This is a genomic window from Halorubrum sp. Hd13, assembly GCF_002252755.1.
In the GTDB taxonomy this organism is placed as follows: domain Archaea; phylum Halobacteriota; class Halobacteria; order Halobacteriales; family Haloferacaceae; genus Halorubrum.
In genome coordinates, this window is the sequence record NZ_NHOY01000028.1 from 1 (window position 1) to 47629 (window position 47629).

The window sequence follows — 47629 nt, forward strand, 5'->3', positions numbered from 1 at the left end:
GACCTTATCTCAACACTGCCACGACTGCCGCTCTTTTATCGCTGCTTGTTGCCCGCCAACTGTTAGCAGAATTAACGACACCAGAACACTTGCTGAAACGAACCGCAAAAAGCGTTTCTAGAGATACCTTTGTTAAATCCGATTCTGAACCTCAGTCCGGACCAGCGGCTCCATCACGTACCGCCCTATTTACCATCGAACAAATACTCATATCTGCACATAATAATGAAGATGAATATACTGTTCAACAGGCTATTCACCAACTTTGGTTAGCTATCGATCGGCTTCTCACCCCCCCAATAACGGCCAAAATTCGTCATTTTACCAATGAACCTTCACATACGGACAGTCTAGACTTGGACCGAATTTTGGAGTATTGGTCAACCGCCGTAGCGTATGGATCGAAAGGACCATTTGATAGAATTGAGCGCACGGCCTCCGCTCACCGACATATTCTGATTACGCTCCTTAGAACAGACGAGATAGCAAAAACTGTGGAGCAGTTGGAACACCTGTATGATCTTTCAATATCCGGGTTTAATCATAGTGGAACTCAGTCAGTGCTATCTGAATACAGTATACTAGCGCCAGATATTGCCGCACATACGAGTTCGGAGCCGCTAATAACCGTCCTACGTCACTATACTGAATTTATTGACGAACAACTCTGCCGATTAGATGAAGTTGATGAACGAAAGGAACTGAAGTATACTGACGCCTTGCTGGCTGAAATTATATGTGAGCATATCGTATTGCTTGAACAGATCTGGGTACAAAAACTAGAGCGTTCAACTACACGTAGTAGGACCGATTCGGTTCTGACACAGTTGTCTACCAACTTAATTTCAATATTTGATAAATATGATGAGGGTGATAACACTATATCGCGGAAACAGACCCTCCTCACAGAGTTACATAAACGTCTCATGAAGGCTTCGTCAGCCCTTGACGGCGATTCGACGCAGCCCTCAGATCGATATCTCAACTTAATCGTTGAAACATCGCTCATACTGGGCAGGGAGCCTGACGAAGTGGCGGACGTACTAAATAATGAATTAGCCGGATATGATGATCAACGAAAAATAATCAATGATAGATTGAAAAACTGGTCGTTGGAAGATACCTATCAGATTGAACTGAGAACGCAATCTTTAGAGGGAGAAAAAATATCTAATTTTATTGATATATTATCTAGTGAGATAGTTTCAGAGTGAGGCAGACACGCTCATCTGTTCAAACACGGATGTGTTTGCCGTGAAATAGAGATCAGATTCGCTATCTTCTTTCTGTTCTTGTTCGAGAATGTCATTTTGGACCAAGAAACTCAGTTTGTCACGAAGTTCGAACCTGTGATAGCGAGCTGAAGAGCCATACCAGTCAATCATATTCTCTTGAATCGCTTCGATATCTAGGTGGAGCTCTGGATCATTCACCTCAAGAGCCGCCAGATAGTATCCGTTCGCAAACTTCGGTAGGTGCCTGAGTATACCAAGTTGGAGATCGCGGCTCAATCTATCGAAGCCTTGCTCAACAACCTCCCCTAATATTCTCTTATTGAATTCTTCGCCTTGTACTTCACCGTAATCGTATTTTTCAAGAGGCTGCTTTGGATGAAGGTTACCATCCCGTTGCTCAACAAATCCTAGTTCCTCTAGTATATTTACGTACTGTAGAGTTTTATCATCATCCTTGTCTTGTGCTTTTTTCACCTCTGCGAACGGCACAGGTGCGTATAGACGCGTCCAACGGAGAATTTGTTTTATCGGATTGAGCTGGTTCTCAACAGATGGTGTCGCAGCGATTTTTTCATAGGTTGCACGTGCCATCGCTTTATCAAGTTCATCTCTGAGATCTTCCTTGGCAGAAATAAACCCCTGTTCAACTGAACCACGGGAGGGTAGTTCGATAACAAGCTTTTCATTTTCTCTTTCTCCAGAAATATCTATAATACCGTCCACTGCGATATATTTGATTACCCTATTGCGGTTGGGTCTGCAGTCGCTGACATCTTTTGGAAAAGAGTTGCCAATGGTTACACTCAATGTACCAGAATCTGTAGTGTAAAAGTCGGAAAAGTATGTTCCGCTCCCATACACCTGTTGAAGTTTGTTTTTAATTGTACTTTCAAGGACTTCTTCATTTTCAGTATACGGAACAGTAATCGTCTCAGGGATTATTCTGCGAGATTCGTTCCCACTCGATTCTTCGACCATTATTTGAACTCCTGCAGTCGGCTCTGATCAGTTTCTTCAATCCATAGAGTCGTAGTCGTTTCGGATCGACCCCTCCAAGCATTCACGAACTCTTGTTTATTTATTTCTGAACTCTCAATGCCCTGTATTTGATCCGAATTCGTTTCACCAAACCTGAGAGGGTCGTAATATAAGAGCGACTTATGGTTTATCTCTAATACTAGCAGTCTCAGTTTCCGTGCTGTACCGCGACCGGCAGGCTGAACGTCGTAATCGGTAGGATCGTACATCGTTAAATCGACTTCTACCGCTGGAAAAGAACGACCCGATTTTTTCACAGTTTTTGATAATTCTTCGATAGACAGTCCTTCTTTGTATCGTGCCTCAAAACTATAGTCACTCATCTCGGCTGAAAGGCGGTGCTCTATATCCAGCGTAACAGGGCCAATGGAACGCTGGTCACACAAGTCATAGATCTTCTGCTTTCCCAAGTTGATATCAGATGGCACATTGGGTCTGTCTGCAAATTCTTGTAACATATTCCATAGAACATTTGGCATATCTTCATCTAACCCACTCTGTGCGTTAAATGGAGAGACAGTTTTCTCCGCCTTTGCTCTATCCTGGTCCGAGAGAGTCATCCTATTGAAAATGATATTAATGTGGAAATTATATTAGTCTGTCCCTTCATTTTGAATAGTTGTCTTCTCTATGCCCAGAGGGATTAGTCAATACTTGTTGTTATTCGATATGGAGTACTCGCCGATTAGTTCAGCCTCAACTTGTCCTCATCTTTGCCTCGCATCACCGTCATTGGTGGAAGTGTAGTTGAACATCAACCCCGAATCCCGCTCCTGACTGTACTGAGGGAATCCGAGCGATCCGAAAGCCATTGTAGCATGCGGTAGATACCACTTCCACTTTCACCATCCATCCACGGCTCACCCCTTTTAGGGATCTGTCCATCCACGCTACCATGCGCACTCGTTCCCGACGACCGACCGCCGATCTCCCGGACCTCGTGCCGGGCGTCACGCTCGTCGACGTCGACGACGACTTCGGTGTCACACCCGTCCAAGCGCTCCTTCTCGACCGAGTGCTCAGTAGCGCCGGACCCGCGTTCTGGGTCGACGGCGCGAACAGAGCGAACACGACTCGTCTCCGCGAGCTCGCCCCGGCCGATCGCGTGCTCAACCGCATCGAGGTGGCTCGCGGATTCACGGCCCATCAGCACACCTCGCTCCTCGATCGGCTGGCCGCCCGAGAGTCACCATCGGTCGTCGTCGCGACCGGCCTCGACGGGATGTACCGCGCCGCCGACGTCGACGGCGAGCTCGCGGAGCAGATGTTCATCCGGGCGATCGCGTCGGTCGCTCGCGTCGCTCGCGTCCACGACGTGCCGGTCATCGTGACGCGGTGCCGCGAGGACGACTTCTCGCGGCCGCTACGCCGTGCCGCGAAGACGCACCTCCAGTGCCGGGAGACGCCCTTCGGACCGCGCTTCGAGGACGCGGAGGGCGACACGGAGACGCTCGTCTACCACACCGAGGACGGCTGGATGCAGACGACGCTCGCGTACTGGCGCGAGGTGCTCGAACACCGTGCCCGGATGCACGAGGGAGCGACCGTCGAACGCGCCGCGGCCACGCCGGGGATCCAGTAATGGGCCGCACGAATCCGACCTACCGGGACCAGCTGGGAACGATCGAAGAGGAGTGGAGCCCGTACCGACGAGCGCTTCGTCGACAGGATAAATCCCGTTTCGACCAGCTGTTCGTGTACGCTCGCGATCACGCTGACGCCGCTGGCAACCTCAACCATCCCGACCCGCTGGCTCCCGTGTGGATGGCGATGGCGCTCGAACAAGAACGTCGGATCGCCGACCTGGAGTCACAAGTCGACTCACTCACCGACGCGTAGCCCGTGACGCTCACACTGGATCATCTCGGCGACGGTCGCGTCGCCTGGTGAACGCTCACACCGGACGGCGTCGCTCGCGAGGTTCCCGAGGACTATCTGCCGACGCTCTTCGTCGGTGACGCCGCGGGCGGTCTGTACGGACGAGAGGGTGAACCGGATCTGTCACCACCGCCTCGGCAGGGGCTCTCGGATGCACTGCGCGAACTCCAGTCCTTTCAGGACGGCTAGGATGGGGCCGTCGGCCACGTCGTCGAGGTCGGACAACTCGATCGCCTTCAGCCGATCGACGAGCGAGTTCGTCTTGGTCGCCGTCTCACGGAAGTTCTCGAAGCCACCCGCCTCGTCGACGGCGACCGGAACGAAGTGCTCGATCAGGTCCGCCTCCCGCTCCGTGAGGTCAGTGATCCGGAACGCCGGCAGGTACTCCGTCACCGTGTAGCCCCACTGGTCCGTTTCGCGGGATCGCTCGTCAGACGAGGGCCGGGGCGACGCCGAGGGCGGCGGTTCCGAGAAGGACCGCGCCGTATCCGGTAGCGACGAAGAATACCGCGCGTCTCGGGTGGTCGACGAGCCCCCGGCGGTGTCCGACAGCCGCGAGGTAGCCAGTCAGCGGCAACAGCTGGAGAGCGTGGAGGCCAACGAAGTGGGCGATGCGGAGGTCTCCGACGAGCTGCCACCCAACGACCGGGACCGTCGGCTCCGTCGTCTCGACGACCCGTGACTGGATCGCGATCATCGCCGCTCCTTCGAACGCCCCGACGACGAACCACCCGATGCCGAGGAGGATGCCCGCGGCGAACGCCGGGTGGACATCGAACTCGTTGTTGCGCGCCCGGACCGCCAGCGCTGCGACCGCGACGGTGACGACGACGATTGTGACGCCCATGACACCCCCGACAACCCCGTCGAGGACCGTCGCCTGATTGAAGTGGGACCCAACGCCCCGCGCGGCCTGTCCGCCGATGAGGGCGATTTCAATGAGGAGACCGACCCCGACGACCCGGGAGACGCGGCGGCGAAAGTCCGGGTCGACCGGGAGGTGGACACCGAGCCAGCCGAGCGTCGCGCACACGAGTGCGATCGAGCCGGCGAACTTCGTCGGCTTGAGCCACGCCGGTTCCCCGTTGACGACCGTTGGGTCGAAGACGATGCCGACGGCGAAGGCACCAAATAGGACAGCGTTGATCGCGGCCACGGCGGACAAAACCGGATCGCGGCGTCGCAGCTCTCGGATCGACGTGGCGATCGTTCGCGCCATTGCCCGCAACTTCGTCCGTCCGCTCGTGGCCGCAGCGGCCGACTCGGAGTTCATACCGTAGTGTTGCCGGGCGATTCATGTGTGCGTGACCCCAACATGTTGGTATCTGCCCGAAGCGGCGGTGACCAGCATGATCGACGCTCGGTTCCGCATTCGCCTCCCGCCGGACCTGTACATCGCCGACCTGTCGGAGGCGTTTCCCGACGCGACCTTTCGCCTCCTCTCCGGCGTCCGCAGCGGCGCCACCGCGAAGGAACTCGGTGAGGTGCTGACTCGGACTCCGGAGTCGGTCGCGGCGGCGTTTCGCGAGCACGATGCGATCGACGCGTACGAGGTGTTGGAACGTACCGACGATCGGCTCCTCACGACGTACGAGACGACCGATGTCGACTTCTACGCCTTCGTCGAAGCCGGAGGGTTCCCGCCCGAGTTTCCGATCGAAGTGCGGAACGGGTTCTACGAGTTCGACTTGACCGGCACTCGCGGGGAGTTCGACCAGCTCCGAAAGACGCTGGAAGCGAGCGGTACCGAGTACGAGCTCCTCTCGAAGGTGAACAAGAAGCGGTCGGACCGACTCCTCACACGCCGACAAGAGGAGCTCCTCGCCGCCGGCCTCAGAGAGGGTTACTTCGAGGTCCCGCGAGGGTGCACGCTGGCGGATCTCGCCGACGTGGTCGGCGTGGACAAGTCGACCGCGAGCGGAATCGTCCGCCGAGCGCAGGCGCGGCTTATTGCGTGGTACCTGACCGACGTAAACGTCGAATGACGAGCGGGTGGGTTCGGCATAATTCTTTGGACTGATCGAAAACACACCGCCTCACTCTTCATCCTTATCTGAACACCGCCCACGTTGTTTTTAGAGGATTATTATATGTATAAATATCAATAAAAATATGCTCCCCGACGATACAGTTCACGTATGCACGTCCTCCTCCCGTTCGACATCGTTCCGGTGGACAGTCGGGTGCCACAGTCGGCCTTCGGCTTCTCGCCGACAAGCGAACGTGCCGTCAACTACGCCCTCGAAACGTTCGGAACTCACGACCAGTTGGAGGTGACGGCGATCCACCTCTCGGCGGACTCGATCGATCTCGAGGAGAACATCGGCGCAGCGGACATCAGACGACTGGCCGAGGAGTTGGACGTGTCGGTCGAGGTGTCGATCGAGTCGGTGACGGACGTCGGCTCGATGGCCGAGGTCCGCCAACGGATCCTGTCGATCGTCGAGCGGTCGGACATCGATACGGTCGTCATCGGCTACACCGAGGACTCGTTCATCGACTCCGTGTTCTCGGACAGCACGCCACAACAGATCCTCGAACAGGAACACTGTCCGGTGGTTTTCGTACCGTAGCGCCGGTGGTCCCGCGGATCCCGAACCGGACGGGCCGGGTGACGGGCGCCACCGGCTCCGGCGGATTCCCGATCCGCCAAAATACGATGAATAATTATGTAGGTTCAGTAACGACTTCCGACTGTGACGTATCGAATACTCGTCCCCATCGACGCGAACAAGGAGCGTACGGTAGAACAGACGGATTACGTGCGATCACTGCCGATGGACCGCGACGAAGTCGAGGTCAAGGTGATCCACGTCGACGAGGCCGATTACGAGGGCGCACCGCCGAGGGAGTTCGAGGACATCCCGTCGGCGACCACCGCCGTCGAGGATATCGCCGACGCCGGCTTCCGCTGTGAGGGCGAGAAACTCGAGGGGTTGGTCGCACAGACGATCCTCGAGGCCGCCGAGTCGTTCGACGCCGACGAGATCGTGGTAGCCGGTCGGAAACGGTCGGGCGTTGCGGAAGTCGTGATGGGAAGCGTCACCAGTGACGTCCTCAGGTCGACGGACCGCGCCGTCGTGATCGTCGGGTGAGGTCCGATCCGTGCCCTCGGGATCGGTTTCGGCCGATCGCTGAACGGACGAAATCACGAGCGAAGCCGGACTCCCCTGCCGAGGCGGACGGTCACTCCTCGGCCAACGGCGGTTCCGTGTCGAGTAACGCCGCACTCTCCGTCCAGAGCCGCCGTGCGGCGTCGGGATCCCGGGCGGCGTTCGACGGCGACCGCGGCCGTTGATCCGCGAAGTACCGTCCAGAGACGTCCGCCGTCCGCGGCGAGACGGCGACGAACAGGATCTCCGCGGCGCCGTCGGCGACGGACGTGACCCCGGGAAGCGACTCGAGCCGTTGGAAGAGCCCCGGGAGCGGCCCGGGCAGGAACCGGCTGAAGCCGCTGCCCGGGATCGCGCCGGGATGGATGCTGTTCGACGTCACGTCACGGTCCGCGGCGTCGAGGCGTCTGGCGAGTTCCGACGCGAAGAGGACGTTCGCCAGCTTCGAGTGGCTGTACGCTCGGAAGCCGGTGAACCGGTCATCACCCCGGACCCGCTCCAGGTCCAGCGACGCCCCCTCGTGTGCGCCGGAGGCGGTCGTGACGACGCGAGCGCCCTCGCGGAGGTGGTCGAGCAGTTCGGCCGTGAGCAGGTACGGCGAGAGGTGGTTGACGTGGAACGTGTACTCGATCCCGGCGTCGGTGGTCGCCCCGTTCCTGAAGAGTCCACCGGCGTTGTTGACGAGGAGGTCGATTCCGTCGGTCTCCTCGCGGACGTCGGCCGCGAGTTCCCTGACCGCGTCGACGCTCGCGAAGTCGGCTCGGAGGAAGCCGGCGTCGACCCCGCTTCGAGTAAGCTCGTCGACCACCGCCCTGCCCGCCTCCGCGTCGCGGCCGTGAACGATGACATCGGCGCCGAGCCGGCCGAGCGCCAGTGCCGCCGCGCGACCGATCCCGCTCGTCGACCCGGTGACGACCGCCTGCAGTCCGGTACAGTCGATGTCCGACACACCAGCGCGGCTCTCCGGGAGATCGCTCATACACCCGATAGGGGCTCGACGATGAAAACAACGGCAGTCCGGTGCGAACGGGGCGGGTCGTCGGCCGATCCGGGCTGGGAAGGTGTCAGGGTTAGATGATGGCATTGTGGAAAGCGCAGTGTGGTGAACAGAGCGGCGATCAGTTCGACGCAACTGAGCAGACATAAGCAACGAAAGCGCAGTGGTTCCGGTAACCGGCGTGATGAATAGTGCGACAGCAGTCTACGAGGCGATCGAGCAGGGATACGAGCCGTACTTCCTCCATACGTCGTACGGGAAGCGCATTGAAGACAAGGCGTACGAGTGTGCGAAAGCGCTTGCTGAAGAGGCTGACGCGGGTGACTTCCTTCATATCGTAACGGGGCATCTCTCACAGATCGGGACATCGAGTCTGACGGACGAAGAGATAGATGTGGCTGACGCCGATATGGAGAGTGACGAAATTCCGACGTCGTACGTCCCATTCAGAGACGCGAATCTATCGTCGATGGCGACATCGTACGCAGAAGCGACCGGTTCGGAGACGCTGTTTATCGGCGCGCGTTCGGATGGTTTCTCCGGGTATCCCGACTGTCGTCCGGCTTTTTTCGACGCCTTTCAGAACGTGATCGATGTCGGGACGAAGCCAGAGACGGAGATAGCGGAGCGTGGCTCGGGACTCGGTGTGCCGTACGAGATGACGTGGTCGTGTTACCGGGACGAGGAGCCTGCGTGTGGGACCTGCGATGCCTGCGCCTTCCGGCTTGAGGCGTTCTGGAACGCCGGGTCTCGCGATCCGGTCGCGTATGCTGAGCGGCCGGAGTTCTCGTAGTTCGTTGCTAGTTGGCTGCGGTTCAGTTCGGGCAGAAAGACCACTCACCAGAGCGTTTCGATACGCCGCTCGATCGCTTCGAACACCGTTGAATAGACATCGAGTGGGTGGAGTGAAGCGAGATCGTAATTTGAGACTTCAGTACTGGTTGGTGGTTCGTGAAAATGGAGTCGGGTGTTGTGTGTGTTTGGATGCCGATCCCAGCGACACTCCCAGTGGGTGTTCTCTCTCCGGGTCTCGACGTAGTGGATGGAAAAATCTCCGGTTGTGAACCATCGAATATCGACTCTGGCGTCAGCGATCGTATCGGGATATCGGTCAGTGTCAAGGGTTGCGGTGAGCAGTCGCGGTTCGTGCGTATTTGGGTCGAACTGGGTGGCAGCAACGAGTTGGTCCGTCGTCAACTGTTTTTCAAGCAGGCGTAACGTTTGTCGATCGGGCGGGCCTGTCGAGTCAGCCGCTGAATCCTCTGGGGGCGGACTCATCTTATGCGGGGATGAGGTGCCCGTCGTTCTGTGAGAGTTGGCGGGCAAGTTCGTATAAGCGAATGTCTCGGATGACCCCCTGCCAGTCGCTTACTGCAGTCATGCGGTCGTGGATCGTCTCGTGGTCTTCGGCATCGAACACCGCAACGGTGGCTGGGTCGGTGGTGCCGAATTCGGCTTCGTACTCCGTCCGTCGCTGTTCAAGCGCTTCGACGCGGTCGATAATCGCATCGACAGAGAGATCGGTGGCGATCCGACTCGCCTCTTGCCATTCGAGATACCCATTATTTCGCTCGTACGTGGCCGGACGGCTGCTACGATCAGCGCGGACAATCCCCATCTCCGCGAGGCGATCGAGGTGCTTTTTCGCTGCGTTCGGGGAGCAGTCTGCGAGTTCTGCAACCCTCGTGTACGTCGTCGGTGACGTGAGACCGAGGGCCACATCGTAGACGCGGCCGAAGGTATCGGTTCCGTCTTGCCACCGTGGCGTCTCTGTCGCTGAGTCAGGAGCCGGATCGAATTCGCTCATGAGCGTCTCTACGGAACGAGTATCAATATATGTTTGTATCACTCAAATATCTGTGAGTCTTGTGTCGGTCGAGTTTTTTGTCGCTCGGAATTGACGCCCGGCAAGGTTTGTGAGTAGCAATGTGTCTCGCTTCCGGGCGTGGCTTGCTGAACTCGACCTCTGTATCGGTCGGATTGTTACTGACACATGTCGGGGTGTTTGTTGATACCGTGCTGAATAGCGCCGCGGGGAAAGCCGTCTTATTGACCGGGCTCGTATCACCGGTGCCGAATGGGGCAACGAACGCTCGGCGGCGACGACCTCACGCGCTTGCGCGAGACGTATCTCCAGCGGGTCACCGGTGCGCTCCCGAAACAGGCGGCCGAAGCGGGCGACTGGCCGATCCACCGCGACCACTGTTTCGCCCGCGTCGTGTTGGACGGCCTGTTCGAGGGGGTCTGGTACGACCACGTCGACGGCACCCCCGCGTACGAGCAGCTGTCGGCCGACGAACTGCGCGCGGCCATCGCGATCGCCGACCGAATGCTCGAAGAAGGCAAGCCCGCCGTGGAGGCGCTGAATCGGCAGTCGCTTCGGTGGCGGGATCACTAACCGGGACCCGAGCGGCGACCGCTCGGCCGGCCGCGCTACTCGCGGACCACGCTGTCGGTCAGCCAGTGCTCGTCGAGTTCGCCGCGTCGGCGACGCGACAGCTCGAAGACGTACGTGACCGTGCGGCCGTCGGGGCCGGTCAGCGTGACGCGTTGTGCGGCATCATTCCCGTCGCGCTCGACCGGTCCCGTCGTCGCTTCGACGTGGTCGATCATCGGGGCGTATCGCGGGTTGTGCACCATCTGCCGGAAGCGGTCAAACGGGCCCGTCGCCCGTCTGTTCGCCGGCGATGCGAAGTTGTATGCGACGCCGATGCCGGCGTTCGTGAACGGGTCGTCGTTGGTCGCTAGCGCCTCGAGTTGGATCGCGACCACGCGGTCGGCATCGTACGTCGGGTCTGGGGTCGGGAGCCCGGCTATCGGGTACCGGTCGGACATCTGAGTGTCAGATGTAGGGGCGCGAGCGGCATTAATCGTCCGTTGAGACGGCTCCAGGCGTCGCTTGTCCTCGGCCAGACGATACGAGAGCCGATTATTCGGGACCGTGAGCGACGTCGTCGCGGGCCCTCCGCTCGTCCGGGGCGGAGCGTCGAAACCACTGTTTCGGCTCGGGAACGACGTCCGTGGTGATTCCGATGAGCAGCGCGAAGTACCCGGCGAGGCCTCCGAGCGTCGCCGCGTGTGGCGCGCCGCTTCGACGGCCAACCGACAGGGTCGCGGCAAGGAGCGCGAGCGGCGAGCCGAAGCGGATCGCCGGATGCCGCCAGAGGCGAGTCGTGCGTTCCGGCCACCGCGCGAACGTGACTTCGACGAACACCGCGACGGCCGCACCGCCGAGAAACGGGCCCGGGCGAAGCAACGCTCGCGGCGAACGTCCGTCTCGCCGCCCGGTAATCCAAACGGCGAGTGCGACGAGCGCGGCCGAAGCGGCGTCGGTGTGTCGTGTCGACACGGCACACAGTATGTCACCCCGTCGGATACCGATGTCGGTATGGCGATCGGCCCGCGCCGGTGCCGCGCACCGGAGCCGCTAGTGCCGGTATTGATGCCGCGACCGAGCCCGCAGCCGAATCTATCGCGGCTGGTCGTCGCCGACAGCCGCGAGGACGTGGCGGAGTTCTCGGCTGACTGCGTCTGTGGCGGCGGCGATCGAGTCGAAGGTGTCGCTCCCCGCGTCGCCACATCCGCGTTTGCGGACGAGCCGGACGGCCGTGTCGCTCAGGATGTCGGGACGGACAGCGACTTTCGCCGCGGTACAGGGGCTTTCCTCGTCCGAAAGCCGGTACTCAACGATGCCGCCGGGTTCTTCGTTCCGTTCCCAGTCGCCCGGGGCTGCTGGGAGCCTGTCGACCAGCGCCTGCGGATTGGCCGCCGTCTCGACGCTCGTGGTGGACATACCAGTTGTTGGGTCGTCGCGCACATACCGGTGTCGGCGAGTTCGCCGAGCGAGAGCTGCGTTCCGTCCGGCACGTCGGCCTCGGCCGCCCCGTGTTTGTCCGCGATGGCTCGCGCGGCGGCGTCGCCGCCGGAGAGCGAGGCGCGTTTCGCAATCGCTTCGCGTCGAAGCTCCCGTGCCGGCTCAGGCCGCCGGTCCTCGTACCGGAACCAGAACTGCTCGCGGCGCGCCTCGAAGCCCACAACCGGGCGCGGATACGTCTGACCCCTCAGACGAACGCGACCGCTTGGAGCGCGAGCAACGGACGCTCGTGCGCAAACAGCACGGGTCGAACAACGACGAGAAATAACGGCGTCGAGTCGCGGAGTGTCACGCCGACCTGCGACGGAAGCGCCGCGACTTCTTGCACAGGCTCTCGGCGTACTACGCTCGAGAATACGACCTTGTAGCGGTCGAAGACCTGAACGTGGAGGGGATGATGAAAGGTCCGTCGAACAGCCGCAACACTGCGTCTGCCGCGTGGCGAACGTTCCTCTCGTTGCTCGAATACAAGTGCGAGCGTGAAGAAACGCACTTCGTCGCGGTCAACCCGAGGGGGACGACCAAGGAGTGCGCGTCGTGCGGCGTTTCGACCGACAAGCCGTTTTGGGTCCGTGAACACTCCTGTCCGTCTTCTGGGTTTGAGGCGGACAGGGACGCGAGCGCGGCGTGGAGCATCCTTTCTCGCGGTCTACAAGATGTAGGAGTGGGACACTCCGAATCAACGTCACCAGAAATCGAGGATTTCTGGTTGGCGAACGAATCGCTCTGCGATTCGTCAACGCCTGTGGGGACTGCGCTCCCTGTGGATACGTTCCTATCTGCAAAGCGCGTCGTGGAAACAGGAAGCCCTTCCCTCAAGGAGCGAACGGCGTCAGCCGTGAGCGAGTAGGGGAGGGTAGTTCACAGACGTCTCCTGTCGGGTCGACATGTTGAGCTGTGCCGTCGGGGAGCTGACGCCGCCCCCGATGAAGAGCGCGACGAGCGCGAGCGTCCGCCAGCGGCGAACATCAATAGGAGTCAGAAACTCCCGTGTGACGCCGAACGCTTCCGCAACGTTTTCGACTGAGCGGAGGGCCATAGGTCGGGATACTCAAACTCCATGGTCAGCCCTTCTGGTGGTGGCTTACGGGGCGTCTCTCACGGACGGTTCGACAGCTGTGTCTCACCGGGGTTTCGAATCGGACGATCCCGTCATTTTATGCGTAGGTCTCGCTGACACGTAGAGTGTGGCCCTCCTCGAAGCCCTCCGAGAGGTCTCGTGGCCTCTCCGTGAGCAACCGACACTGTTCGTGACGACGACATTCAGCAGGTTCGACCGAGCTCTCGTCGGGACGGACGGAAACCCGTCCCGGTCAGGCGCAACGACGACCGACCGCGCCGCTCATGCGATTGACAAGCCGCGTCCCTGCCGTTGATGCTGTACACGGTCGTCGGGAGCGGCTTCGTCGCTCTCGGTCTCGCGATCGGCTGGTACGGGATCCGGCCGCTTGCGGTCGTACCGAGTGTCCTCCGTGCCACCGTTCGAGACCCGAGCGAGGTGGCCAGCACCGGCTCCTTCGTCGTGTGCCGCGGCGTTGCGAACGAATCGAGCGAGACCCTTACGACTCCGTTCACGGGATCGCGGAGCCTCGGGTTCGAGTTCGAGGTCACCGAACGGCAACCGTTCGGGATCGGGATCCCGTGGTTTCAAACCCATCTCGATGACGGTATGACGACGCGTCCGTTCACTCTCGACGGTCCGTCCGGGTCTCTCGACGTCGTCCCGTCCGCCAAACGGTTCTCTCTCGATACGGAATCAACAGTCATCACCGTCGGTGCCAGTGAAACGCCGCCCGAGCGAATCCAACGGTTCGTCGACGTGCGAGACGATCTCGAACCCGTTGCGAGATGGGCACGGATTATTCCCGGACTCGGGACGCGGCGCTACGTCGAACGTCGGACCGTTCCCGACGAGGAGTATCTTATCGCGGGACACACGGAACGGCAACAGAACGAGGCCGTCCTCACAGGCGATCTTGTCATCACCGATCGCTCCCCGAGACGGTTCGCGTTCTCACGGCTCTGGCGGGCGGTGTTTCCGACGGTGGTCGCGCTGGCGTTCGTCGCTGTCGGAGTCGGAGGTATCGCCCTATGACCGACTGCGGTACGAACCTGACCATCCATCCGTCACAATGACACAGGAGACAGGCGCCATCGAGACGCGTGAATTGACAAAACAGTTCGGGACTGAGATCGCTGTCGACGGGCTCGACCTCGCCGTCGACCCCGGCACGGTGTACGGCTTCCTCGGACCGAACGGGGCCGGAAAAACGACGACGATGCGGATGCTGACGTCGCTGACGCGACCGACTGACGGTGAGGCGTGGATCAACGGAAATCCCGTCTCTGACCGTGATGAAATTCGGGCATCGATCGGCTACCTTCCCGAAGAGCCGCCGGTCTTCGACGAACTCACCGGTCGTGAACAGCTCGAGTACTATGGTCGGCTTCGTGACATCCCCGCTACCGAGATGGAGACTCGGATCGCAGACTGGTTGGATCGATTCGGTCTCACGGACGACGCCGACAAGCGAATCGACGATTACTCGAAGGGCATGCGCCAGAAGATCGGGCTGATTCAGGCGCTGTTACACGAGCCCGACGTCGTATTCCTCGACGAACCGACCAGCGGACTCGACCCGCGGGCGGCTCGAACCGTCATCGACGTCATCGCGGACCTGACCGACGACGGCCACACGGTGTTCCTCTCGACGCATATCCTCTCGGTCGTCGAAGAGCTCGCGGATGTCGTCGGCGTCCTCTACGAGGGCGACCTCGTTACCGAGGGCGCACCCGCGGAACTGACGGCGCGGATGGAAGCCGAAGAGGGAACGACGCTTGAGGACGTGTTCCTCTCGGTCACCGCCGAACGCGGCCCGGCAGCTTCCGAATCGGCTCCCGGGAACGCCGGAGACGCGACGGCCCGACAAGACGGACGAGTCGAGGACGACAGACGAATTGAGGACCGATGAGGCGTGCAAAACGGCCCCGGCTCATCGCCTGGACCGAACTCCGACGCCGCTGGCGGAGGATGAGGAGGAACACGACGCAGCTGTTGGCGCTCGCGTTCGCGGGCGTCATGCTGCTTCCGTTCTCAATCGGCGGTGTGTTCGGGGCCTACCTCGCCGGGGGATTCGTCGCCGGAAGCGAGACCGAGCCGCTCCTCGAATGGGCGCGGATGGCGTTCGTCTACGGATGGATCTTCGTGGTCGGATTCGGTGGATATCGCGCGTACGCCGTCGCGCTTCGCCCAGACAACGTTGGCGGCTTGTTGACGACGGTCTCACACCGGGACGTGATCGGTGGCCTCGTCCTTGCCGAACTAACGCTCTGGTCAGCGTTCCTCCTCACAATCGGAAGCGCCGCCACAGTCGCGTTCGCCGTCGGTGCCGGCTCGCTGCTCACGATCCCCGCCCTGTTGCTCACATTGTGTCTCTTACTCGCGACCGGGATCCCGGCAGGCTTCATCATCGCACTGGGGGTGCGAAACGCCGGCGTTCGATCGCGGCTCCTCAGCCGCCTTCGAACGCTGTTCCTGCTTCTGTTCGGTATCGGGTACTTCGCGCTGATATTCACGAACGCGTTCGCGTCTGTCTTGGAACCGGTCTATCGAGCGCTCGCGCCGACGCCGATCGATTGGTTCGGCGACCTCGCGGCAGTGGGGCTCGGTATCGGGGCGTCACCGCTCAGGGCGGTCGGCGCGGTGGGGTTCACAGGAGCGTTCGTCGTCGTCGCGGCCGCGTCCCTATCCCGACTTGCAGAGTGGCTTTGGTACGCTGATGGCGTTCACATCACGCACGAGATCGAGCGGTCGGAGGGGGGATCTTCACGGCTCAACGGCCTCTCAAAAGTTCTCTCACGGCCGGTCTTCGGTGTCGTTGCAGTCGATTGGAAACGTGCACGCCGGTCGCCGATCTCGCTTTCGTTCGCGTTGTATCCCCTGATCGTCCTCGCTGGTCCGACTGTCACGGCCGTCCAAACAGGGGAGATCGGAACCGGGCTGCCGCTGTGGATCGTGCTCAGTGGAACGTGGGTTGCCGGGTCGTTGTTCGCGCTCAACGTGGTGGGTCAAGAGGGCGCAGCGCTCCCCGTCACACTGCTTTCGGAGACCCCCGAACGCTCACTGGTCATCGGACACGCCCTCTCCGGTGCCCTCCTGATAGCGCCGATAACCGTCGTGGCGACCGTTACCACGGGACTTCTGAGTCCGCATTCGGTACCGGTCGTTGCGAGCCTCGGCGTGTCAGCGCTCGTCTTGTCGGCCGTGTCGGGGACGATCGGGACCGGAATCGGTGTCGGTTTTCCGCGTTTTGAGGCCGTCAGCGTCTCTCGAAGTACCAAAGCGATCGTCCCCAGCGCCTTCGCGTTCGCACTCTACTCGGTCGCCGTACTTGTCGTCGCGCTCCCGACCCTTATCGCACACTCCGGTACTGTCGGCCGCGCGCTCGGCTCGGTCCTCGGGGTTAGTCAGTTCGTGATCGGTCTCAGTGGGACGCTCGTTTCGGCTGTCATCGCGTGTCTCGTCGGTCTCGTCTCGATGTACGTTGCGCGAGACCGCGTTAGCAACTATCGGCTCGGCTGAGGGTCCTGTCGCTGGTGTTGATGTCTACGGGGACGATTGGTGGTCCGCCCCGACCACACGTGAGAAGAGGCGACCTTCCCGAGGCGAGAGGCGGGCATTACGGCCGAAACGAAGACCCTGACCGGTAACGCTCTCGTACGGTCGGCTCCGTCGGAAGCCGATCGCTTCGACACTTTCCGCTGAAACGGGCGTCAGTTCGAACTGAGTATGGCCTGCCGTCGCCGTCACTCGTCTGTCCGCTCCACGCCGTCGATGTCGAGTGCGGTGGAGGCGGACGCCCGTTTACTTTGGATCGAGGCGGCCACAGGTGCGTAGCTAAATTGAATATTTGTCGCTATTCTACGTGAATATTTTTCAGCGAAGTCACTCAGCTACTTCGTGCTCGTTGGTGGTGCTATCGCAGTAATGTGGTTCCCGAAATTCATCTCCGAAGGCTACAAAAGTATAGTACGGGGGGTTGATAGACGGAAATTGTCGTGTTTCAAATCGGATTTTAGTCTTCCGTATCTTGATGTCGGTAGCACTTCGATGAGGTGACATGGCCCTCCAATGGACGGTCCGTCAGTATTTAGACAGCGCTTCCCGACGACGGTTCCTCGCCTGCAGTGGTGGAGTGCTCATCGCAGGAACAGCCGGCTGTACAGGGATCGTCAACAGTCTTGCCGACCTCGCGTTGGGCGATGTCAACCTTTTCAACGAAACTGACGATACCCTTACTGGCACTGTGACGATTACCGATTCGGCGGATGAGACTGTTCTCTCGGACGCATTTGAATTGCCGCCGGCATCGGGCGATGAAGACGCCGACGAAAAAGACGATGAAGACGGCATGACTGCGTATGAGGACGTATGGACTGATTCTAGAGCCTATGACGCGAGGGTCGAACTGGATGATGATCCAGCCATCCAAGTCGAATCCGCTACCTCGTCGTCAATAACTATTGATAACCCGAGCGAGGAGATGCTTGCGATAGTGTTCGGTGGCGAAGAGTTCGACGACACAATCGGTTTTACCGTCGGTGAGTCGTTGAGTGATCTCGCACAGGCGTGAGAGTCTTGTTGAGCGATTGACATTCTCTTCCGCGTAAACGCGGAGGAATCCCGAGCGGTGGGAGTTTCAGGTTCGCAGTCTAATTACCGGACTCCCAGTCCTTTCGGGCACGGGTAGTCCCACAGTGTCGGACTGGTGGACTGCTGGCCATGCCAACTGGCCGTTACCCCTATCCTCGGCCGTGTACGGCGTCCCAGTGTTGTTTTTGCCACGGGGACGCTGGCAGGCATCACCGGAGTTGGGGATATCGTCTGACTCGCTTCGAGCAGTCAACACAGACACACCCTTCGAGGATGTAGCGTTCACCGACTGCCCTTTCAGATACTGCCTCGTTACGCGGGCGGACAGGCCGCCTCTGAAGGACGGTTCGGAATCCGCTCCGTTCCGACCGATTCCTAACTACGTATAGAGCGGCCTGTCAGTTAAACCTCGGTATATGAAACTCGGTACAGACGTTCGGCCAGTGGATTGCTTCCCACCATGTCGGCTTCATCACCCGCCTAAAGGCGGGTGTATTCGCCTTCCAGTCTGTATAACCTCGAGGGGGTTTCGAAATCGAATGCGCACAGTGCTGTCTCGGTAAAAAAGTGATCTTAGCGGTCAAATCGGTTAAATATCGTTTTGATACCACGTCTGAGCTAATACGCGCCACTCCAACGGTACGACGGCCCGCGAACCGTCATCATCCTCAACGAGGTCGATCAACGCAAGGACCCGAGCCTCATCTACGATCCCCACAGTATGGAGCAGGTCGCGCTGATCCGTCTCTGTTGAAATCCTCAGCGCCTGAGACAAACAGTCCTCTGAATAGAAGGCGCGAACATGGTACGAACCGAGGCTAATCTGCGGGATAGAGTGATCGGTCAGTACAGGTGAGCGTGGGGCGTGTGTTACCGAAGCGGGTGGCTCTCGGCACCGTTGGAGGTGACCTCAGACGAGCCATCCACTACCCGGCTGGGGTTACGCGACCATCGTTTTGCGGATCACAACTGTCTGTGATGGCCGGTGGATCACTTGGACAGACACGTCGCTGCCGGTGGCCAGCGCACACTTACTCTCCGGGATCCGGAACATAATTGTGTCTCCCACAGCGTACCGGCCACCCTGAAGCAGCGCTCCACCGTCACCCACGTCTGCAACAGCGTTGTCCACTGCCTTTAGCGAGCGTTCATCGAAGAGATTCGCGCCCGCAATCTGGCCGTCGGATTCACGGATTGCATTCCCTGCCCCGGCTGGTAGATGCACAATGCGGCCGCTTCGGACGCCTTTGTCACAATCGGCACGCACGGCAATCTCTGTGTCAGACACCGCGACAGGATCGCCTGCGATGTGCGTGAGCGTAACGATACCCCCGCTCGTCCCGTCCTGCGGGGCGAAATCGCCGCTCGACTGGGCCACTCGTGGCGCCGGCTCCCGGAGTGCCGTGGTGACGTCTAAAGCCGCAATTGCAATAGCTCCGCTGAGTACAACGACGATGGCGACTAACAAAATAACCGAGATTACCGACGACACGCCTCGGTCTGTGCTCACATGTTCTCATACCGGAGTTGGGGATATGAGTGTTCGGCCTCCGGTCACTCCACTGCGGATCCGCTCTCAGCTGTGACTGAGGGTGAGCGACGAGTCGTTGAGATTGCGTATCTTTGTGACCAGGGCGATGGAATCGCAAAAATCGATCGTGGCTACGTCGTGATCGTCTCGGAGACAACCGTTGGTGAGCAGTATCAGTTGAGATGGAGACGGCGCCGAGGAACGTGGCGTTTGCCGCTGTTGTTGACCATACCCCGTAGCCCAGCTATCTCCGGCTGCAGGCGGGTCTCTGGCTGCTGACCGCCTCCACCTGTGAGTTAGGCGCCACCGCTAGCGGGCAGGGAGCGTATGGACTCGCCTGCGGATCTCGATGTATCTCTTAGTTGAGCGGGTGGGACGGACCGGTGCTGTGTAGCTCCGAATGTGACAACGTCTTTGCGAGGAGGCCCCGATGCGCTGTCTCTCTTAGCTTACCGAACGCAGAAAATACGGAATGACAAGGCCACAGAGAAGCGCGCCAACGACAGCAAGCACTGCTACTTGTGGCGTACTCGCAACTGCACTGTCCATTACCGCGCTCATAGAGGGAGGTCGCTTACAGTATATTTAAAAGAAACTATGTGACACGTCAGCCACCGCGTTATAACACTGTGGTTGCTGATGAGCGCCGCATTCCGAGGGTTCGATCAGGCTTGCTGGTTCGGGAAAACCATCACCGGAACGTCTGCTTCTCGGATGAGTTTACCTCCCGGGTCGCCGGCAATTGTCCGCTCCCACGTATCCATATCTCGAGGTGTGAAGGCGACGAGTGTCGCCTCCATCATATCGATCGCATCAGTGAGTGCCTCCGCGACCTCGCGCCCTTCAAGCGTCGCCCACTCAAACTGGAGATCATCACGGTATAGGATGTCTACGAACTTCTCGTAAGTCGCTCCTGTGAACTGATCTCTGCCGGTTTTTATTGTCGTCTCCGCGGCCGTTCCCGGGGTTACGTGTGTTACGATAAGAGTCGTATCCGAGTCTAAGTGCGGCCGAACCGCACGTGCCGTCGCTTCAGCGTCGTCGGGACTCGCGATCGGAATTAAAATACGTTCGAATAAGTCCTCGTTCATGTATATACCGTGTCTGACGATACAAAAAAGCGTCCGGGTTACTGACTCGCAGGACCGATCCACATGGCACTTCCCAACTATTGACATCCTCCTCCGCGTTCACGCGGAGGAATCCCGAGCGGTGGGAGTTTCAGGTTCGCAATCGTGAATCCGATTTTTTCTTCGAGAAATCGTTTAACCCATCGCAAAACGGTGGGTGACTGGCGGTGCCAAGCCGCCGTTACTTCTATCCTCAATGCCGTTGACTCATCTGTTGTTTTTCCCAGGAGGGAGTCGCTAACACGTCGACAGACTTGGTACACTTGGACTTGCTCAACCGACAGGCACAGACGAACGTTTCTGGCATTCGCGTTCACCGTGTTGGTATTTCGAGTATTGTCTCGTTAGCGGCGGCGAGGCCGCCTCCCAAGGCCGTTCGGAATCGCTCCGTTCCGACCTGATCTTACTCTTTAGTACGAATTGACACCATTTGAAACTGCGGGCTTTGGAAACTCGGGAATGCCACCGAACAGTGGTTCGTGTAGGGTTCTGTCGGATTCGTCCTGCAGCTCAAGCCGTAGGTATTCTCCTCGAATCTCTATAAAACCTCAAACCACGAGATAACTAACTGATTGCCTTCAGCTTCTCCGCCCGTCGCCTCAGTGTTGTAACGCTTGGATTTCGACTCGTCCATGCCTCCGCGATAAATCCAAATATTGACTGTATAATTCCTGTAGCGGTACTTCACAGGCAGAAATGCGTAAACCGGATTTAATTGCGGCGTCATCATGAGCTCAGCCATGCCGGGTCCAGATCAGGCATTAACGCAGCGCCATCGGTTCATCACCCAACTCGGGTCGTGTCGTCAATCCAATTGTGTCTGTGCGCACCTCGCGTCATGGTCCTGTGGGGAAGATCGATGAGCCGGCTCACCGCACTCACAAAGCGAGCAGCTGCGAGCCCCGTTAGAACGTTCATGTTCGTACTGATTGCGGTATCCGCTGCCGTCGCAGCGATGCTGTATGCGGTCTTCGGATCTGAGCTGCCCGGCACTGCGGCGATCGTCTACGCGTGGACGCCGATGATGAGCGCGGGTCTCACTGTTTGGATCGTCGACGAGAGCATTCGCGATTGGCTTGGACAACTCCGCAACCTACGGGTCGGCATCCACTGGTATCTTGCCGGGATTGGGATCATGCTGCTCGGCACGGAGTTCGAAACCATCGTTACGCTCGTCAGTGGCGGAGACGTGAGCGTTCCAGCAGCGCCGCCTCTCGCGTATCTCATCACATTCGGGGTTACACTTCTTCTCGCTGGCGCGATCGAGGAACTCGCATGGCGTGGATTTCTTCAACCTCGTCTCCAGCGCCGTTTTTCGGCGATATCGGCAAGCGTGTTCATCGGCATTATCTGGGGGCTCTGGCATGTTCCGATGATACTCGGCGGGGCGGGCAACTTCACCGTCTTTTGGGAGTACATGCTGAATATCACGATGATGTCCGTCATTCTCGGATGGCTGTACAACAGCACAAACGGCGCGCTTCCGGCCGTAATGATCGCGCACGCGTCGCATAATATGCCTCCTGTCGGCGATCCGACCGGGGGTGCGCCTGGGGTCTTTGAGACCCTTTCTGGTGACGCTATCTTCTATCTTTGTTGTGCGGTCGCAATCACGCTATACGCTGGGTCTCAAACGCTAACTCGTGACCGTAGTCTCCCTGATATCCCAGGGCAGCTCACGGGTCAACCCGGTCAGGAAAGTCACTCAGCCGATTGACGTCGCGTCGGGATTGGTACTCCAAATTGCTACTTAACGATCACTCCGATTTTCGGTCGTCGAGAATCGATTGGAGATCACAATCCTCGTCTGAGCGGCTTGACGGACGACAATTCAAATGTGCCTCGCTTCTGCCACGCTGTGCGGTCGGTGACACGCACCGAGTGGCGGCTCACCCGCTGGGGCGAGCACAGATCCCGTAGACCGCTGTTACGCCTGTATCCCCGGGAGAGACCTTCTCGGAAGCCACAGCTATTAAACGCTGTAGTAAGTATCGACACCACGTGACGGCCGACATGTACGTTGACAGGCCGCGGGTGCTGCTCGTTGACGATGAGAAAGAGGTCGCCGACGCGTACGCCCTCCGGCTGGACGCAGTGGCTGACGTCACGGTTACTTACAGCGGTCCTGAGGCATTGTCTGCGGTCGACGAGTCTGACCCGCCGGACGTAATTCTCCTCGATCGGCACATGCCGGAACGGTCTGGTGACGATATTCTCCGTGAGTTACGAGAGTATGATATTCACACCAGAGTTATCATGGTGACCGCAATCGACCCGGGGTTGGAACTCCTCGAACTCCCGTTCGACGACTACCTCTGTAAACCGGTTGACCGCGCGGATATCAGGACCGCTGTCGACCAGCAATGTCAGGTTCTCGCATACGAACTCCTCGGCCAATACTTCGGAGTCGAATCGAAGCGAGCGGTTATCGCCGCTGAATTGCCACAGGACCGTCTCGAGGACCACGACCAGTTCTCGTCGCTCAACGAGCACGCCAACCGTTTGCGGGACCGCATCTGTCGACTTCTACCCGACGCAGACGAGTTGTTAGACCGGTTCACCGGTATCGAGCGCGAGGGGTACTGATCCCCGGCGAGAGGCGCGACCGGGGCTGATTGATCAAGGAGGTCTCTGTCGCCTCCCCCGACACCCTGACTAATGGCTGATTTCAAACCGCGCACCGCCGTCATCCGCTGCTGTGAGCGTCAGATCCCAGCCGTGTGCTTCGACGATTCGGTCGACGATCGCTAGGCCAAGACCGGTCCCACCACTCCGTGTGGAATATCCGGGGGTGAAGACGATTTCACGCTCCGTCGACGGGATACCGGGCCCATCGTCCGCGATATAAAATCCACCCTCGAATGGGTGAACGGCCACGGTCGTGCTCTCGCTCGTCTGCCCGTCTCGGCCGTTTGAACGACCTTTTGTTGGTGCCTTTGTCGGCTGATCGTTCCCCGTTTCGTCGGTCGCGACACCGTGTTCAACGCTATTCCGAAACAGGTTTTCAAATAACCGCTGGAGGCGATCGGGATCCGCGGTGACCGTCGGTAGCGACTCCGAAACCGTCAGTTCGACCTGTTCGGTATCGATCGACTCCCACGCGTCTCTCGCAGCGGTCTCGATTGCGACCTCCTCTGTGGGCTGAACAACAGCATCGTCGCGCGTCAGCGTCAGGACATCACGGATGATCCGTTCCATCCGATCGTGTGCGTCAGCGACCGACTCGAAGTGCTCGGGGTCACCGGTCTCCTGTGCTGCACGGAGATGGGCCTTCGCGACATCGAGCGGGTTCCGGAGGTCATGGCTGATGACGCTGCTCACTTGGTCAACGCCCGGTGAGTAACCTTCGTCGGGACACTCACGAAGGTCGGTAAACACGAGATACCCGGTGTCGTCGTCCGACGGGATTACGCGAGCGAAGAACGGGCCTCGGTTGCCGTATCCGTCCAGACGGATGCCGATCCGATCGCCGCGGACGAGATGTGAGACTGGCTCCTGGTCACCGGTCGTATTGTAGCTGTTGAACCGGTCGAATATCGTCGACACGCGTCCGCCCGCCAGCTCCTGTTCGAACTGCTGCTCGAAGGCGTCGTTCGTGGCGGTCACGCGAGCATCGTCACCGTCGACGGTGTATGCGAGCGCGGGGTCCGGAAACTCACGCAACGGAATCGCCGTGTGACGATCATCACTCATCGGTTGCTCACATCTCTATTTGGCATTGTTACCGCGCCCGTTTCTCCGTGCGAGTGCGCATGGTAACTGGTTGGACCACCACCCGATACAACACCTATCATCACTTTGGCCCGGCAACCTGTTTAATATTATTTCTTATTTCTGAGCCAGAAACACTCTTTTTATGTTAGCTCCTATAACCAGATAACTCTATCTCATTTGTGAACCGGCTACGCGCTCCGAGCGGCGCGTTTCAATATCTGTGGCGTGACAAGGAAGTCAGCGACGGCAACCCCCAACATCGCTAATCTAAGTATCTGATCTTCGACGACGAGGAACGCGATAGCTGCGATAATAGTGGCCGTCACAGCGGGCATGCCCCAACGAACGACCGGACTGCGGAATACATTCGCTGATTGCGACATACCAGATCATCAGTATGTGCTGATATATTGATGTCGGCGTGTTTCTGGGTTGGAATCACTCCGAACAGATTAGTTGAATTGGCCTGTTTCTGGGACAGACACTCTCCGACGGGCATAACGGGTTACTTACCAATCTACCGTCATGCGACATCGGGGAGCGGGAATTGTACTTTGGATGATCACCTCGCTCGTTTTGGGTGCGGTGATCCTCTCTCCGACCAGTGGCGTCGTGCTATCCTTCTTAACAACGATCATACTGTGGGTGCTCATCGAGTCAGAAGCCGGCAATGATAGGGGACTGTGAGGCAACTGGGATCTCGGCAAACACTTCTGTGTAAATCAACGCACCACTCGAAAATACCATCATTAACAGGTTGATCGAAGTATAATAGTACACTATCCGTGGTCAGTTTCACTGTCGAACTGGCGGGTCGCTTGCTGGTCCCCGTACTCGCCGGGCTTGCCTGTATCATCGCCGGGTCTGTGGCACTCCAACGGCGAGGGCCGGCAGCTAGCGCATATGCCGACTTGGCCGTTCCGTTTGGTGTCATGTCTCTGCTATTCGGTGCTTCTGGATTCGTCTACGCTGGCGTCCTCGTGTTCGAAACGATTGGCGTCCAGCTGGTCGACTCCGCAGCAGACCGCACTATGGGTCTGCTATTTCCTGCTATCGTCCTCCCGTGGACGGTATTCGCGCTTCGATACGTGGGCCGGGGAACGCTGGTAACGCGTCGTCGCATTACTGTTGCGGCCGGACTCAGCTTTGTGATCGTCGGGCTCGAATCTATCGCACTGTATAACCCGCTCAACCTCGCTATGGGGCAGCGGCAACTACTGAGTGTCACCTCGTCTGTCCTCCTCTTATCGCTTTTAGCGATCGCCTTTGCCGCGATGTGGTTAGTGCTGTCAACGTCGCGCCGTCACGATCGGTTCACCTGGCGAGACGGGCTGCTGGCCGTTGCGCCAGTCGCTATCCCGTTGCTGGTCTTCCAAACCACTCGCCCGTCTACTCCGTGGCTCAATGACATCTTAGCTAGAACGGGGTTGGGATTGGTAGCTGTCGTGATCTGGTTCGGTATGTCCCGATATTCCATTCTCTCAGATCGTCCTGGAACCGGCACGCTCGGAGAACGTGCGGTAGTAAACAGAATGGATGAGGCGGTATTCGTCGTTGATCGCGACGGGCGTGTTGCTCGCGTCAATCCGGCGGCTGAAGATCACTTTGGCACTATCGGCGCGGGTGTACAGATCAGCGAGGTGACTGACTTTGGCGTAGAATTACTCACGGAACGCGAGACAATTCGATGTCAAACCACGAACGGACAGCGCCAATTTGATCCTCGCATCACTGAGCTTCGAAACGACCGCGATGAGCTCCTCGGTCTCACTATCACATTGTTCGACGTGACTGACAGGGAAATCCGACAGCAACGGCTTCAAGTACTCAACCGAGTCCTTCGACACAATCTCCGCAACCGACTTGATGTTATCAAAGCCCACGCCGAGGAGACGCAGAACACGCCGATCGTCCGAAGTGCTGACCAACTTCACCAACTCAGTACCGAGGCTCGCCGGCTCGAGACGCTGATGCAACGCTCCGAACCGGAGCAAACAGAGGCGCCGCTTCAGGAGATAGTCAATGATGTCGTTGCCGACGTGACCGACTCCACTGGTGAGGCTGAAACGAGCGTCACCCTTCCTACTGTGACCCTTGATGCCGACCCTAGTCTGTGCCGGTACGCGATTGAACAACTTGTCGAGAACGCAATTGAACACAGCGACGGAACGCCGCCACGCGTCGAAATCACCGGCTCACGGGACGAGAGCGGCGTACAAGTAGTTATCGCAGACGACGGTCCTGGTATCCCACAAACTGAACTCGACGTCATTGAGTCCGGTACCGAGGAGGATCTTGCTCACGGGAGTAGCTTCGGATTGTGGGGCGCGAACTGGGCAATCCAGACCGTCGGAGGGACGTTGGAGTTCAAACCAAGTCACCTCGGTGGCACGGCTGCTGTCATTGAGTTTCCGAACTGAGTGTGGACCCGTCTAACCCGCAATCTCGATGTATCTCTCTAGGCTCACTCGGACTGGTAGCGCGTTGTTGTCTGCGCCCTGAAGAGCGTCACCTGCTTACAGTCTGCCGAATAGCGGCGAGATGAAAGCATACGCACAGATACAGAGCGTGAGAACAAACATCGGAAATCCTACTCCGTCTTCACCGGCGATGACGAGTCCCGTCGTGAGAACTGAGGTCGCCACAGCGATGAGTGCCGTGCGAAGTGAACGGGGGTGCGATCGAAGTGCGGCTTCGCATCCGTCATGCGATCTGTCACCTCGACCCCGATATCAACGTTCCCCGACTGGCCGGAGTGACGCTTCTGGAACTTCACCCCGCGTGACTCGAACCCACAACATAATCGCCACGATGAGTACGGCCGTCGGGAGCAGTAAGACGACGATGAGATCGGCACCGAGATCGAACGGTCGGGTGAGTCGGAACGCCGCCGGATACCCGCTCTCCGGTTGCCCGAATACGACCGACGTCCAGAGATTGGTCGAGAAGTGGATGCCGACCGGAAGCGCGAGACTGTCGGTGAGCACGTACGCGAGACCGAAATACAGCCCTCCGACCACCGCCTGTACCACAGCAACCGACGCGGAGAGTCCCGCCGCGCCAGCGTTCAAATGAATCGCTCCGAACACGAGAGCCGATACGACGACCGCGCTCCCCGTGGCAGCCGGCCTCGAGACCTGGCGAGACGTAAGCCCGACAACGAGCTCACGGATCAGTACGCCTCGAAAGATGAAGTCCTCCCACAACCCGACAATAACGAACGCAGCGGCCGTCGCTCCGATCGCGAGTCCGACGGTCACAGGGTCGCTGAAAACCCCCATTGACCACGAACTAACGATCCTCCCGCTCCCGGTAGCGAGAATCGCGGCCGTCGAAACAGCCTGAAACAGCGCGCCGATTACGGCACCGCCGGCGAAATCATTGAGCCACTGCCGACCCAGAGAGAGCCCGTACGCGGCGGGGGTAGTTTCGAACGCGTAGGATATGACGAGTACCACCGCTGCTACCCCACAAAGCATTGGAAGTTGATTCGGAAGGTTAGTCAACACGTCCGGAGTTGAGAGTTGAGCGAGTACCAGCCCTACAGCGGCAAATGTCGCGACGAACATCACCGCTGCTACGACCACTCGCACCACCGCCCCGCTGACCGATACCTCGGACCCGATACGACTGACTGGTCGCAAGCGTGTGCTCATCTGTTCGGCGTAAATCGCTTTTCGACTTAGCAGCTCAGACTGATCGTCGCGTCGATGTCACCACCATCGAGCGACACGGAGAGATGTTGCGCGGAGGCGCTGAACTGCTCTCGGTGGTGGCCGTCAGGTGCGACGTAACACTCGCTCGTGACCAGTCCGGCGTCCTGAAGCTCATTGAGACGCCGGTAAGCCGTCGGCCGCGAGACATCGGCCGCCTGCGCGACGGCGCGTCCGCCGCGAGGCTGCTCGGAGACTGCCTCGAACACTCGCCGGGTGTACTCGTCGCCGAAGAGGTCGAGCAGCTCTTCGGTCGATAGCTCGTCTGTCGGTTCCTCAGTCCGGTCGCCGCGCGACTTGTGTCGCACTGCCATGTGGCTACGATGTAACGGAACACGCTTGGTGGAATATGCTCAGTATTCAGAGTCTCCGCAGCGAGGATATCTAACTATCCAGACTCCCCTTCGTGTGAGAGCAAGCGGCCGCATGTCGATTGGCCGCGACCCGGCGAATCCCGACCGCTATCCGCTACTGTCGTCGTGTTCGTCGTAGAACGCGTCCAGCAGCTTTCGCTGGCTCGCCCGAAGGTGGTGGAGCAGCGTCGATCCGGTGATTCCGAGCGATGTCGCAACCTCCTCGGCCGTACTTCCACGCGGGGAGGTGAAGTAGTCCGCGAGATAGGCCGTCCGCAAGACGGTCGCCTGTCGGTCAGTAAGCCGGTCGTTCAGATCGTTTCGAAATTCCCGCGTGGTCGTCGGCGAGCGGGTTTTGTCCTGTCGTGCGAGAACGGGTGCCGGTCCGTCATCGTCGAGCACGTTTGCCACCCGACGCACGTTCGTGTCGGGAGACAGTTCGACGATCAGCTGACTGTCATCGCCGTTAAACACCGCCGTCTGTATCGTCGCACCACGGTTGATTGCCGCAACGAGCGGAACTTCCTCACCCAGCGTCACCTGGATCCGGCCGCGCTCAGCGTCCGATTGACGAATCACACGACCATCCTGCGCACTCGGTAGCGCTTCGGCGGTCTCAACGACGGTGTCCGGATCGGAACCCGATACTGATAGGAAACACGTGAGACCAGTCTCACTCGGCATTACGGTCCCCTCAAGCGTGAGTTCCGCCTCGCAGGTGTCGCTCACACGTACCAGCGGGGAGTTCTCTGTGAGCCCGAACGTAACCTCCGTGAGGGTGTCGGAAAACAATAGCTTCCGATTCTGTGTCGCGTTGATCGCGTACCCTGCTAGTTCACCGAGTGTCTCAAAGCTGGCCTGTACGTGATCGCTGAATGCGGTTTCGGTTCCCGCATAGACACCGACAACGCCGTACACGCTGGAGCCGTACACTAACGGGAGCGCGAACACCGACTGGACTCCGTCCGCGAATCCAGCGGCACGAACCGCGTCCGGGACTGATGGATTCTCGCTTAACGATTGTACCAGTTTGGGGCGCTGCTGTTCGACCGCTCGCCGTTCCGGGGTAGCCTGTCCACTTTTCACTGCCTCGCGGACCGCCGGGAACAGTTCTCCCTGCTCACCCGCAACGCCGCTCATAACGAGTTCGTCGCCGTCGACGGCGTACTCACCGGTCCATACGAACCGGTACTGGTCCGATGTCCCCAGTTGGTCCCGGATAGTCTCCATGATCGCGCCCTGAGACGTAGCTCCGACCAACCCCTCAAGCACGTCGGCGATCAGAGTATCGACCATTTCGGCCCGCTCGGACTCCGAACGAAGCCGTTCGATCGTTTGCTTGTTGGTGCGTTTTTCAGTGATGTCGGTAACGTAGACAGTTGCCGCATCGTCGTCAGGAACAACTGACACTGACAGCCAGCGGTCGACTTCTGGATAGTACTCTTCGAATGCTACATCAGATATCGATGTCCCTTCGAACGCCTTTGTGAGCGACCCTTCGACCGACTGGGGAAACACCCCAGCAATTGGCTCACCGTCAGGTGTGTCAGTTGTAAGGATATCGGCCGCCCGATCATTCCACGCGCACACCACCCCATCTCGGACGGTGATAACTCCCATCGGTGCTTCTGCGAGACGATGTTCCAACTCCATTCACGTAGGGACCTCCTCGTTCTATCTGTGTTTTCCCGTCGGCTAGTTATACGTGTTGTCCGGTTAAACCGCAGTTTACAACTTAGATACTGGTCACTGACACCGGTGTTGTTCTGTCGTTGTTTCAGAGTCAGCAACCCAAGAAGTGGATTATATGTATAGTTGTAGAATACAGGGTATGCCCTCGAACACCCAAGGCCGCCGAATTTCTCAAACCTGGCGCGTTGTGATTCTCGGAACAATAGCTGCACTACCCGCAACTGCTGTAATAAATTGGCTTCCGAACTCTGAAGCGACTGCTGGTGGCGGGGCAATAATAGTTGGGCCAATGGTCGCGGGCGCCATCGCAGCTAAGCGCTCGGTAGGGCCGAGTGCTGCTGGGCTCCGTGCTGGCTTTCTAGGTGGTGTGGTTGCGGTATCTGGATTTATCCTTACAGAAGCCACGGCTGTAGCGTGGTCACTCAACACGATCGTGTTCTTCCTTATCGCCGTCGTGATGATTCTGTGTCTCTCGCCGGTGTTCGGCCTTATTTTTGGTCGGATTGGTGGCTGGGCAGCAAACACTGTCGGTGGTTTCGGAGTCGACCAAGCATCGTGATCAAGTGATAATGAGTTGTTCGCTTGCTTTGCTCCCGGCTTGTTAATTAAAAAGGATGACTTCGCCCCCAACTCCAGCTAAATAGGGGTGAACATGAGCCAATAGCCTGCGTGCGCCGTGATTGGCACAGTCGCATTTTTTGTCCGCTCGTAGGCACCAGCCGCAAGGATAGCTAAAATACTCGTGAGGAGTATTGACACAATCCCACCCGAAAAGAACAGATGGCCCTGTTGAAATCCTCTGAAACTGACAAGTATCGCGTGCCGAATAGAGAGGATACAGTCAGCCGGGGGCTACGATATTTCACCATCTAGATCCCGAACTAACCGACAGAACGTGTCTGTGAATGCGACATAGAACGCTTATATTGGGAGTATCCGAACCTCGACTTACCAGTTCAGTCTCCTACTGAAGTCTCAGTCTGACCCAAACACTGCCCGAGTCAGTGCACCACCGTAAGCAAGCCGTGAACCGGCCCACAGTGCACCGAGCGTGACGCCTATCGCCAAGAGGTATGGAATTGGCTCTGGGAGCCGGCTGCTTGCTATGCGGGCGAGCCGGTCCGCTAGAGCGAAACCACCGAACCAAACTATCAAAAAAGCGATGTGCTGGTGAAGAGACTTCTGTCGGCGTGCGTGGCGGTAACCGACGACGAGAAAGCCTACGAGCAGCAGGACGGCTAGGATTACGAAGGTGAGAGAGCGGAGTTGTCCATCGAGCGCAAACGCCGAAGGGATGCCGATAACCACTGCGAGAACGAAGATCGTCTGGGCAATAAGTCCGATATCTATCTCAGTATTGGAGGGCTGTTCGGTCACAAATTGCGGTCAAGAACGATGAAAACATAAAATTTCGCCACACGAGATGAGTCCGTTCATCCAAATTGGCTACATTCTACGACACCGACTAGTCCGTCTCTCGTGACGCCCACCGTTGTCAAAGGTACTCCGCTGAATATACATGCTGTACGACTACGCCGAATCAAAAAATTTGTCACTTTATAAGCATTTCAACAGAGCCAAATATTTCGTCTAATCTGGTGTATGAGTCCCCTGTATTGACCACGACCGGATCAATATATCACTTACTGAGGATTTCAACAGAGTCGAACAGATGTATTCCACGGAAAAGGAGACCGCCGATAAGCACCCGACAGGGCGATCCGATCGCCGGTTCCAGCGCATCGTGGACTACCCCTCTGTATAGGATCTCTTCCATGGGTGTCATAGCTGCGAACATGATCACCAATCCCGGGACAATGATCTCCGGGTGGTCGAAGAATACCCGCCACGTCGCAGTGCCACCGTGCGTGGTGTAGCTCAACCCGAGCATTGGCAATACCGGGGTCACCGCTCGCACCGCCATCTCGTACCCGATCGGTATGAAGCCAATCCACGCAATCCCTTCAACTGAGGGCATCTGAATCCGGTCCAGCGGATTATAGTCGTCACGCCATCAAATGTAAACACAGAAGAATCCCGAGCGGTGGGACTTTCAGGTTTACGGAAATCAAGGAGAAAGCCCCGTGCTTTAGCGCGGGAATGAATCCGACAAACCCTACACAACCGACATCATCAACTAGCCCGGCATCGAACATAGTAGCAAGCCAATCGCGTAAAGTATCAATCGGAAGACTCGGGGTCGCTTCCCGCCGACACGGACGGTTCCACGCCCACCACTTCGGTTCACAACGAGGTGGGGAGTGCGTGGTTGAGACTCGTTCGCCGTCCTCACAGAACCCGTAACCCCGCTGGGACGGGCAGTAATGCTCGTGTACGGGAGGGGGTGACGGCTTAACCAAAACACGCCCCGTTCGCGGTTGCACTTCGCCACGAAGCTGTGTGGCGGAGTACGGTCGATGGCACGACCCGTGTCACGCTCCTCGAAACGAGGGGCGTGAGTCCTCGCGTTCGCACAGTCCGTTTGGGACTGGGCGCAGGGAACGCCACAAGCAGGGCGACTCGCAACGAGTCAGCGTCACCACGCGCTCACCGCCCTGACGTGGAGCGCACGAACCCGGTACTCCCTTCGTGGGAGGAAGTTGCCCTCGGGGGCTTGGGAACGGCCCGATGCCCCACGAGGGAATCCTCGCCCTTCAGGGCGGGGAGGATGTCAAAGTCCGCTTATCCTGCTTCTCACCGGGTCAGATATATACTATCAAATTCTACGTTTCCGCACTTGAAACACCCTATTAGCCATTATTAACCCGATTATCGTATAGAAACACATGATACTGGAACATTATCAGCCACCGTCTCTTCGCAGAACCGTTTGTTACTTGATAATCGGTGTAGGTTGCTGTGGTTCTAATCAAATTAACTACTCTGCCGCTGTCACCCGAAGATCACATGCTCTCAGTGTAGACAGGCAGTCACTAACGGAGGTACAGTGCTGAGGATCGGCTACCATTCATGAACTCTGAGCAACCACTATCCTTCAATGGAGATAGCCGCTGGGCGATCGCCTTCGTGGCGTTACTCTTTGTACACAACGAAGTCCATGAGATCGCGCACACGGGAGTCGGTCGTCTCATTTGTGGCGCGTGGGGACCACGAAATTTCAACAGTTGGCAGCTTGCTTGTTCGAAAACGCCGGAGATTGTTTTGGCACCACTCGCGGGACTTCTTTGGAGCTACGGGTTGATGTGGATCGGGTATCGGTTATTGAATCCGACAGAGTCACCGGTCAAACGGTCTGTAGGATTTTGTCTTGTTTTCGCGACAATGCCCTTCGGTCGGCTGTATACTGTGGCGCAGTCCGGAGGTGACGAAATGGTCATCCTGCGTGGAGCCTTCCCGACCGCTGATCCAGCAGTGCGCCTCGCCGTCGGCCTCAGCATCGTTCTGCTACTTATTGGTCCCCCACTATACCGAGCCGCCAGTGTACTGTCACAGAAACGGCGGTGGATCATTTTTACTGGGATGCTTCTCCTTCCGTTTGTTCTATTCCTCGTTGTCGTACTGCGAATCGCAAACCCACTGCTCGCATCTGGAGTCTTGACTAGTGAGGGGCTACTCGGCTCGCCGCTGCTTGTGAACATCTGGACCCTGTTCTGGGTGATTGTCCTATTATTATCGTGGCGGCGATTGTCCACGACACTTATCAGCAAGAAATGATATATTAACTTATATATCTGAATTTGCGAGTGTATTCCCACAGGTTGAATTTCTCAGACCTGTATTCGCCATAATATGCGGAGTGCGCCCTCCACAGTACCGCACCGAACGACCTCCGACTTCGCAATTATCGCAGCAAATATGATTCCCCTAGCCGGCGTACTCATCAGCGGCTGGAATATCTGGACCCTCCTGGCGCTCTACTGGATTGAGGCTTTTAGTACGGTCCTTCTCGGTGCGTTAAAATCGCTGTTCGCGAAGCAAGGTTCGCCTGATCTCGTTGGACAGCGGGAGCCGCTCCATGAGTTACGACACAAACGAGGTGGATGGCATTTACTCCCGACGCTTCCACCGGTGTATCCACGAAACGTGCCGTTTGCGCTATCTATCCTCGGCCTTTGGATATCTACTATCGTCCCAATCACGCTCCTGTCATGGATTACGGTCGAAACCGGAATAACAATTTCATGGCCGGTCGGTGTGAGCATCGGTGCGCTGTTGATTGCGCAGGTAATCGAGTTTCGTGTCGGCTATCTCGAGACCGGGGAGTACGAGACGGTGTCTGCCCGCGAGATTCTTCAGCGACCAACCCAGCTCACGATGGCGATGATGCTACTCGGGATGGTCGGACTGACAGCGAGTCAGGCGGCAGGTGTCGCTGTGCTCAGTGGATTTGTGCTCGTGAAAACCATCCTTTCGGTATCGGGGGAATCTACTGGACCGATCGCATCAGGCTTGCGAGCACTTCTTGATCGGTTTGGTGACGACGATGAACTCCGTCGTCCGCAGCCGGAATCTGACCCCGCTGACGGGGATATCCGGGCACGTGTGACGGTCAGCCCGAAAGCGGTACTTCTCGGAAGTACCAGCGCGATACTGCTAACCGTTTTTAATCGTGGCGTAGCGGTTCTGATCTTCGGAATTATCGCCGCGATCTTCACCGGGAACATCTTCTGGGGCAGTATCGGTCTCTGTATACTTCTCTGTATTATTGCGGTCCGGGTCGGCAGCTACTACCTCCGATACGGTACCATCGAATACCAGCGACGCGGTAATTCACTGGTTGCGTATGATACAGTTCTTGAGGCACCACAATGGGTGGTCCCCGTTCACTCACGAACCCGATTTGAAATTGCGAATGCAATTCCTGACCGACTGTTCGATACGGGAACGCTAACGATCTCCAACGTCGATGCGACACCGAGAAACACGGTCCAATTTGGCCCCGTCCCTAACCTTGATCAAGCGATTGAAACGCTTGATTTGCCAGTCAGGCACGAGGGACGACCTGACAAAGACCCCGCAGTTGTGGGTGCTGCGCTCGTGTTAACACTAGCTTTTCTCGGAGTACCGACGATGCTTCTTGTGTCTTCGCAGGTGAGTGGAGTGGAGGCGGTTGTGATTTTGTTGTTACTGGCTCCGTTTTTCGCGATTTTGATCGGTGTTCTCCTGTATGCGATGTTCACGCGGATTTAATGAATTAGGGTTCTGTGGCTCTGTTGAAATACTCAGAGAGTTACATGTTCGCCGTGTGATTCGACGAGATGAAGCCCCTCCCGAAGTCGCAGATTCTCCGTTTTACTGAGAAGGCGATCCATCTGGCGCGTCGAGCGGTCTCTCGATACTCCTCGAAATTCTCTAAACACCGCTACACACTTCTCCAACACGTTGTTCTGTTGTGTCTCAAAGTTCGGAAGAGTACGACCTACCGTGACCTGCTTGACGAACTGATCGAGATGCCACGCATCCGCCGGACTCTTGCATTAGCCGAACTTCCTACGTCATCAACGCTCTGTAAGGCGTTTAATCGACTTGATATGGTCGTATGGCGAGTCTTATTGACTCTCTCAGCGACACTGCTCCCGACAAACGGAATCGTCGGGATTGATGCGTCAGGGTGTGACCGCAGTCACGCCTCGAAACATTATACGAAACGAGCTGAACTCACGATTCAGCAGCTCAAAGTGACGCTGTTGGTTGATGCGAAGGTGAACGCAATTCTCGATCTCCACGTGACGACGACTCGGAAACACGATAGCCAGATTTCCCCGTCGTTGATCAAGCGTAATCCCGAGAGTGTCGGTATTCTGCTCGGTCATAAAGGCTACGACGACCAGAATATCAGACGACTTTGCCGTCAACACGAGGTTCGCCCACTGATCAAACATCGTGAATTCACGTCACTTCATCGGGCATGGAACGCACGCTTAGACACTGATCTCTACGGCCAGCGGAGTCAATCCGAGACAGTCAACTCTACGCTTAATCGGAAGTTTGGTGCGTTTGTCCGGTCACGACGCTGGCGGAAACAGTTCTGGGAACTCACCATCGCCTGTCTCATTCATAATATAGACCGATCACTCTGAACGGTCAATACAGGGTATGAATCGGTCAGTACAGAGGAACCACTTTTCGGTAGGTATTTTATTCAATTCTGTTGATGTACGATATGGTCTCCCGCGAGAACCAGAAACTAGCCGCCTCTGCTGTGGTTGCCCTCGTTGTTCTTGTCTCCCTACGGGCATTGACGGATTTTGGACTGTTGTCGAGGTTTACGATTGTCGTCGTCGTTATAATCGTTACGCAGTCTGTTTTCGAACGGATGTATCAGTAAGCAGTCACATTCTATCAGCTGATTCAGGATTCATTTAGAGAAGATATCGAAGCTCTTGTGCTGACTACATCCTCTGTATCTCCCACGCCAATCCTATCAGTTCTTAAGTATTTCAACAGAGCCACTCTTTCAGTTTCCAACCCATCTCTTCTGAAGAAACTTCATGTTCTCTGAGGAAGCGGCGTTTTCGGTCTTCTGGCCACGAATTGCCGTACCTCTCGGCGTATTTCATCCGAGTCGATTTTTCCTGTGAATCTACCGACTCTTTGTCCGACTCAGATGCGTCATTATCACTATGCCGACTTGATTCACTCTTTTCCTGTTGTTTTGAGTGACTACCAGAGGGTTCGGTTACCTTCCGCTGTTTGAACTGAGACGCCGATCGCAAGTATCCTCCGTGCGTCGTAGTGGCTACAGGCTATAGAGGATTACTACGAGTCGCACAAGTTCAGCGACCTAGCTGATGCTACTGACAATAGGAACCTGTACGTTGAGCGCCTCTGTTGAGATCCTCATCGGCTGATACATACCGTTCCAGTCCCGGTCAACAGAGCTGCAGGATTGCATATTGGCCACCGGAGCTTCTGCTTATTTAAGCAGGTGTTCCAATAGCTGTGCGAGATACACAGCGCGAAGCCAGTGTAAACGGGGGTTATGACAGGGTGGCGACCTCAAATCCGATCCCGTCCGCGGTGATCCCGACCCCTAACCCATTGTTGCCGGCCGGTGAGCTCCAACTATACGTTTTCTCTAATCCGTTATCGGTTCGTACGGTGACTAAGAGGGGTTTGTCGGCGACGAGATCCGTGTATCCCTGTTCGTCGCCTGCGGGGATCGTCCGTGTATCGTCCATGAGTATCTCGCCCGTGTCGGTAGTGCGAATCTGCACCGTAACCACCTGCGCACTACGCAGCTGATTGTTCACAATCACGAACGGTGTCTGATCAGGTTGAGTGTACGCAACCGCGCCGCCGGCCGAGCCGATGACGACTCCGCCGCCGAGCAGTGCGAGTACATTGCGCCGTGTCGCGGAGGGCATACATCAACCGTTCCACCGCTGAGATCAATAACCCGGTCAAAAGTGAAAATCAGATTTAACAGACGAAGTTCATAATTCGGCCATTTGCGACGTCTCAACCGGGTCGATCGTTTCGGAACTACCGCCACCACCGGGATCGTCACGTACTTGCAGGTACGCCGACGCGACGATGGCGTAGAAGGGGAGGAAGAAGACTGTAGTAAGAACAACCGTAGCGAGGTCGGCGACGAGGGGAAGACCTGCGAGGTCCAACACCGGCGCAACGCCGCCGACGATCCCACCGAACACGGCAGACAGGATCACGAGGAGGGAGAGTTTGAGCCGCGATCCACGAGCGAGTCCCCAGCTCCGCTTGAGACTTGCATAGATGCCGCGATCCTCGACGCTGATAGCGAATATGAAGAACATGAACGACGCCGCGAGGAATATCCCGGGGAGGAACAACAGTACGGTGCCGATACCTACCGAGATGCTCACGACCGTTCCGCCGATGACCGCCGAGAACGTGGCGCGTCCGAGTCGGTTGGCGTATCCCGCGGGGAACGTCGATAGTTCACGGAGCGGCCGGGCGAAAGCGCGTGAGAGCACGACGAAATACACCGCACCGAGGACGCTCGTCACGCCGAACAGTGCAAGTCCGACGCTTCCGGAGACGGGCAGTGCCAGCCCGCCGCTTCCAGCGAATTCCGTCATTGCTTCAGAGGGAAGAAAGCCGAGCACGGCGCTGTTGACTGCGGTTTGAGTGAGCAGTTGGATGGCAAGTAGCCCGACGAAGAGGATTCCGCCGGTTCGAGTAAATACCCGTCTGATGCCATCGCTGACCGCACGACCTAGTTGGAGGGCCATACTCCGTCTTACGCCCCATGATAGTATAAGCACGGCTGAAAATCATACTGAGTTTTTAGTCTTATTCGCAGCTACTCCGTAATAACCTGCTGAACGTAGATGTGTGCGTAAGCACTCGCCCAGACGACGGAGAGTAGTTCGCCGATACTCGCTGCGATCATATTCACGAGGGAGGAGAGCAGGCCGAGATCCGATCCGATCTGCAAGACGTATGAAGGCAGGTAGAAAGTGACGCCGCTTCCGAGAGCGATCAGGACGAGGAGGAGGATTTTCGCTCGGTAGTTCGTTGTAATGCGCCAACTGATTCGGAGTGAGTCGACGGGACCGTAATGACCGACGACACACGCTTCCAACGCGAACCAGAACTTGAATAACAACAGGAGAGGCGGACCCAAGGCGACGAGAGCGCCGACCCCTGCAACGGCAGGAAATCCGACGATTTCGATAGGGTTGCCGGGAAACACGAGGAGAAGCCCGAAGAGCGGGGCTGAGGCAGCGGCTGTGCTCATTACCAGTAAGATGACGAGTAAAATGGTGATACCGAACGCGGGGATTCGGGCAACGGTGTGAGAGAGTCCTTTACGCGCCGTCACACGATCACTGGTCAGTTCTCCGGCAACGATTGTCGCAACGTACGCTCGGATCAAAAAGACGAACGCGAACGCTGTGACGAACTCGATGATGTCGATCGCAGGTACTGGAAGTATATTGATACTCTCCGTTTCGAGGAGTCGATTAGCGAGAATGATTACGGCCGAGAAGCCGAGGATAGACGGATAGGACCGAAACAGGCGAACTGACCAGACTAACGTATCGAGGACGGTGCGATGCGTGGTGATTGTCTCGATGTTTCGGCAGTTGAGGCAGCCGCAGCCGTCGGTATCACCTTGCGTTCTGATCGTCGGTGCCACGTCACGGACGGTCGAGTCGTCGACAACAGAAGCATTTTGGATCGATCGGTCGTTACGATCGCTCATTCACCGGTGAAGAGGTGTGAGACCGATTCGCCGACCGCAAGTAGGATCGACGGGGGTCCGAGTAGCGATGCGAACGATTTGAACGCGCGTTTGAGACTTGGTCGATCGTCTTTAGTGCCGAGGAAGAGCAGCGTCGGATCCTCGGAAACGACGAAGACGCTCATCTCACGGCCTTTCTCCGAATAGCAGGTGTCCGTGACTTCGATTACCCCTGCTGCTTCGAGATTCTCCAAGTGGTAGTGGACGTTCTGTACGCTCTGGTCGAGTTGCTCAGCGATCCGCGCTGGGGTCGCCGGTGTCTCGTTGAGCAGTCGAAAGATCTCGTAGGCGGTTTCGGACGATAACGCTTCGATCACGTCTCGTGTTGCGTCGTCGTCGAGGCTCAGTACCGTCGGGGCATCGCTTCGCTCAACGGCAGCGTCGGTTTGTGTCGGAAGGAGTCGTGCCATGGTTACCTTCTGTAAATAGCGGTTGCGGGGACCTGATCCGATCGATAGCTGTTCGAGAACATCATGCGTAGTCGTTGATAGGTGTTTTCGTTGCTTCCGGAACGGCAGGTGAGACAGCGCTCAGTCGCAGGTAGTAGGCCGTGTACACCGTATAGAAGTACGCGAAGCCGACTGCGGAAAGTGTAATCCCGATCGGGAGCAGAACTGCTATCGGTATCCCGAGGTCGATAGGTAATACCTCAACCGGTTTAGCGTCTGTTAGCGTTACCCGAAGCAAGTATTCGGGGAGTAAGAAGGCGTTCACCAAGACCAGCCACACCAGCGAGAATCCGGCGACGCTTTTGATGTTCGAGCGGACGAGCGCAATACTTCTCCGGAACGCATCAGTAACGCTTTGATCTTCAAGGACGATCGCAGTGTCGTAAAACTGTACGAACATAATGACAGCGAGAATCGACACCAGCCAGATGATCATAGACCCGATACCTGCGACGAGACCGGCTGTCCGGTTAATCGCGGCGAGCGCTATCGGCACAATGCCGAGGACGAATCCGATCAATCCGAGTCCGATAGCGGTTCCGAGGACGAGAAGCAGGAACACCACCGTTGCAAAGAGAAGTGCGAAATAGTGCGTCCGCGCTGCAGTGAAAAATCGGGTGAGTGAGGGGTCTGTCCCTTCGATTGCCGCCTGAGCAGTTCCGATAAACCCACCGAGAACGAACGGAAACACAACCAGCCACGACAGTGAGACGCCTGCTGACAGAACTGGTGAGTCGGTCAGCTGACCGACGTATTGCAGTTGGCTTCCACCCCCAACGAGGAGACCGGCAACGAACAGGATCGGATTCGCGCGGAGGGCGGTGAATCCATCTTTGAATGCGGAGCGTATGACCATCGTATCCACGAATTACCGCCGTCGCGTATTAGACCGCACGTAGTATCAAATCCATATTTAATCATCTTGAGCGTCTGGAGCTACTGTTTCGATGGAGGCAACGCAACACACGACTTCGATTCGATAGGCCACTTGCTCTGACATACCCCGTGATGGCTCAATTTCCCTGGATCGCGTCTATAACGACTGTCCCAGCCACGATCGGATCTATGGGGACCGAGCTGCTATCGCTGATCGAAATATCGTATTGATCACGAATTGCGAAGTCGCTCTCAATGGAACCAACGGAACTACCGTCCGGGTCTGTCACCTCGAATTTATGCCCGATAAACTGTCCTACCGGCAGGAGTTTTCGACCCATCGTGATGAGCCCCCCACGTGAAGTAATCTCTGCGAGGAGCGACCCATCCTCCGCGTCGCGGATTCGCCATGTGTCTTGGAACAGCGAAAAATCGTTGTCCAGAATGACGAGAGGTTCTCCAGTATGGCCATCGGTAAGTGCGTAGTCACCAGCAATATCCCAGGTGCCACTGGCCTCTACAGTGAACATCTCGTTTCCGTCGGCGTCGACGAACGGAAACGTGTCCTTCCCCTCATACATACTGTAGGTACAGCGAAATATCGTGTCGCCGGTGATATCTTTGCCTTCATATTCGGGTTGAAGATTCTTGTCCTGTCCCGTCTGTTCGACGGTATACTGACTCCCAGAGAGGCCGAGACCAGCAACGCCGTATTGCTGTGGTGTCTCCATATCCAAAATATTGTGCATAGCTAACATTTAAATATAGGGCATTCTGGTTGGTAGATCTGTTGAAATCTTCAGAACCTGACCGGCATGGCGTGCAAGCTATCGAGCGTGAAGTCTGTCATGTCATAGAACTCTTCACACGCTATAGTCACTCTAGGTATCTTTTGAGAGCGTTATGACCTAAGGAGTGCGTGCATCAAGTGCACGCCGATAACAACCGTTCAGCCGTGTTTAGACGCTACCGGCTCTGTTGAAATCCCATTTTTCAGATACATTCTCACTTGAAACAGCCAGTCGCTGAAGACTGCGCACTGAATGGTTCTGAAATGAGGGGCCCCGAGTCAGTATCTTCTTGATGCTATATCCTCGAAAGCAGGTATGGTCGGTATAGGGACTATTATTATCGCAATTACGTTCGTCGTCGCAATGGTGGTGACTCTGGGTCTACTACTGCGGTTGTTGAAAGACGCTGATGGTCTATGATTCAGCTGTACTGACCGCGACCGGGGCAGAATATATCACTTTCTGAGGATTTCAACAGAGCCACGCTACCGATTACGTAGGTTAGCGTTTATGTTGAATGAACAGGACCGGTCTATGAGAGCCCCTCTGTTCCATTTCGTTTTCGGATAGCGGCCGTTTCGTCCGATCGACACCGGTCTAAACAAGGCTGGGCCTGAGCAAGAGATATACCATCCACGATTGATCTGGGCGTATGGAAGTTGCCCTCCGGACCGCACTACTGGGAAGTGACCAGAAGCGATCGTTACAGGGAGTTCTCACAGCGGCGGGAGTATCTGTGCTCGTTCTAATTATTCCGTTCCTGCCGCTTGCTGGGGGTGTAATCGTTGAGCCAGGTTTTGTGATAGTCGGATTCGGGCTGGCAAGTTGGTGGGCCTATGACAATAGTGGGCTCGCAATCAGCGTACTCCTGATATTAGCACCGGTGATAGCTAGACTGACATACTACTGGTGGCTCTACCGCAACCAGCCATCCCCAGTCGCACTCCCATTGTCATTCGACGGAGTCGGCGCGTGGAAGATGTGGATTCCGTTGGGCCTATTACTTGGGATACTCGCATTCGGGGTCGGCGTTATCGTCCGCCGGGGCCGCCAAGTCACTGCGGGAGAATCCAATACGGTTGCCTGAGTATCAACCAGACCGGCACGAAACTAAGCATTCGTCCGTATACGTGCCCCAAGCCTTGTTTAGACGCGGTGGAGATCGTCCGCTACGGCCGATGTCTACACAGCGAGAGCTGGTCGAGAGGCGCTCAGGGACTGGTTCTGTTCGCCCTGCGTAGCCACTAACCGAGGCGTTCAGGAGCGTCTACACAAGGCCCGTGCCCCATATTCAGTAGCGTTCACGTGATCCCCTCAGTTTCTGTCAATAGCAACGTGCGAAATATAGAGCGTCGATCCAGCAGAGCGACCTCAGTAGTTCGAGTCCGCGAGGAGGGGCCCACGGAATAACTGAGAACTACCTCAACGAACGATGACCACTGTGTATGAAGACATTTACTGCCCGGTTTGGAGTCATGGATATGGAGAGACGGCGATATCTGCAGGCAATCGGGGGATGTTTCGGTGTCGTTTCAATATCCGGGTGCACAGAGATTCTTCCGGGTAGCAATCAAGAATCCGAGTACCCGGGGGGAACGCTCCTCGTCGAGAACACAGGAAAAAAAACGCTGTCCCAGTCTCGGTAGAGACGAACTTGAATCAATACGACGCCTCACTTGATACCGAGATCGCCGCCGGAACGACGGTCGTTCGTCCTGAGTTCGTCACTGCTAATCAGGGTGAAATCGTTACTCTTGTCGCTCAGCTCGGTTCGACAGGGGACGCTATACGATTCCAGTTCCTCCCAGCAGGCGGAGAAGATACTCCGCCAGAAGTAGCGCAACTCACGGTCGAGAACGCCGTCAAGGCAAGTGCGACTTGGACTGCGACAAGTGGAAGGTGACCTCCTCCTCGCCGTAAACGGAGAGGGAGGGGAGCTCCCTCAGGCAGTCGGGCTACGCCCGACGACGGCGAGGCTTCCCACGGCACTACACCGCTGGGGTGGGATATTTGCTGGTTCACGGCCTGTCGGCATGACAGGCCGATGGCGGGGCCACACCGCCGTTACTCCTATCCCGGCAGGGGACTCGGAGTTATCTTGACCGAGACACCACAGCGGTTCGAGAGTGTGTCTCGAACGTTCTGGGCCTCGGAGTCCCGATATTGTGCATTTGAGTGGGCGGTGTGACCGCCTCGGTGTACGTCATGCTACGATACACTGTTAGTTAAATATACGTATTGTTGCTGAACATAGGTTGTGGAGGCGTTGTCGGATTCACGCCCGCCGTGAACGGCGGGACTCTCTCCTCGAAGAAAGATAGATCGGTCCCCACCCATCGCTAACTCGCTGCGTACACGGCCTGTATGCAGACCGGGCCGCCCGAAACAGTCGAGTTTTGTGGCATTATTGAAGCCCTCAACAGGTGATACACTCTGACCCGGCCGTGGTCAATACAAGGGATACAGATACGACCTCCCAGAATGGTAGTCGGTTGAGCGCTATCGGGTTTCGAACGACACCCCGTCGGGACCGAGAGCGGCATGGATAACAACGGATTCATCGACAGAGACGGTCGTTTCGCCGCCGGTGTTCGCCTCTTGAGCCGTGATCTGAATACGATACTCGCCAGATTCGTCAACCGGATACGAGAGCGCCGTCGTTTCCTCGGCTCCGAGCGAGCGGTCCGTACGCATGACCACCCGCATATCCGATGCTCTGGTGATATCGATATTAACGGTTACCCGCTGATTCAACTCGTTGTCGATCACCAAGTTCGGACCTCCCAACTCCAGACATCCGGCAACTCCCACGAGAGACGCTCCAACGGAGGCAAGCATCTGTCGCCTAGTGGAGGGCATACAGGCCAGTTCAAAACGCATCACTAATGCGTTTTGCTTCACGGGCTTTGTTGAAATCCTCAGCAGGTGATACGTTCTAAACTAGCTTCGGTCAGTATAAGAAAAGGTCGCATCAACTCGCGTCATTTGGATCAAAGGCGTAGTAAACGACAGCCATTGTGATTCCCATCAATACTGGCCCAAAACTTCCATCACCCGACAGTAGGAGCCTAACAGCAAATACACCCACAGCGGAGACGAGGCCAACGAGGAGGGCATAAGGAACACGAGATAGGCCACGTACGCAATCGTCAAGCCGCTGGTACAGACCCCGCAGAGTATCCATACCACAATCACCGTGGATGGGTGAATGTGTCTTTCGTTAGAGATACATTCTTTGGGGAACAGGTTTTCAGGCAAGAACCTGTCTGAAGGGGAGGATTTCAACAAGACCGCTTCACGATTTAGTGGATGGCACTCTGGCGGAGAGCAACCATCGCAATCAGGCCATTCGCATGCCCTATCTAACAGTTAATTTAGTAAATATCTAAGCGGAAATTTGTTAAGAACGATTCTATGACAGGCTTTATTGTAAGTTCAGTTGTATCGAGTTGGCATCACCACCGGTAGTAGTACGCATGTTTCCAGTCATGAACGATACCACCTGGGATTCCATTTTTTTATGACAAGAGTTGTAGCCGTTGCCACGGCGACACTCACAAGTAACACGATAATAGCGTTTGTCCATCGCTGTATTCCGGTCAATCCAGTTCGATACCAAGCGAACACGGCGAAGGTGATGCCGATAACTGTGATGCTTGCAATCTCATCTCTACTCAAGCCAGCCCTTATCATGGTCCTCCATCTGAATATACGCGGCTGTATAGCGTCCATCCGATGGCCGAGACCGCGACGATGATGCCAATAACCGCAGGGATAGTGTTCGCAGAGCCGTTGAACGACCAGTCAAAAATCAAATAACCGATGACGGCAATCAGCGCGACGATAGTCCCGATGGCTCTGATCGCTGGTGAATCCGAACGACCACTACCAGGCATACCTGATTGACATCTGCACACGGTATTAAATCTAGGAGTTACCAGTCCTGAAACGTCGCTACGATAACTAACTAATTTTATGACACGCTGCACTGCAACATATACACTGTGTATGCAGCAAGCCCTTGGTAAACTATCAGCGACAGAGGTTTACAACAAATTCAAATGTTGTTATTCAACCACAACCAAGTATGACTCACGATCAATCGATCTGTTGGCAACGTAAACTTGTTCGGTTCAAACTGTGGCTATTTGCGTGAGTAATCCGACAGCCCAGAGTAACAAGCCAGAGATCAGGAGATACGTTAGCGGGTTATACTCACTGACGATTGGATTCTCCTCATACCGTGCCAATCCGTAGAGACTAGTCAGTAACAAAAATAAACCACCCGCCAGCTGTAACACAGTTCCGATGGTGAATCGTAACTCTCCACCGACACTGACCTGAGCTAACAACAAGACACTGACAAAAAAGAAGCAGAGAGCGACTAACCTAGAGGGGTTCATAACCGCGAGTTACACTCCACGACCGGTATATTTACTGTTTGAACACTACGATCACGCACATAACGCCCAATTGGGCGGTAAATCATACGGCCAGCGCTGGATGGACGAGACTGTCGTTTCAATCATCAAACTGCGACCACTATTCGAGTGGCCAAATCAACCGAGGAGACGTCACGCAGCGGTTGTGAGTGGGCCGGGGGCTTTCGACACTTACTGACCGAATAGCGCGGTCAAAGCAGATTCATCTCACTTGGCTTTGTTGAAACCCTATTCTTTAGACATATTCTCGCCTGAAACAGTCGGTCGATGAGTGCTGCGAACATATCGATCCTGCGCTCAGTCATCTAAGGGGTCGCCACCTAATGTATGCGACTACTCCAAGAAGAGCGATTAGAACGGACAGGCTCTGTTGAAATCCTATTCTTCAGATATATTCTCGCCTGAAACAGCCGGTCGATGAGAGCTGCGTATTGACCACTGAGAATTTGTACTGACACAGATGGCGTGTCACAACATCTGTTACGGTGGAGAGAGAATGTAGGGTGAGATGGCAACAAACAACGACAAAATCCAGTTCCGGGGGGAAACTGAGAAGAAGGCGACTCAAATTGTCGATCAGATGCGTCTTGGTGGGATCAACGTTAGTGAGCTTGCTCGACAGGGTCTTCAAGAAAAACTCCGAGAAGTACTCTCGGACGAGGAGAAGATCACTCTCCACCAGCGATACAAGCACGGAGAGCTCTCTGAAGAAGTTGCGGAGATTCTTCTTGGTGATTCCTTGGAAGAAATTGAGCGGGAGCGGGAAGCCTTCGAGGAGGCTGCGGAGCTTGATACGAGTGGCGTTTCCAGAAGTGAAGATGGTGGACAATGATGTCCGTCATCCAGTTATCGTTGATATAGCTGCACTAATCGCTGCCGCGAACACGGCTCGCTGGTCTCGATTTGCGGGCAATATCCAGCTGACGACGACTACTACTGTTAATCTGTATTGACCGTAATCGGAGCAGAACATATCACTTGCTGAGGATTTCAACAGAACCAGATGCTTAGAAACTTAATCATCGTTCCGTTCACCCAAACGGATACTGGCCCACGTTGTCTGAGTCGTCTAAACAGCCTCGATTTTGTTTATTCAAGATCAGATCTCCCCAAAATCCATCTTAGATATCAGTTGGTAATATATTTGGAGAGAGCTTTTGAGAAACTGGGTCGGTAGTTGAGAGATTGAGTGGGGAGTTTATATGATGTACTCCGACGGGATGGAAGATTGTTTCACCCACTCAGTCGACTGAGATACAGATGCAGTGCGAGAGAGATATAATAATTCACGTTGCGCAGAAACAGCCCCCCACCCCACGACCGAAGTTCAGCGCCAGATGATGAAGGAAACACAGGAACTACAACTGAAATTGACAGCGCAGAAGTTGCTGCCCTACTTGATGAGGTTGCACAGAACGACTTGTTTCCCCTAACTCCAGAAGAAGGCCTTGAGATGTACAAGCAGGTTCGAAAAGATGAGTTGACAGACTCAACAATTCGGACACAAGATTCGCGCCTCAGCTACTTCATAAAGTGGTGCGATGAAGTGATAGTGTTCAGATAAGGATTGAAAAGTGAGGCGGGTCGTTTTCAAAGTGATCTATGCCCGAAAACGACCGCCTCAGCGGCTGTTTAGACGAGATCAACTTAGAGTTTGTGGAGCGAGAGGCAACACCGCGGCTGTTGATGAAGCTCAGTATTCAGCTCCACCTTGCTTGATTATCGCTTTCGAATACTGTTTCGTTTCTTGAGGTATTCGGTGTTGAAAGAGTTCGATCCACCGTTCATAACTGGGTTCACAAGGCCGATTTACAGCCGGAATCTGGTCGAAACCCGAATCACGTTGCAGTTGATGAAACTGTGATTCAGCTTGACGATAAACAATACTGGCTGTACGCTGCTGTCGATCCCGATTCAAACGATTTGCTCCACACAAAGCTTGAACCGACACGAACAAACG

At 56.6% G+C, this 47629-nt stretch carries 48 protein-coding genes and 4 pseudogenes; 25 read left to right on the forward strand and 27 right to left on the reverse strand.

Translation table 11 applies throughout. The annotated features are described in order from the left end of the window. Positions 1 to 1214: hypothetical protein (locus tag DJ81_RS19055; RefSeq protein ID WP_170938237.1), on the forward strand; the 1214-nt coding region annotated here is incomplete at its 5' end. Here the strand turns inward: DJ81_RS19055 and DJ81_RS18670 are convergent. After that, entirely contained in the window at positions 1206 to 2213 is a 1008-nt protein-coding gene (locus tag DJ81_RS18670; RefSeq protein ID WP_141212527.1) for a hypothetical protein, read from the reverse strand. The two genes, DJ81_RS19055 and DJ81_RS18670, sit on opposite strands and share 9 nt — an antisense overlap. Continuing rightward, positions 2213 to 2833 carry a hypothetical protein gene (locus tag DJ81_RS18675; RefSeq protein ID WP_141212528.1) on the reverse strand — a complete coding sequence of 207 codons (621 nt, stop codon included), beginning with the start codon at positions 2831 to 2833 and terminating at the stop codon, positions 2213 to 2215. Before DJ81_RS18675 ends, DJ81_RS18670 begins: the two co-directional genes overlap by 1 nt. Before the next feature lie 335 nt (positions 2834 to 3168). Between DJ81_RS18675 and DJ81_RS03890 the strand changes: the two genes are divergently transcribed. Beyond that, positions 3169 to 3855, forward strand: a complete 687-nt coding sequence (locus DJ81_RS03890) for a hypothetical protein (protein WP_094588578.1) — start codon at positions 3169 to 3171, stop codon at positions 3853 to 3855. Next, positions 3855 to 4112 (forward strand): hypothetical protein, encoded by a 258-nt coding sequence (locus tag DJ81_RS03895; protein ID WP_094588580.1) that lies wholly within the window; start codon positions 3855 to 3857, stop codon positions 4110 to 4112. Before DJ81_RS03890 ends, DJ81_RS03895 begins: the two co-directional genes overlap by 1 nt. Before the next feature lie 234 nt (positions 4113 to 4346). Here DJ81_RS03895 and DJ81_RS03900 read toward each other — a convergent pair. Then, positions 4347 to 4583, reverse strand: a pseudogene (locus DJ81_RS03900) (restriction endonuclease); the annotation flags it as partial. Further along, positions 4582 to 5370 carry a hypothetical protein gene (locus DJ81_RS03905; RefSeq protein WP_094588610.1) on the reverse strand — a complete coding sequence of 263 codons (789 nt, stop codon included), beginning with the start codon at positions 5368 to 5370 and terminating at the stop codon, positions 4582 to 4584. The gene DJ81_RS03905 and the pseudogene DJ81_RS03900, both read right to left, overlap by 2 nt. 130 nt (positions 5371 to 5500) lie before the next feature. On the opposite strand from DJ81_RS03905, the gene DJ81_RS03910 reads away from it, so the two are divergent. The 3 genes from DJ81_RS03910 to DJ81_RS03920 all read left to right on the forward strand — a co-directional run bounded on the left by DJ81_RS03910 (position 5501) and on the right by DJ81_RS03920 (position 7246). Then, positions 5501 to 6136 carry a helix-turn-helix domain-containing protein gene (locus DJ81_RS03910; protein ID WP_094557507.1) on the forward strand — a complete coding sequence of 212 codons (636 nt, stop codon included), beginning with the start codon at positions 5501 to 5503 and terminating at the stop codon, positions 6134 to 6136. Positions 6137 to 6289: 153 nt separating this feature from the next. Beyond that, entirely contained in the window at positions 6290 to 6724 is a 435-nt protein-coding gene (locus DJ81_RS03915) for a universal stress protein (protein ID WP_094524333.1), read from the forward strand. 123 nt (positions 6725 to 6847) lie between these two features. Further along, positions 6848 to 7246 (forward strand): universal stress protein, encoded by a 399-nt coding sequence (locus DJ81_RS03920; RefSeq protein ID WP_094527070.1) that lies wholly within the window; start codon positions 6848 to 6850, stop codon positions 7244 to 7246. A 91-nt stretch (positions 7247 to 7337) separates the two neighbouring features. Here the strand turns inward: DJ81_RS03920 and DJ81_RS03925 are convergent, their stop codons facing one another. After that, positions 7338 to 8243 (reverse strand): SDR family NAD(P)-dependent oxidoreductase, encoded by a 906-nt coding sequence (locus tag DJ81_RS03925; protein ID WP_094524331.1) that lies wholly within the window; start codon positions 8241 to 8243, stop codon positions 7338 to 7340. A gap of 163 nt (positions 8244 to 8406) precedes the next feature. On the opposite strand from DJ81_RS03925, the gene DJ81_RS03930 reads away from it, so the two are divergent. Next, positions 8407 to 9054 (forward strand): 7-cyano-7-deazaguanine synthase, encoded by a 648-nt coding sequence (locus DJ81_RS03930; RefSeq protein WP_094527072.1) that lies wholly within the window; start codon positions 8407 to 8409, stop codon positions 9052 to 9054. Between the two features lie 44 nt (positions 9055 to 9098). Here the strand turns inward: DJ81_RS03930 and DJ81_RS19975 are convergent, their stop codons facing one another. Continuing rightward, entirely contained in the window at positions 9099 to 9539 is a 441-nt protein-coding gene (locus DJ81_RS19975) for a hypothetical protein (RefSeq protein ID WP_094527073.1), read from the reverse strand. Between the two features lies 1 nt (position 9540). Continuing rightward, positions 9541 to 10068 carry a helix-turn-helix transcriptional regulator gene (locus DJ81_RS03940; protein ID WP_094524328.1) on the reverse strand — a complete coding sequence of 176 codons (528 nt, stop codon included), beginning with the start codon at positions 10066 to 10068 and terminating at the stop codon, positions 9541 to 9543. A gap of 270 nt (positions 10069 to 10338) precedes the next feature. Between DJ81_RS03940 and DJ81_RS03945 the strand changes: the two genes are divergently transcribed. Next, entirely contained in the window at positions 10339 to 10659 is a 321-nt protein-coding gene (locus tag DJ81_RS03945) for a hypothetical protein (protein ID WP_094524327.1), read from the forward strand. A 35-nt stretch (positions 10660 to 10694) separates the two neighbouring features. Here DJ81_RS03945 and DJ81_RS03950 read toward each other — a convergent pair whose 3' ends face one another. From DJ81_RS03950 to DJ81_RS03960, 3 genes are all read right to left on the reverse strand, one after another. Then, on the reverse strand, positions 10695 to 11096 hold the full coding sequence (locus tag DJ81_RS03950) for a DUF4864 domain-containing protein (RefSeq protein ID WP_094588582.1): 402 nt from the start codon (positions 11094 to 11096) through the stop codon (positions 10695 to 10697). A 94-nt stretch (positions 11097 to 11190) separates the two neighbouring features. Then, on the reverse strand, positions 11191 to 11517 hold the full coding sequence (locus DJ81_RS03955; RefSeq protein ID WP_094588584.1) for a hypothetical protein: 327 nt from the start codon (positions 11515 to 11517) through the stop codon (positions 11191 to 11193). 213 nt (positions 11518 to 11730) lie between these two features. Continuing rightward, positions 11731 to 12054 (reverse strand): hypothetical protein, encoded by a 324-nt coding sequence (locus tag DJ81_RS03960; RefSeq protein ID WP_094588586.1) that lies wholly within the window; start codon positions 12052 to 12054, stop codon positions 11731 to 11733. A gap of 262 nt (positions 12055 to 12316) precedes the next feature. Here DJ81_RS03960 and DJ81_RS03965 point away from each other — a divergent pair. Then, a pseudogene (locus DJ81_RS03965) lies at positions 12317 to 12985 on the forward strand (RNA-guided endonuclease InsQ/TnpB family protein); the annotation flags it as partial. On the opposite strand, the gene DJ81_RS03970 reads toward DJ81_RS03965, so the two are convergent. Further along, a complete protein-coding gene (locus tag DJ81_RS03970; RefSeq protein WP_094588588.1) occupies positions 12968 to 13174 on the reverse strand; it encodes a hypothetical protein in 207 nt (68 codons plus the stop codon). The pseudogene DJ81_RS03965 and the gene DJ81_RS03970 overlap by 18 nt on opposite strands. A gap of 630 nt (positions 13175 to 13804) precedes the next feature. On the opposite strand from DJ81_RS03970, the gene DJ81_RS19580 reads away from it, so the two are divergent. The 5 genes and pseudogenes from DJ81_RS19580 to DJ81_RS19870 form a co-directional block, all read left to right on the forward strand. Further along, entirely contained in the window at positions 13805 to 14230 is a 426-nt protein-coding gene (locus DJ81_RS19580) for a hypothetical protein (protein ID WP_249269067.1), read from the forward strand. A 37-nt stretch (positions 14231 to 14267) separates the two neighbouring features. Further along, complete coding sequence (locus DJ81_RS03980; protein WP_094557515.1) at positions 14268 to 15107, forward strand: ABC transporter ATP-binding protein; 840 nt, start codon at positions 14268 to 14270, stop codon at positions 15105 to 15107. A gap of 59 nt (positions 15108 to 15166) precedes the next feature. Continuing rightward, positions 15167 to 16717, forward strand: coding sequence for a hypothetical protein (locus DJ81_RS03985; protein WP_249269068.1), 1551 nt, complete (start codon positions 15167 to 15169; stop codon positions 16715 to 16717). Positions 16718 to 17255: 538 nt separating this feature from the next. Continuing rightward, complete coding sequence (locus DJ81_RS03990; protein WP_241881394.1) at positions 17256 to 17768, forward strand: hypothetical protein; 513 nt, start codon at positions 17256 to 17258, stop codon at positions 17766 to 17768. 651 nt (positions 17769 to 18419) lie between these two features. Further along, positions 18420 to 18530: pseudogene (locus tag DJ81_RS19870) on the forward strand (AAA family ATPase); the annotation flags it as partial. A 198-nt stretch (positions 18531 to 18728) separates the two neighbouring features. Here the strand turns inward: DJ81_RS19870 and DJ81_RS04000 are convergent. Beyond that, on the reverse strand, positions 18729 to 19298 hold the full coding sequence (locus tag DJ81_RS04000; RefSeq protein ID WP_094524319.1) for a type IV pilin: 570 nt from the start codon (positions 19296 to 19298) through the stop codon (positions 18729 to 18731). On the opposite strand from DJ81_RS04000, the gene DJ81_RS19905 reads away from it, so the two are divergent. Then, on the forward strand, positions 19299 to 19598 hold the full coding sequence (locus tag DJ81_RS19905; protein ID WP_342764959.1) for a TRAM domain-containing protein: 300 nt from the start codon (positions 19299 to 19301) through the stop codon (positions 19596 to 19598). It abuts the gene before it with no gap. Between the two features lie 386 nt (positions 19599 to 19984). Here DJ81_RS19905 and DJ81_RS04005 read toward each other — a convergent pair whose 3' ends face one another. Further along, the gene (locus DJ81_RS04005) at positions 19985 to 20410 is read right to left on the reverse strand and encodes a universal stress protein (RefSeq protein WP_094588594.1); all 426 of its coding nucleotides are present in this window, start codon (positions 20408 to 20410) and stop codon (positions 19985 to 19987) included. Positions 20411 to 21308: 898 nt separating this feature from the next. Here DJ81_RS04005 and DJ81_RS04010 point away from each other — a divergent pair. Then, positions 21309 to 22166, forward strand: a complete 858-nt coding sequence (locus DJ81_RS04010; RefSeq protein WP_170938238.1) for a CPBP family intramembrane glutamic endopeptidase — start codon at positions 21309 to 21311, stop codon at positions 22164 to 22166. A 296-nt stretch (positions 22167 to 22462) separates the two neighbouring features. Next, positions 22463 to 23035: a response regulator gene (locus DJ81_RS04015; RefSeq protein ID WP_094524505.1), complete on the forward strand. Its 573-nt coding sequence runs from the start codon at positions 22463 to 22465 to the stop codon at positions 23033 to 23035. Between the two features lie 69 nt (positions 23036 to 23104). Here the strand turns inward: DJ81_RS04015 and DJ81_RS04020 are convergent, their stop codons facing one another. Beyond that, positions 23105 to 24142 carry a HAMP domain-containing sensor histidine kinase gene (locus tag DJ81_RS04020; protein ID WP_094588596.1) on the reverse strand — a complete coding sequence of 346 codons (1038 nt, stop codon included), beginning with the start codon at positions 24140 to 24142 and terminating at the stop codon, positions 23105 to 23107. 953 nt (positions 24143 to 25095) lie between these two features. On the opposite strand from DJ81_RS04020, the gene DJ81_RS04030 reads away from it, so the two are divergent. Continuing rightward, positions 25096 to 26583 (forward strand): sensor histidine kinase, encoded by a 1488-nt coding sequence (locus tag DJ81_RS04030; RefSeq protein WP_094528063.1) that lies wholly within the window; start codon positions 25096 to 25098, stop codon positions 26581 to 26583. A gap of 312 nt (positions 26584 to 26895) precedes the next feature. Here DJ81_RS04030 and DJ81_RS04035 read toward each other — a convergent pair whose 3' ends face one another. The 3 genes from DJ81_RS04035 to DJ81_RS04045 all read right to left on the reverse strand — a co-directional run bounded on the left by DJ81_RS04035 (position 26896) and on the right by DJ81_RS04045 (position 29849). Further along, entirely contained in the window at positions 26896 to 27750 is an 855-nt protein-coding gene (locus tag DJ81_RS04035) for a CPBP family intramembrane glutamic endopeptidase (protein ID WP_170938239.1), read from the reverse strand. Between the two features lie 95 nt (positions 27751 to 27845). Then, the gene (locus DJ81_RS04040; protein ID WP_094524312.1) at positions 27846 to 28190 is read right to left on the reverse strand and encodes a winged helix-turn-helix domain-containing protein; all 345 of its coding nucleotides are present in this window, start codon (positions 28188 to 28190) and stop codon (positions 27846 to 27848) included. Between the two features lie 147 nt (positions 28191 to 28337). Next, a complete protein-coding gene (locus DJ81_RS04045; protein WP_249269070.1) occupies positions 28338 to 29849 on the reverse strand; it encodes a bacterio-opsin activator domain-containing protein in 1512 nt (503 codons plus the stop codon). A 211-nt stretch (positions 29850 to 30060) separates the two neighbouring features. On the opposite strand from DJ81_RS04045, the gene DJ81_RS04050 reads away from it, so the two are divergent. Beyond that, positions 30061 to 30480 (forward strand): DUF5518 domain-containing protein, encoded by a 420-nt coding sequence (locus DJ81_RS04050; RefSeq protein WP_094524310.1) that lies wholly within the window; start codon positions 30061 to 30063, stop codon positions 30478 to 30480. A gap of 416 nt (positions 30481 to 30896) precedes the next feature. On the opposite strand, the gene DJ81_RS04055 is transcribed toward DJ81_RS04050, so the two are convergent. Together DJ81_RS04055 and DJ81_RS04060 are read right to left on the reverse strand one after the other, a co-directional pair. After that, positions 30897 to 31298 carry a hypothetical protein gene (locus tag DJ81_RS04055; protein ID WP_094527142.1) on the reverse strand — a complete coding sequence of 134 codons (402 nt, stop codon included), beginning with the start codon at positions 31296 to 31298 and terminating at the stop codon, positions 30897 to 30899. Positions 31299 to 31560: 262 nt separating this feature from the next. Continuing rightward, a complete protein-coding gene (locus DJ81_RS04060; protein ID WP_094588600.1) occupies positions 31561 to 31899 on the reverse strand; it encodes a type II CAAX prenyl endopeptidase Rce1 family protein in 339 nt (112 codons plus the stop codon). 1772 nt (positions 31900 to 33671) lie between these two features. Between DJ81_RS04060 and DJ81_RS19590 the strand changes: the two genes are divergently transcribed. The 3 genes from DJ81_RS19590 to DJ81_RS19060 all read left to right on the forward strand — a co-directional run bounded on the left by DJ81_RS19590 (position 33672) and on the right by DJ81_RS19060 (position 36210). Beyond that, positions 33672 to 35072: a DUF6498-containing protein gene (locus tag DJ81_RS19590; RefSeq protein WP_254921667.1), complete on the forward strand. Its 1401-nt coding sequence runs from the start codon at positions 33672 to 33674 to the stop codon at positions 35070 to 35072. Positions 35073 to 35140: 68 nt separating this feature from the next. Further along, positions 35141 to 35962 carry an IS5 family transposase gene (locus DJ81_RS04070; protein ID WP_094588602.1) on the forward strand — a complete coding sequence of 274 codons (822 nt, stop codon included), beginning with the start codon at positions 35141 to 35143 and terminating at the stop codon, positions 35960 to 35962. 83 nt (positions 35963 to 36045) lie between these two features. Then, the gene (locus DJ81_RS19060) at positions 36046 to 36210 is read left to right on the forward strand and encodes a hypothetical protein (protein WP_170938240.1); all 165 of its coding nucleotides are present in this window, start codon (positions 36046 to 36048) and stop codon (positions 36208 to 36210) included. 652 nt (positions 36211 to 36862) lie between these two features. Here DJ81_RS19060 and DJ81_RS04075 read toward each other — a convergent pair. From DJ81_RS04075 to DJ81_RS04100, 6 genes are all read right to left on the reverse strand, one after another. Next, on the reverse strand, positions 36863 to 37249 hold the full coding sequence (locus DJ81_RS04075) for a hypothetical protein (RefSeq protein WP_094524307.1): 387 nt from the start codon (positions 37247 to 37249) through the stop codon (positions 36863 to 36865). A gap of 69 nt (positions 37250 to 37318) precedes the next feature. Next, entirely contained in the window at positions 37319 to 38095 is a 777-nt protein-coding gene (locus DJ81_RS04080) for a hypothetical protein (protein WP_094524306.1), read from the reverse strand. Between the two features lie 71 nt (positions 38096 to 38166). Beyond that, a complete protein-coding gene (locus DJ81_RS04085) occupies positions 38167 to 39006 on the reverse strand; it encodes a hypothetical protein (RefSeq protein ID WP_249269072.1) in 840 nt (279 codons plus the stop codon). A gap of 62 nt (positions 39007 to 39068) precedes the next feature. Then, positions 39069 to 39521, reverse strand: coding sequence for a helix-turn-helix domain-containing protein (locus DJ81_RS04090; protein ID WP_094524304.1), 453 nt, complete (start codon positions 39519 to 39521; stop codon positions 39069 to 39071). A gap of 61 nt (positions 39522 to 39582) precedes the next feature. Further along, positions 39583 to 40416, reverse strand: coding sequence for a hypothetical protein (locus DJ81_RS04095; RefSeq protein ID WP_094588604.1), 834 nt, complete (start codon positions 40414 to 40416; stop codon positions 39583 to 39585). A 157-nt stretch (positions 40417 to 40573) separates the two neighbouring features. Beyond that, complete coding sequence (locus DJ81_RS04100; protein ID WP_094524302.1) at positions 40574 to 41167, reverse strand: hypothetical protein; 594 nt, start codon at positions 41165 to 41167, stop codon at positions 40574 to 40576. 712 nt (positions 41168 to 41879) lie between these two features. Here DJ81_RS04100 and DJ81_RS18685 point away from each other — a divergent pair. Next, the gene (locus DJ81_RS18685; protein ID WP_141212529.1) at positions 41880 to 42314 is read left to right on the forward strand and encodes a hypothetical protein; all 435 of its coding nucleotides are present in this window, start codon (positions 41880 to 41882) and stop codon (positions 42312 to 42314) included. Positions 42315 to 43726: 1412 nt separating this feature from the next. Here DJ81_RS18685 and DJ81_RS18690 read toward each other — a convergent pair. After that, the gene (locus DJ81_RS18690) at positions 43727 to 44086 is read right to left on the reverse strand and encodes a hypothetical protein (protein WP_141212530.1); all 360 of its coding nucleotides are present in this window, start codon (positions 44084 to 44086) and stop codon (positions 43727 to 43729) included. A gap of 830 nt (positions 44087 to 44916) precedes the next feature. After that, positions 44917 to 45123 (reverse strand): hypothetical protein, encoded by a 207-nt coding sequence (locus tag DJ81_RS18695; protein ID WP_094558235.1) that lies wholly within the window; start codon positions 45121 to 45123, stop codon positions 44917 to 44919. Between the two features lie 1054 nt (positions 45124 to 46177). Between DJ81_RS18695 and DJ81_RS04120 the strand changes: the two genes are divergently transcribed. Both DJ81_RS04120 and DJ81_RS04125 read left to right on the forward strand, forming a co-directional pair. After that, positions 46178 to 46501, forward strand: a complete 324-nt coding sequence (locus DJ81_RS04120; RefSeq protein WP_094588608.1) for a hypothetical protein — start codon at positions 46178 to 46180, stop codon at positions 46499 to 46501. A gap of 770 nt (positions 46502 to 47271) precedes the next feature. Then, positions 47272 to 47629 (forward strand): annotated as a pseudogene (locus DJ81_RS04125) (IS6 family transposase); the annotation flags it as partial.

Excerpts from the sequence above, each read along its gene's own strand:
- DJ81_RS04010 (WP_170938238.1), top strand. The coding sequence starts at position 21,309 with ATGAGCCGGCTCACCGCACTCACAAAGCGAGCAGCTGCGAGCCCCGTT.
- DJ81_RS03910 (WP_094557507.1), top strand. The coding sequence starts at position 5,501 with ATGATCGACGCTCGGTTCCGCATTCGCCTCCCGCCGGACCTGTACATC.
- DJ81_RS03980 (WP_094557515.1), top strand. The coding sequence starts at position 14,268 with ATGACACAGGAGACAGGCGCCATCGAGACGCGTGAATTGACAAAACAG.
- DJ81_RS03960 (WP_094588586.1), bottom strand. The coding sequence starts at position 12,054 with ATGTCCACCACGAGCGTCGAGACGGCGGCCAATCCGCAGGCGCTGGTC.
- DJ81_RS03890 (WP_094588578.1), top strand. The coding sequence starts at position 3,169 with ATGCGCACTCGTTCCCGACGACCGACCGCCGATCTCCCGGACCTCGTG.
- DJ81_RS04100 (WP_094524302.1), bottom strand. The coding sequence starts at position 41,167 with ATGGAGACACCACAGCAATACGGCGTTGCTGGTCTCGGCCTCTCTGGG.
- DJ81_RS03905 (WP_094588610.1), bottom strand. The coding sequence starts at position 5,370 with ATGGCGCGAACGATCGCCACGTCGATCCGAGAGCTGCGACGCCGCGAT.
- DJ81_RS04070 (WP_094588602.1), top strand. The coding sequence starts at position 35,141 with ATGAAGCCCCTCCCGAAGTCGCAGATTCTCCGTTTTACTGAGAAGGCG.
- DJ81_RS04060 (WP_094588600.1), bottom strand. The coding sequence starts at position 31,899 with ATGCCCTCAGTTGAAGGGATTGCGTGGATTGGCTTCATACCGATCGGG.
- DJ81_RS04120 (WP_094588608.1), top strand. The coding sequence starts at position 46,178 with ATGGCAACAAACAACGACAAAATCCAGTTCCGGGGGGAAACTGAGAAG.
- DJ81_RS18670 (WP_141212527.1), bottom strand. The coding sequence starts at position 2,213 with ATGGTCGAAGAATCGAGTGGGAACGAATCTCGCAGAATAATCCCTGAG.
- DJ81_RS03945 (WP_094524327.1), top strand. The coding sequence starts at position 10,339 with ATGGGGCAACGAACGCTCGGCGGCGACGACCTCACGCGCTTGCGCGAG.
- DJ81_RS03940 (WP_094524328.1), bottom strand. The coding sequence starts at position 10,068 with ATGAGCGAATTCGATCCGGCTCCTGACTCAGCGACAGAGACGCCACGG.
- DJ81_RS04050 (WP_094524310.1), top strand. The coding sequence starts at position 30,061 with ATGCCCTCGAACACCCAAGGCCGCCGAATTTCTCAAACCTGGCGCGTT.
- DJ81_RS04015 (WP_094524505.1), top strand. The coding sequence starts at position 22,463 with ATGTACGTTGACAGGCCGCGGGTGCTGCTCGTTGACGATGAGAAAGAG.
- DJ81_RS04030 (WP_094528063.1), top strand. The coding sequence starts at position 25,096 with ATGTCTCTGCTATTCGGTGCTTCTGGATTCGTCTACGCTGGCGTCCTC.
- DJ81_RS04040 (WP_094524312.1), bottom strand. The coding sequence starts at position 28,190 with ATGGCAGTGCGACACAAGTCGCGCGGCGACCGGACTGAGGAACCGACA.
- DJ81_RS03915 (WP_094524333.1), top strand. The coding sequence starts at position 6,290 with ATGCACGTCCTCCTCCCGTTCGACATCGTTCCGGTGGACAGTCGGGTG.
- DJ81_RS03895 (WP_094588580.1), top strand. The coding sequence starts at position 3,855 with ATGGGCCGCACGAATCCGACCTACCGGGACCAGCTGGGAACGATCGAA.
- DJ81_RS04095 (WP_094588604.1), bottom strand. The coding sequence starts at position 40,416 with ATGGTCATACGCTCCGCATTCAAAGATGGATTCACCGCCCTCCGCGCG.
- DJ81_RS19060 (WP_170938240.1), top strand. The coding sequence starts at position 36,046 with ATGGTCTCCCGCGAGAACCAGAAACTAGCCGCCTCTGCTGTGGTTGCC.
- DJ81_RS19580 (WP_249269067.1), top strand. The coding sequence starts at position 13,805 with ATGACGACGCGTCCGTTCACTCTCGACGGTCCGTCCGGGTCTCTCGAC.
- DJ81_RS18695 (WP_094558235.1), bottom strand. The coding sequence starts at position 45,123 with ATGCCTGGTAGTGGTCGTTCGGATTCACCAGCGATCAGAGCCATCGGG.
- DJ81_RS04090 (WP_094524304.1), bottom strand. The coding sequence starts at position 39,521 with ATGGCACGACTCCTTCCGACACAAACCGACGCTGCCGTTGAGCGAAGC.
- DJ81_RS03990 (WP_241881394.1), top strand. The coding sequence starts at position 17,256 with ATGGCCCTCCAATGGACGGTCCGTCAGTATTTAGACAGCGCTTCCCGA.
- DJ81_RS19905 (WP_342764959.1), top strand. The coding sequence starts at position 19,299 with ATGTTCTCATACCGGAGTTGGGGATATGAGTGTTCGGCCTCCGGTCAC.
- DJ81_RS19590 (WP_254921667.1), top strand. The coding sequence starts at position 33,672 with ATGCGGAGTGCGCCCTCCACAGTACCGCACCGAACGACCTCCGACTTC.
- DJ81_RS18685 (WP_141212529.1), top strand. The coding sequence starts at position 41,880 with ATGGAAGTTGCCCTCCGGACCGCACTACTGGGAAGTGACCAGAAGCGA.
- DJ81_RS04020 (WP_094588596.1), bottom strand. The coding sequence starts at position 24,142 with ATGAGTGATGATCGTCACACGGCGATTCCGTTGCGTGAGTTTCCGGAC.
- DJ81_RS03985 (WP_249269068.1), top strand. The coding sequence starts at position 15,167 with ATGAGGAGGAACACGACGCAGCTGTTGGCGCTCGCGTTCGCGGGCGTC.
- DJ81_RS03950 (WP_094588582.1), bottom strand. The coding sequence starts at position 11,096 with ATGTCCGACCGGTACCCGATAGCCGGGCTCCCGACCCCAGACCCGACG.
- DJ81_RS03925 (WP_094524331.1), bottom strand. The coding sequence starts at position 8,243 with ATGAGCGATCTCCCGGAGAGCCGCGCTGGTGTGTCGGACATCGACTGT.
- DJ81_RS04080 (WP_094524306.1), bottom strand. The coding sequence starts at position 38,095 with ATGGCCCTCCAACTAGGTCGTGCGGTCAGCGATGGCATCAGACGGGTA.
- DJ81_RS03970 (WP_094588588.1), bottom strand. The coding sequence starts at position 13,174 with ATGGCCCTCCGCTCAGTCGAAAACGTTGCGGAAGCGTTCGGCGTCACA.
- DJ81_RS04005 (WP_094588594.1), bottom strand. The coding sequence starts at position 20,410 with ATGAACGAGGACTTATTCGAACGTATTTTAATTCCGATCGCGAGTCCC.
- DJ81_RS18690 (WP_141212530.1), bottom strand. The coding sequence starts at position 44,086 with ATGCCCTCCACTAGGCGACAGATGCTTGCCTCCGTTGGAGCGTCTCTC.
- DJ81_RS18675 (WP_141212528.1), bottom strand. The coding sequence starts at position 2,833 with ATGACTCTCTCGGACCAGGATAGAGCAAAGGCGGAGAAAACTGTCTCT.
- DJ81_RS04045 (WP_249269070.1), bottom strand. The coding sequence starts at position 29,849 with ATGGGAGTTATCACCGTCCGAGATGGGGTGGTGTGCGCGTGGAATGAT.
- DJ81_RS04075 (WP_094524307.1), bottom strand. The coding sequence starts at position 37,249 with ATGCCCTCCGCGACACGGCGCAATGTACTCGCACTGCTCGGCGGCGGA.
- DJ81_RS19975 (WP_094527073.1), bottom strand. The coding sequence starts at position 9,539 with ATGAGTCCGCCCCCAGAGGATTCAGCGGCTGACTCGACAGGCCCGCCC.